Below are 57,244 nucleotides of genomic sequence, written 5' to 3'. Positions count from 1 at the left end.
GTTCGCCGTCTCGAAGAACCTCAACGCGAAGAGCGATGCCGAGCGCGCCGAGATGCTGGCCGATCCGCAGTTCGGCACCGCCTTCACCGATCACATGATCGACGTGTGCTGGTCGGTCCGTGGCGGGTGGCATCGCCCTCGCGTGCAGCCGTACGGTCCGCTGTCGCTCGACCCCGCGGCATCCGTTCTGCACTACGGGCAGGAGATCTTCGAGGGCATCAAGGCATACCGCCATGCGGACGGCTCCATCCACACCTTCCGTCCCGACGCGAACGGGAAGCGTCTGCAGCGCAGCGCCCGCCGCCTCGCGCTGCCGGAGCTGCCGGTAGAGTACTTCATCCAGTCGCTGCGCGAGCTCATCGCTGTGGACGGGGCGTGGGTGCCGTCGGGTGCGGACCAGAGCCTGTACCTGCGCCCCTTCATGATCGCCAAGGAGGCCTTCCTCGGTGTGCGCCCGGCGAACAAGGTCGGCTACTACGTCATCGCGTCCCCGGTCGGCGCCTACTTCAAGGGCGGCGCGAAGCCCGTGTCGATCTGGCTGAGCGAGGACTACGCACGCGCGGGTAAGGGCGGCACGGGAGCGGCGAAGACCGGCGGCAACTACGCGGCGAGCCTTCTGCCGCAGGCCGAAGCGTACGAAGAGGGCTGCGACCAGGTCGTCTTCCTCGACCAGGAACGCAACGTCGAGGAGCTCGGCGGCATGAACGTCGTCTTCGTCTACAAGGACGGGACGATCGTCACGCCGCAGTCCGACTCGATCCTCGAGGGCATCACTCGCGACTCGATCCTCCAGCTCGCGGCCGACCGCGGCCACAGGGTCGAGGGGCGCGCCGTCTCGATCGACGAGTGGCGCGAGGGCGTCGCCTCCGGCGACATCGTCGAGGTCTTCGCCTGCGGCACGGCGGCAGTGGTTGCTCCGATCGGCGTGCTCAAAGGCAAGGACTTCATCGACGAGCAGCCGCTCGGCGAGCTCGCGCTGTCACTGCGCGAGGAGCTCACCGACATCCAGTACGGTCGCCGCGAGGACACGCACGACTGGCTGCTGCGCCTGGACGCCTGACGTGCGCGTCGCCCGCTTCAGCCACCAGGACGCCATCCGCTTCGGCATCGTCGACGGCACCGACCTCGTCGTGCTTGCCGGCGACCCGCTGTTCGCGGGATTCGACACGACGGGAGAGCGCGTCTCGCTGGCAGACGTCGCTCTGCTGGCGCCCGTGATCCCGCGCTCGAAGGTCATCGGCATCGCGCGCAACTACCGCGATCACGCGGCAGAACTGGGCAACGAGGTGCCGGCGGAGCCCATGATGTTCCTGAAGCCGAACACGTCGGTGATCGGTCCGGGCGACGTGATCGTGCGGCCGACGCAGTCGCAGCGCACCGATTACGAGGGCGAGCTCGCCGCCGTGATCGGTCGGGTCGCGAAGAACGTCTCGGTCGAGGATGCTCTGGACTACGTCTTCGGCTACACGATCGGCAACGACGTGACGGCGCGCGACCTGCAGAAGACAGACGGGCAGTGGGCGCGTGCCAAGGGATTCGACACCTTCTGCCCGCTCGGACCCGCGATCGAGACCGAGTTCACGCCCGGACCCGACGTGCGCATCACGACGCGTGTGAACGGGGAGGTGCGTCAGGACGGCTCGCTGGGGGAGATGGTGCACTCGGTCGCCGAGTTCATCTCCTACGCGTCGCACGCGTTCACTCTGCTGCCGGGCGACGTCATCCTCGCCGGCACGCCCGCCGGCGTCGGCCCGTTCGTTGCGGGTGATGTCGTCGAGGTCGAGATCACAGGACTCGGGACGCTCCGCAACCCCGTCCGCGACGCGTGACGGATCCTACTTCGACGCAGATCGCCGCGATCCAACGTCGGACCGTCGGTGTGCTGGCGGCCGGTCAGGTTCTCGGGGGAATCGCCTTCGGCGCGACGGTCTCGCTGGGTGCGCTCCTGGCGGCCGACCTCTCCGGACAGGAATCACTGTCGGGCCTCGCCACGGCATCCGTCACCCTCGGCGCCGCCTTCTGCGCGATCCCGCTGGCTCGACTCGCCGCTCGACGAGGGCGACGTGTCGCCCTGACTCTCGGCAACCTGTTCGCCCTCGTCGGCATCGCCGTCGTGATCACGGCGGCGGCGCAGCGGCTGTTTCCGCTGCTGCTGGTCGGCGTCATTCTGATCGGTGCCGGCAACGCCGGCAATCTGCAGTCCCGATTCGCCGCGACCGACCTCGCGGACTCGTCGCGTCGCGCGCGGGATCTCGGCGTCGTGGTGTGGGCGACGACGATCGGAGCGGTCGCGGGTCCGCTGCTGCTCACGCCCGGCGAGGCGTTCGGGGCCTTCATCGGCATGCCGCCGCTCACCGGCGCATACGCGTTCTCAATCGTCTCTCAGGTCGCCGCGTTCGCGCTGTACGTCGCCGCGCTCCGCCCCGACCCTCTCCTCGTCGCGCAGCGACTGGCGCTCACCGGCGAGGCGCGTCGCGAGCACATCGTGGAGTCCGACCGTCCGGTCGCCGCGCGCTACGCGATCTTCGCTGTCGCCGGCTCGCATGTGGTCATGGCCTCCGTCATGGCGATGACCCCGGTGCATCTGGCGCACCTTGCGCCCGCTCACGTGACCCTGGTCGTCGGCACGACGATCGCGCTCCACGTCTTCGGCATGTACGGCTTGTCGCCGTTGTTCGGACTCCTGGCCGACAGGGCGGGCCGGATCGCCACCATCCTGGTCGGGCAGACGCTGCTCGCCGCGGCCCTTCTGCTCGCCGCGATCGCGCCCGACTCGCAGTGGGCGGTCCTCGCGGCTCTCTTCCTTCTCGGCGCGGGGTGGAGTGCGGCGACGGTCGCAGGAGCTGCGCTGCTGACGGAGAGCTCTCCGACCGCCCTGCGCCCTCGCCGTCAGGGGCTCAGCGACACGATCATGACCTTCAGCGCCGCCGTCGGCGCCGTGCTCGCGGGTGTCGTCCTCTCCGGGATCGGCTACGGCGGGCTGGCCCTCGTCGCCCTCGTCGTGGTCGTCGCCGTCACGGTGCTGTCGCCGTACGCGCGCCGCACTGCGCCCGTCGCCCGGGAGCACGGCGTCTAGATCTGCGTTTCGATCGACGCGTTTCAGCGCCCGAGCGTTCGAGCCGCTCGGTCGACGTCGCCCCGATCGTTGAATGCGTGGAACGCGACGCGGGCCTTGCCCACGCGCCCGGAGGCGACGATCCCCGCCGCGGTGAGTGCCGCAAGCGCGTCGCCTGCGGCATCCGGCCACGTCACGATCGCACTCGGCCGCTCCGGTTCGACGAGGCCCAGCCGCGAACGGAAGTCCGCCGCGAGAGCCGTCACGTGCGCGAACACATCGGCCATGGGTGCCGCGGCGAAGGCCGCGAGCGCAGGCTCCGCGCCGACGAACGCCTGCCAGACCGGCGAGACGTCGAATCTGCGTGCGCACCGGGCGAGTTCCGCGTCTCCGCCGTAGCACGAGGACCATGGATCATCTCCCGCATACCACCCGGCGTGCACGGGGGTCAGCGCCCGCGCGTACTCTGCGGACAGAACCAGGAAGGAGACACCGCGCGGGCAGCATAGCCACTTGTACGCATGGCACACCAGGGCGTCGACGCGCGTTGCATCGACCGGCATCCAGCCCACCGCCTGTGTCGCGTCGCATACCGTTCGAGCGCCGACGCGAGCCGCGGCCCCGACGATCGCGTCGATATCGGCGACCTCGCCGGAAGCCGACTGCACGAGCGAGAACGCCACGAGGGCGGTTTCGGGCGAGATCGCCTCGGCGAGCTGTGCGAGGGGAGCGGTGCGCACGCGGATGCCACGGCCGGCATGCACGAAAGGCAGCACGAGCGACGAGAACTCGTCTTCGGGGACGAGCACCTCCGCCCCCGGGTCGACCCCGGCGGCGAGAAGGGAGCCCTGCACCGACGTCTGCGACCCGATGGCGACCCGATCGGGTGAGACACCGACGAGAGCGGCGAGGTGCCCGCGGGAGGCCTCGACCGCGCGACAGTACTCCGCGATGTCCGGCCGTCGCGCGTACTCCGCCGTCATCGCGTCGCGCGTGCCGGCCGTCACGAGTCCCGCGGTGCACGCGGCGAGGTACCCGTTCGTGTTGGAGAACTGTGCACGCAGTTCGTCGAGCGCGCTGCGGGTCGCTGTCGTCATGTCATCCAGCCTCCCGACTCCCCTCACATACATCTACGGCATCATTCCGATGACATGCATGACGTGAGATGATGTGTCAATGACGGATGCGGCCGCCGATCTCGATGTGCAGAGCCTGCGGATCGTGCGGGCGATCGCGGATACCGGATCGATCACCGGCGCCGCGGCCGCGCTCGGATACAGCCAGCCGGCGATCAGCCAGCACCTGCGCCGCCTCGAAGCCCGGCTCGAGATCGCCGTGGTCGAGCGGGTGGGGCGCGGGGTGCGTCTCACCGAGGCCGGGCGAGTGCTCGCGCGTCACGCGCCCACCGTCGCATTGGCGGTCGAGGCGGCCGCGGAGGAGCTCGCGCAGCTGCGCGGTCTGCGCACGGGCCTCGTGCGGCTGGTCGCATTCCCGTCGGCGTCGCCCGTTCTCGTCCCGCGCCTCCTCGCGGCGCTCGCGATCTCCCATCCCGGCATCGCCGTCACCTACCTCGAGGCCGAGCCACCGGAAGCCGTCCAGGCCATCCGCGAAGACCGCGCCGATATCGCCCTGACGTTCAGCTATCCGGGTGACCGCGACGATCCGCATCGCCACAGCGCCCGCGGGCTCTCGGTACGCAGCGCGGGTCGCGACGACCTCATGCTCGTCCTCCCCGCCGCACATGCGCCCGTCCGGGGCGTCGCGGATCTGTCCGACGAAACGTGGATCGCCGGATGCCCGCGCTGCCGGGGGCATCTCCTCGAACTCTGCGAAAGGGCGGGTTTCGCCCCGCGCATCGGCTTCGAAACCGACAACTACGTCGCGGTCGAGGGACTCGTCGCTCAGGGCATCGGCGTCGCCACCCTCCCGCGCATGGCACTCGATTCCTTTCCGATGCTGCCCGGCATCGCGACGGCCCCGCTGCCGCTCGCCGAGGCCCGACGTCTGCACGTCATCACGGCGCAGGGGTCGGAACGGGTGCCGTCGCTCGCCGCCGCGCTGACGGCGCTGCGCGACGTGCTTCCCGCCGCGGGCGCGCGCACCGGTGGCGCCTAGACTGGGGGGGATGTCTGCCGCGATCGATCCCCGTACCACCACCGCCACCGGAGCCGACGTCCGCGTTCGGTTCTGCCCGTCGCCGACGGGTCTTCCGCACGTCGGCATGGTCCGCACCGCCCTCTACAACTGGGCGTATGCGCGCCACACGGGGGGCAAGCTGATCTTCCGCGTCGAAGACACTGACGCCGCGCGCGACAGCGAGGAGAGCTACCGCCAGCTCGTCGACGCGCTCACCTGGCTCGAGATCGACTGGGACGAGGGCGTCGAGAAGGGCGGCCCGCACGCCCCGTACCGTCAGTCTGAGCGCGGCGAGATCTACGCCGGGGTACTGGAGAAGCTCATCGCCTCGGGCGCGGTCTACGAGTCGTATTCGACCGCGGACGAGATCGACGCGCGCAACGAGGCCGCCGGTCGCGCCAAGCAGCTCGGCTACGACAATTTCGACCGCGATCTCAGCGACGAGCAGAGAGCGGCCTTCCGCGCGGAGGGACGCGAGCCCGCCTACCGGCTGCGCGTGCCCGACCACGACGTCACCTATGTCGACCTCATCCGCGGCGAGGTGACCTTCCCCGCCGGATCGTTCCCCGACTTCGTCGTCGTGCGCGCGGGCGGGCAGGCTCTCTACACCTTCACGAACCCGGTGGACGACGCGTTGATGGGCATCACCCACGTCATCCGCGGCGAGGACCTCATGCCGTCGACGGCGCGTCAGCTCGCACTGTATGCGGCCCTCAATGACGCGGGCGTGACCGACTTCGTGCCGCGATTCGGTCACATGCCCCTCGTGCTGGGGGAGACCGGCACCAAGAAGCTCTCCAAGCGCGATCCGCAGGCGGATCTGTTCCTTCTGCGCGAGAAGGGCTTCATCCACGAGGGTCTGGTGAACTACCTCTCGCTCCTCGGCTGGTCGATCGCCGCCGACCGCGATGTGTTCACGCGCGACGAGCTCGTCGCCGCCTTCGACATCGCCGACGTCAACCCGAACCCTGCCCGCTTCGACCAGAAGAAGGCCGAGTCCATCAACGGCGACCACATCCGCCTTCTCGCGCCGGAGGACTTCGCGGCGCGGCTCGTTCCCTATCTCGCCGGAGCCGGTGTCGTCGAGAATCCACCGACGGCGCAGCAGCAGGCGACACTGGATGCCGCCGCCCCCCTCGTGCAGGAGCGTATGCAGCTGCTCGGCGACGCGCCGGGGCTCCTCGGCTTCCTGTTCCGGGACGAGGTCTCCTACGACGACGACGCCGTCGCGGGTCTTCCCGCGAACGCGGGCGAGGTCCTCGTGGCGTCCGTGGGCGCCCTCGAACTCGTGCCGGAGCACGGCTTTACGGCTGCGGCCGTGCAGGAAGCCCTCAGTGGTGCCCTCATCGACGGTTTGGGCCTCAAACCCCGCGTCGCGTATGGACCCCTGCGCGTCGCCGTGAGCGGTCGTCGGGTGTCGCCGCCGCTCTTCGAGTCGATGGAGCTCCTCGGTAAGGGCGAGTCGGTCCGCCGGCTCGGCGCGCTCGTCGAGAAGATCGGCTGACTCAGCCGGCGCAGTCGTACAGGTCGCTCACCGGGGCATCCGTGACCGCGGTGCAGTTCTGCAGAACCCACGATCGGATCTGAGCGCTGGTCGTCGAGCCCGTCGTGGGATCCGTGGGTGCGGCGTTGCCGTTCCCCGCGCCGAAGGCGGTGCCCGCTCCGCGACCGTCTCCGCTCGACGTCACGACATACGTCACGTCGCCGTCGGCGACCATCCTCTGGAAGGCGTCGAGCGTCGGCACGGGGTCGCCGCCGTTGAACCCTCCGACAGGAAGGAATGAGCCGCCGTCCGATGCGATGATGAGCCTCGCCGCCGCCTGGGCGCCGAAGACGGCGGCGAGGTACCGACCACCGTCGACGTGCGCGGTGAGCCAGGCGACTGTCTGTGTATCGGTCGGCGCCGACTGTGTGCCTGACGCTCCGCCGCCGTCCCGGGATGCCTTTCCGCGTTGCCCAGCCGCTCCGTCACCGTCCAGAGCTGGACCACCGGAGCCACGCGAGGGGCCGGCACCGGGTGCTGCGCCCGGGCTGCCGTTCGCCGCCGCGCTTCCGCCGCGCGTGAGTGCGCCCGAACCGAACCCGCCGCCGCTCATCGCCGAGATGCCGCCGGCGACGGGGTTGGTGGAGTTGGGTGTAAAAATCGTCACCACCGCCAGCGCCGCCGGGCTCACGACGAGCGCGACCGCGGCGACGACTGCGGCGATCGGCATCCGCACTCCGCGGCGCCACTCCCAGATGGCGAGCGCACCGGCGACGGCCGCGACGACGAGCTGCACGACGGCGACCGGCGCGAGGAACGCGGCTCCGCCGTTGCCGACGAACCCGATGCCGATGGCCGTCACGGCGGCGATCCCGATGAGGGCGAGTTGCGCCCAGAGGGCGTGTCGACGTCGTGCGATCGCGAAGGCCGCTCCGACGAGCAGGGCCACCGGAACGGCGAGCGAAGCCGTGTAGAACTGGTGCATCCCTGCCACGGCGGAGAACATGGCGGCGAACGTCGCGAACCACACGGTACCGAAGAGCGTGAGCGCGCGATCGAAGCGCAGGACGAACAGGATGACGGCGGCGGTGATCGCGACCGGGAGCATCCACCCGATCTGTGCAGCCAGGTTCTCATTGAGGAGCCGCAGGACCGACGGCTCGCCGGAGAAGGGGGGTGTGAACGAGCGGTAGGCCGAGGCATCCGCCGTCGACGAGCCGAACCGCCCGAGACCGTTGTAGCCGAACACCATCTCCCACGGGCCGTTGGTGAGCGTGCTGCCGATGTACGGACGGCCGGAAGCCGGGACGAGGGAGACGGCCACGACCCATGTGAGCGAGAGCGCGATGCTTGTGACACCGGCGATGGCGAGGTGACCGACTCGGCGCGACCAGCTCTGCCGCGTGCAGAGGTAGGCGACGGAGAGTGCCGGCCAGACCGCCCACGCCTCGAGCATGTACGTCTGGAACGCGGCCGCGATGAACACGCCGGCCAGCACGAGCCACCCGAGGCTGCGCCGCTCGAGCGCTCTCGTCGCCGCCCACGCGGTGAGCGCGAGGCAGAGGACGAAGAACGTCTCGGGCTGATTCGACCGCGCGACCGCCACGAGGATCGGCGTGGTGGCGACGACCCCGCCGGCGACGAGACCCGCGACGGAGCCGGCCCAACGGCGCGCCGTGACGGCGGTGATCACGACGGATGCCGTCGCGGCGAGCGCGTTCGGCACGATGACCGCCCAGGGCGAGAAGCCGAGCGCCCTCACGAACAGCGCCGGGATCCAGAACGAGCCCGGGATCTTGTCCAGCGTCACCGTGCCGGCGGGGTCGAGCGCGCCGAAGAAGAAGTTGGACAAGCTCCCGCTCATCGACAGCGCGATCGACGCGTAGTAATCGGACATCGACCCCCCGACGCCCCAGGCGGTCAGTGCGAGCGCACCGAGCGCGAGGACGACGACGCCGATGTTCCACACCCGGCGGCGGCGAGTCGACGTCGGGATGTGCGCGGCGACGCGCGACGTGAGGTTCGCGGGGGAGACACGGGCGATCGTCACGCCGTGACGCTAGGACGGTGGGCGATGCGCGTGCCGCGAACGGGGTATGCGTCGGCTGAGAGCCCCTATGCCGGCGTCACTCGGCCCAGGTCATCCAGATCACGGTCTGACCGTCGACGGTCTGCGGACCGGCCCCGACGGCGTAGCGTGCCGAACTCGGGTCCGCGCCGTCGAGCCACCAGATCGACGTGCCGTAGCCGGTGCTCTGCCGATAGCCCGCGGCCGTCAAGGCGGCGCCGACCGCGGTCAGTGCGGCGTCCGTGTCGCCGGTGAACATCGCTCCCCGGCGATGCGCGCTGCCGAACTCGTCGTCGACGTAGCAGGTGGGGAGGATCGACGGCGTGGATGCCTCGGGAAGAGTGAACTCGGACGAGTCGTGCGGCGTCGGATCGCTGTACCCGTTGGCGTCCATGTAGGCGATCATCGCGTCGGTACATCCGTAGGAGCCGCCCCCCGCAGCGCCGGAGTCTCCCGCGGCTGGCGATGCGGCAGCCGGCGGAGCGGACGCCGCGGAGTCGGCCGGTGCATCAGCGCCGGCCGAACAACCCGCGCACAGCACGGCGGCGAGGGCGAGCATACCGAGGACGAGAGGGCGCGTCAGCGACATGAGCACAGTGTGGAGGACGCGAGCCCGCCCGGACAAGAGGAGGGGCCGGCCGTTTTGGCGTGCTCGCTGGTCGTGGGCTAAGCTAGACCCTCGGTACGACTTCGGTCGGAACCCCTTGGGGTATGGTGTAATTGGCAACACGGCTGATTCTGGTTCAGTTGTTCTTGGTTCGAGTCCAGGTACCCCAGCAACGAATCGCTAGAGTTCTCTAGGAAGTCCGGCTCCCTCCTCACTCCGTCTAATGGCCCGATCTGGCGTCCAGTGACCAGATTGGTGACCAGAAACCCCCACGGGGCGCGTTTCGTGGTCGTCTCTGCTGATGAGGTACGCACTCGCCCCCGCTCGTTCGCGTGGGTACGCGCTCCGCACCTGTCAGGCATGGAAGCTCATGCACGCATCGAGGTCGAGCCCGCGTTCCTGACCCAGGCTGAGGTGGCCGTGCTGCTGGGCGTGCCCGAGCGCACGCTCGAAGGCTGGCGCCTCACGAGGTCTGGGCCGCCGTGGCCGAAGCTCGGCCGGCACGTCAAGTACGACCGCGACGACGTGCTCGCCTGGGCGCGGGAGCAGCGTCATGGCTAGGCCGAAGATCGCTGCGGGCGAGGTCGGCCAGGTGCAGGTGACCCAGCTCGCGAGCGGCAAGTGGCGGGCACGCGCCCGGATGCGCGACGACTCCGGCGAACTGGTGCAGCTCCGTGCCGAGGGCGCTACCGAGGCTGACGCCCGCAAGGAACTGCTTTCGCGCGCGAAGACGTTGACCACGCATACGAAATCCATCGTCACCTCCGGATCGACCATCGCGGAGGCGGCGGAGGCGTGGCTGCCGACGGTGAAGGTGCGCGCCGAGAACGGCACGCTGTCGTGGTCAACGTATGAGAACTACGAGACCACCGTCCGTCTCACGCTCGTCCCCGTCTGTGGGGGCGTCACGCTGGAGGCGCTCACGGTCGGCCGCTGCGACCGGATCATCCAGAATCTCCTCGCCGACCGGGGCGTGTCGTCGGCGCGGAAGGCGCGCTCGGTGCTGTCGCTCATCTGCGGGTTCGCCGTGCGCGACGACGCGATTCCGACGAACCCGGTGCGCGACGTCACGCGGATGCCGACACCGGAGAAGAAGACCGCGATGCTCACTCCGCAGCAGATCGAGGCGATCCGCGACCTCATGACCCGGTGGCGGGAGAAGGAGGGCATGGGACCGCGCCCGAACTGGCGGGCGCTCGTGGACGGCATGGACATCATGCTCGGCACCTCCGCTCGCGTGGGGGAGTGCATCGGCCTGCGCCGCTGCGACGTGGACATGACCACCGCCCCGCCGACGATCCTGATCGACGGCACCGTGATCCAGAACAAGGCGCAGGGCATTCAGCGGAAGAACGCCCCGAAGCGTACCCGTCAACGTCGTCGCGTCGCGCTCCCCGCTCTTGCGGCCGACGCAGTGCGGCGCCGGCTCGCACTCGCGGAGAAGAGGCTGGAGGCGTTGCTGTTCCCGACGAAGACCGGCAAGCCGATGAGCGTGTCGAACTACGAGCGTCTACTGCGCTCGTTCATCGACGACAACCGTGATGAGCTCGTGCGTCTCGGTGTTAACGTGGATGAGTACTCGACGCACATCTACCGGCGCACCACCGCGACTCTCGTGGAGCGCGCGGCGGGGCTCACGATCGCGTCACGGCTGCTCGGGCATGCGAACGAGATGGTCACACGCAACAGCTACGTCATCACGGCCGAGCAAGTTGATGTCGTCACCGCCGACATCCTCGACACGATCCTTGGGACGTGAGTCATGAGGCTCGCCGATCGCGCGGGAGGCGCGGCGTACCTTCTCACCGAAGCCTTGCACCTGTGCGGGAGGAGAGGTAACGTACCTGCACCACAAGTCCATGAGCGTGCGGCGGCGGTGTGGAATCTCAACCACCGTGGTGGCGCAAGTCTTGCACCACCACGAAGACCGAGCCCCGGGATTGCAGGCGGTGTCAACTTGCCACCACCGCACGAGGACTCGGCCATCCATACTTTGGGAAGCCGGACGGCTCCGTCAATTTGACGGCACCGTGGACGACGCGGATAAACGTGTTGGTCGGCGTCGCACGCCCTTCACTGACGGCCCCGGAAAATTGCCGGGACCGTCGAACCGTAGCCTGAAGCGGTCGCCTCCGCACCTCGTGACGTTGCGAACGACCGCCTCGCGCTGTCCGGTTCGCGTCCGCAAACAGATGAGCCCCTGAGGTCGTCATAGAGCCGCTCGGCTGCATCGTTCGGCTCAACGACGCCCGCGCGTCACCAGCGCGCCGCGACCATGGGCGGCGCTCCCGGAACGACCGTCGCCACTCTGCCCCGATCGTCTCGCCCTTTCATCTGCGCCCCTGCCCAGACGGTCGCACCACGCGTATCTCCTCAGATTCATTCATGGACGTATGCCACCGCGGGTGGGGCGTGCGCACCTCCCTCATGAGACGACTCGTGAGGAGGCCCGGGGTGAAAGGCGGCGTGATCCTGTTCCGCGGTACCGGCACGGCTGCGCGCCGGTACCTGGAGTCCGACAGATCCACCGCCGACGAGTACTACCTGGAGGGCGGCACCGCGCTCCCGGGGTTCACCGTCACCGACGTCGCGGGCGAGGTCATCGAGGGGCGCACGCTCAACCCGGAGCAGTACGCCGCATGGGTCGACTGGACGGACCCGATCAGCGGCACCTCGATGGGAACCCCGCGCGGCGCGGGCGAGGGCATGCGGGGTTCGCCGCGGTTCGCGGAGATGGTGATCAACGCCCCGAAGTCTCTCTCCATCGCCGCCGCCCTGCATCCGGAGGTCTCCGACGCTCTCGACGCCGCGCAACAGGATGCGGCGGAGGAGATCCGACGCTGGCTCGCCCAGCACTCGGTCACCCGAATCGGGCCTCGGCACGCACGAGAAGTCGTGCCGGTGCAGCGGCTCCAGACCATCGCCGTCACGCACAAGACCAGCCGAGCGGGTGACCCGCATCGGCACATCCACTTCCAGATCGGCACTCGCGTCTACGCCGCGGGAAAGTGGCGCGGTCTGGACACCGCAGCACTGTTCAAGCAGCAGGGCGCTGTCCGCGCTCTCGGCACCGCGATCATCGCTGCGCACCCGCGGCTTGCGGCGGTGCTCGACAAGCTCGGGCTCACGCTCGACCCGGTGACGGGAGAGGTGGCAGAGCTGGAGCCGTTCAACGCGGCCCTGTCGAAGCGCGGTGCGCAGGTCGAACGCAACCTCGCCGCCTTCGAGGCCGAATGGGAAGCTGCGCATCCCGGCGAGGAACCCGGGCCGGTCGTGCGGGCGCGGCTGAAAGCGAAGGCGTGGGAGCACGAACGCCCAGGGAAGAAACCGACGGTGCTCGGCAGCGAGGCCGGTTGGCGTGCGGAGCTTGAAGACGCAGGCTACAGCCCGGATGAACCACGGGCGCACAGGCCTGCACCGGTTGCGCTCGACGAGCTGCGCATCGAGGAAGTCGCATCTCGTGCACTTGACCGTGCGGCGGCTGGCGCATCGGCGTGGACGGCGCATACGCTGCGCGAGCACGTCACCCGCATCACCACCGAGCACGGCGTGCAAGCCACACCCGAGGAGCTGCGAGAGTTCGTACAACTGGCGACGCAGCTCGCAGCATCGGATTGCCTCTCCGTTTTCCCACCCGGTGCGCCGAAGCCGGAGCACGTCGCGCATCTGACGTCGTTGCGCGTCGTCGCTGCCGAGACGGAGCTGCGCGACCTGCTCACCGCACGCGCGGAGAAGTCCAACCAGCGCATCCCGGACCTACACGAGCTTGCGGTGCTGGCGGACCTGGATGATGACCAGGAGCGGGCGGCCGCCGTCGTCGCATCCCCCGACCCGCTCGTCGTGGTCGAAGGCGCCGCGGGGTCGGGCAAGACAACGATGCTCAAGACAGCCATAGCCGCCGCAGCCGTGGACGGTCGTGAGATGCGGGTCGTCACGCCGACGAAGAAGGCCGCCGACGTCTCTGCCCAGGAACTCGGCATCCCGAGCGACTCCGTTGCTGCGCTCGTCTACGCGCATGGATTCCGGTGGAACAACGACGGCGTGTGGACGCGCCTGCGGCCCGGTGATGCCGATCCCGAAACCGGAAGCACCTACCGGGGGCCGGTGCAGGAGGCACGTCTCGCGCGAGGTGAGCGGATCGTCGTCGACGAGGCAGGGATGCTCGACCAAGACTCCGCCCTCGCCCTGTTGCACGTCGCGGACGAGGCCGGGGCGACTGTCGCCCTCGTCGGAGACCGGGCGCAACTCTCCGCGGTCGGTCGCGGAGGCGTTCTCGACATCGCCGCCAAGCTCACCCCAGCAGTCGTCGATATGACGAGCCTGCACCGCTTCACCGACCCCGCCTATGCGGCGCTCACGCTCGAGCTGCGGCATGCCCGCAACCCCGTCGCGATCTTCGATCGACTGAACGAGTGTGGACTGATCGTCCTGCACGACACCGACCACGACGTGCGGGAGAACATTGCCAGGACGACGCACCCAGCGGATACGATCACCGCTGCGACAAACGACGAGGCCCGGTCGCTGAACGAACGCATCCGTGCCGAGCGGGTCGACCGCGGCGAGGTCGATGACGCGCGGACGGTGTTCGGCAGCGACGGCCTACCAATAGGTGTCGGGGACGTGATCCAGACTCGCCGCAACCAGTCCGCTCTCGGCGTTGCCAACCGGCAGACCTGGACAGTGCAGCACGTCGGCAACGACGGTGCGCTGAGCGTCGTCGAGATCGGCAACGGTCGTAAGCAGCAGCGCACCGTAACCTTGCCCACGGAGTACGTGGCCGAGGATGCGCATCTTGCTGACGACTTCGTCGACCCGGCCCTGGGCGGGCTCGACGCCAACGCCCTGTGGAGCCCCGTCGAACGGAATTGGAGCACGGCATCCGGCGCACCGTCTGAGCCGACCGAATCGGCTACAGGTAGGGCGGAACTGTGACGGTTTCTGCCGGACCTCGCGGCACCTGATCTGGTGACCAGACGGTCAGCCCCGTATGACGGCCCGGGCGACGGCTGCGACAGCCGTGTTCACGCCTCTGGGCCGCCAGTGCACCCGCATCGCCCCCGCGAGCAGGTGGAGCGCGTCGAGCGTGGGACTCTGAGGTGAGGGGGCACGGTAGGGGTCCTCGCGGTCGCGCCAGCCGAGATCGAGCATGAGTTCGCTGATGCTCGCTTCCCACAGTTCAGCGGGTGTCTCGTTCGCGACGACGGTGAGCGCCATCCATCCGGCGTGCCGCTCGGCGGGGGTTGTTCCGAGCGGGAGCCGGCCGGTGATGTGCCGCAGGATCGCGCGCGGGTCATCTCGGCGTTTGGCGATGGCCTGAGTCGGGGCGATGCGGCCCTTGCGCACCGACACGAGTCCCAGCGCTCGTGCCGTGGCGCGGAGTTCCCAGACGGGCCAGGTGAGGTCTTCGCGGTTGGCCTTGCCGATCCACCATTCGGTGATGCCTGTGCGGTGTGCGATCTGCTCGACGGCGGCGGGCTTCAGATACCCGGCGCTGGTGAGCGCCACGCCGTCCCCGACGACGTCGAGGAGCACACGGAACGGCTCGGTGAGATCGGGGCCCTCGTCGGTGCTGATATCAGTGGCACCGGATGCGGATGGATGCGTGAGCGCGTCGCGCAGGCCGCGTGCGCCGCGGTTTCGCGCCAGTTCGAGCAGAGACTCGAGTTCCTCGACGACCGGGATCGGCTCCGCGGTGGCGGCGGTGATGAGCTCGTTCGTCTCATCGATGTCAAAGACATCGGGATGCCAGCCGTCGGGCAACCACGCGCGTCCTTGCTCAGCGTTCTCGAACACCTCGGGACGGAGGACGTCGTCGTAGTCGCTGCGCACCCAGTCCGCGAGTTCGCTGTAACCCCAGACTCCGCCGCAGTCCTCTGGCGGGCAGGCGAGCTTCCCGCCGACGCACACCGGTGCCGGAGGTGGGCTGTCGAGCACCTTCTCGACGCGCAGGATATGCGACCAGCCATCGCCGAAGTCGTAGTCGTACCAGAGGCGATCGCCCTCGTCGGCGATGACCTGATCGAGACGCACCTCGTCTTCGAGCATCCCCTCGTCGCCCTCATCGAGGTCGAACTGCGTGAGGAACTCGGGAGCGTTCCGGCCATTGCTCGTGCGGAAGCGGTGTAGGTGATTGTCGGTCCATCCCATCGCCGCCTGGATCACCTCGTGCAACCGCGGGAGGAGGATGTCGCCGGGCACCTCGATACGTCGCCACACCGGCGGCTTCGTGCGCTGCAGATCGATACGGATGCGGAAACCCCGCACCACCGACGGCACTGGGAGGAGTTGCGGCTCGGGACGACGCCAGAGGTCGTCCAGATGATCGGCGTCAGGGCGCAGCGCGGCGATGAACTTCTGAAGATCCGGTGCCTCGAACTTCTCGGATGCCATCTTCCTTCTCCCGGCTCGGGCACATCACGTCGGGATGCGCCATCGCGATCAATTCTCGCGGAGCACGTCGGTTTCCGCCCAACTGCTGGTCAGGGAAGTGCCGGGGGCGGCGCGTGCACAGCGCCCCACCAGGAGGGAGTCGGCACGATAGAATGAAGTCGATCTTGTTCTCCCGGAGGTGAGCATATGAAGCGCAAGGACGTCACTCGTGAGGCGCTTCATCGTGCCGCTCTGCGTTCCACGCGGGCGTCGGCAGCGTTGGAGAACAGATCGGTGCCGGTCGGTGTCAGTCGCTCTGAACGGGTCGAGCGCTTCCTCGCCGCGCGCAAGCAGCGCGTTTGAGGGGTGTTGAGCCCGGCTACGGCGAAACGCCGTTGGACCCGGAAGAAGCAGACGCCCTCACCCCGCAGGCTCGTGAAATCTTCGGCGATGAGCCGAAGAAGATCGACCTCTACGAGGCCGAGCAGGCGATCAACGATGAGGTCAGCATCGCGTTGCTCGATGACATCGCCGACGGGCGACTCGTGCTCGCCGATATTCTCACGGACGCGTTCCTCCGTGACCTGCATCAGAAGCTCTACGGAGACTTGTGGACGTGGGCAGGCCGATACCGAACGCGTGATCTCAACATCGGCGTCGAACCCGAGCACATCGCCGTCGAGCTCCGCGGATCGCTCGACAACATCCGGTACCGGTGGGAGCACACCGACGACTGGACAGCACGCGAACTCGGCATCGCCGTGCATGCCGAGACCGTCCGCATCCACGGCTTCGTCGACGGGAACGGGCGAACGACGCGCCTGCTCGCCGACCTGGTGTTCCTCGCCGCGCAAGACGCGGAGGCGATCGCAGAGACGTACGACTGGGACATCGACAAGCGCCGATACATCGCCTTGCTGCGCGAGTACGACCTCACCAGAGATCCGAAACCGCTCGCCGCGTTCGTGCCCGTCCAACGGCTCGATGACATCGAGAACCGGTGACCAGATTGGTGACCAGAAACCCTCCCGAGCGGCGCGAATCAGCACGAATCACTGCGTAGCTGTCGGTAGCCCGCGGTAGACTCGACCCCATGAGATCCCTGAAATTACGGGGAACTCCACCGATTCGGGGCTTTGCCCGGCCAGGCGGCTCTCAGTTGTTCTTGGTTCGAGTCCAGGTACCCCAGCAAGCAAAAGCCCGGAAACACTGAGTGATCAGTGGTCCGGGCTTTTCGTCATCTGGCGTCGCCGGTCGGGCGCGGCGCGTCGCACGCCGGACTCCAGTACGCTCCCTGAGCATGGGGCGGATCACGACGCGCAAGCCGGTGCTGCGGATCGACGTGCGAGGACCCGTCCGGCGCCGTCCGGACGCTCTCGCGGTGGAGGAACCGCTGGAGATCCGCATCGCCGGTGCCCCGCTCGCTGTCACGATGCGCACTCCGGGCCACGACGTCGAGCTCGCAGCCGGGTTCCTCGTGTCGGAGGGGATCATCGCCCACGGTGGTGAGTTCGCCGGAGCCATCCACTGCGGCGGCCCCGGGACAGGTGGCGCTGAGAACACATACAACGTGCTGGATGTGGCGCTAGCAACGGGTGTGCGTGCGCCGTCTCCCGCCCAGACCCGTGCGTTCTATACGACGAGCTCGTGCGGTGTCTGCGGCAAGGCGAGCATCGAGACGGTCGAAACGGTGTCGCACTATGACGTGGCATCCGATGAGGTGCGCGTCATGGTCGAGGACCTCGTGCGGCTTCCCGACCGCCTCCGCGAGCGGCAGGACGCCTTCACCCAGACGGGGGGCCTCCACGCCGCGGCGCTCTTCGACGCGGTGAGCGGCGAGCTCCTCGTCGTGCGGGAGGACGTCGGGCGCCACAACGCCGTCGACAAGGTGATCGGCTGGGCGGTGCTGTCGGACCGGGTGCCGCTGCGCGGCACGGTGCTGCAGGTGTCGGGGCGTGCGAGCTTCGAACTCGTGCAGAAGGCCGCGATGGCCGGAATCCCCGTGCTCGCCGCGGTCTCCGCGCCGTCCTCGCTCGCCGTCGAGCTCGCCGAGCGGGCGGGCATCACTCTCGTCGGGTTCCTGCGGGGAGACACGATGAACGTCTACGCGCGCGCAGACCGTCTGCGCTCGACGCAGGAAGACCTCGACGCCCGCATCGCTGCCGCGTCGGCAGTGACGACGGCTCCTTCAGGAAGGAACTTTCGATGACCGGGCAGGATGCCGCGAACTCGGGCCGCACCGCGCTGGGCCTCATGCCCGACAAGCCTCGTCAGGGCGGCTTCGGCCCCGCGACGGACCGCCCCTGGTCGAGTTCGCCCTACCACCACCCCGCCGCCGGTTGGGGCGCGGCCCTCTCGGTGGGGCAGGTGCTCCTGCGCACAAGGGAACCGGTCATCGGCACCCGCGCCATGTTCACGATGAACCACCCGGTCCGCGGATTCGACTGCCCCGGATGTGCCTGGCCCGACGACAAGGGCGTCGCCCTCGACATCTGCGAGAACGGCATCAAGCACGTCACGTGGGAGATGACGCGCAAGCGCGTCGACCGCGCCTTCTTCGCCGCGCACACGGTCACCGAGCTCGCGTCGTGGACGGACTTCGACCTCGAAGACCAAGGCCGGCTCACCGAGCCGATGGTCTACGACGCCGACACCGACCGCTACGTGCCGATCTCCTGGGAGGACGCCTACGCCCTCGTCGGCGCGGAGCTGCGGGCGCTCGACAGCCCCGACCAGGCATCGTTCTACACGTCCGGCCGACTCAGCAACGAGGCCACGTTCCTCTACCAGCTGTGGGCGCGCGAGTTCGGCACCAACAATCTGCCGGACTGCTCGAACATGTGCCACGAGGCCTCCGGGCGTGCTCTCAATGCCTCGCTCGCGACGGGCAAGGGCACGGCGTCGCTCGAGGACTGGGAACAGTGCGATGCCCTCTTCGTGCTCGGGGTGAACGCGGCATCCAACGCTCCCCGCATGTTGACGAGTCTCGCCGAAGCGGTCGACCGCGGCGCGCAGGTGATCCACGTCAATCCGCTCATCGAAGCGGGCGCGACGCGCACGATCGTGCCGCACGAGATCCTCGATATGGCGCGGTTCAAGACGACGGACACCGCGACCGGCACCCTGCAGGTGCGACCCGGCGGTGATCTTGCGCTCATCCGCGGGATGGCGAAGTCCGTCTTCGAGGCCGCCGCATCGGACCCGTCCGTGCTCGACCGGGAGTTCCTCGATGCCTACACGCACGGTGTCGACGAGTACCGTGCGCTCGTCGAGGCCACGCCGTGGAGCGATCTCGTCACCCAGTCCGGGCTCAGCGAGGAGCAGATCCGCGGAGCGGCCGACGTCTACATCGGCGCCGCGCGCACCGTCATCAGCTGGTGCCTCGGCGTCAGCCAGCACGAGCACGGGGTCGACACCGTCCGTGAGATCGTGAATCTCCTGATGCTCCGCGGAAACATCGGCCGGCCGGGGACCGGCCCGTCGCCCGTGCGCGGGCACAGCAATGTGCAGGGCAATCGCACGTGCGGCATCGACCACAACCCGAGCGAGGCCTTCCTCGCGCGCCTCGACGAAGTATGCGGCATCCACTCGCCACGCGGACGAGGTCTCGACACCGTGCACACCCTCGCGGCGATGCACCGCGGAGACGTGCGCGTGTTCGTCGGCATGGGCGGCAATTTCGCGCGCGCCGTCCCCGATCCGGTCTTCACCGCCGAAGGGCTGCGACAGTGCGCCCTCACGGTGCAGGTGAGCACGAAGCTCAACCGCAGCCACCTCGTCCACGGGGAGAAGGCGCTGATCCTGCCGTGTCTCGGACGCACCGAGCGCGACGAGCAGGTCTCGGGCGTGCAGGGCGTATCGACGGAGGACGCGATGAGCTCCGTCCAGCTCTCGATCGGGACACGTCGCCCCGCCTCTGCGCACCTGCGCAGCGAGCCCGCGATCATCGCCGGGATGGCGAAGGCGACGCTTCCGGACAGTCGCACGCCCTGGGACCGTTACGTCGCCGACTACGACCGCATCCGCAATGTGATGGCGGAGGTCCTGCCCGGGTTCGAGGGCTTCAACGAACTCGTCCGTCGGCCCTATGGGTTCCGCATTCCGCAGCCCGCGCGCGAGCGTGACTTCCGGACGCCGTCGGGGCGCGCGGAGTTCTCGCACGCGCCGCTTCCGGATGTCATCCCCGCCGATTCCGACGTGCTCGTCCTGCAGACGATGCGCTCGCACGACCAGTGGAACACGACGATCTACTCCAACGACGACCGGTATCGCGGCGTCCGGAACATCCGCGAGATGGTGCTGATGAACCGCAAGGACATGCGCGAGCGCGGGCTGGAGGAGGGTGACCTCGTCGACATCGTCGCGACGTCGCGCGATGGCAGCGAACGGTCGGTCCACGCCTTTCGCGCGCTCGGGTACAACCTGCCACGGGGGAGCGCGGCAGGGTACATGCCGGAGCTCAACGTGCTGATCGGCGCCGCCGACTACTCGACGCAGAGCGATCAACCGCTCATGAAGTCGATCCGGGTGCGGATCACCGCGGTCGCGGGGGAGCGGCGAGTCTGACGGCCTCCCGATACGCTCTGGTCGCTCGCCTGACCGCCGTGTCCGCGGGCGCCGTGTTCATCGCGGCGCTCGTGAGTGTCGTGGCGGGGTGGATGCCGGTGATCGCGATCGATCACTCGGTCGCAGCGGCGGCGGGGCGCGCCGGGGACGCTATCCCCGGCTGGACGGCGCTGTGGGCGACAGTGTCGACAGTGCTCGGACCGACCGCGCTGCGGGTGGTCGCCGCCGTCGTCGTGCTCGGCTGGGCGATCGCCCGGTGGCGCCGCGGCGGCGCGGAGCGGCATGCGGACTGGCATGTGCCATCGGCCGCTGCGACGGTCCTCATCGGCGGCATCGTCCCCGTCAGCCACGCGATCGCCTCACCGAGAGCGAAGCCGGCGGCGACATCGCCCGGATAGTGCGCGCCCGTCGCGACGCGGGAGAATCCGACGAGTCCGGCGAGCGCCCGCAGCGGAACGGACAGCGCAGGCCATTCGGCCGACGCGCCCGCGGCGAAAGCCATCGCGCTGGCGGAATGCCCGCTCGGGAACGACGTCGAGGTCGGGATGCGATGCGCCAGTCGCTGCGCGGGTACCTGCGTGATCGAGGGACGGGGTCGGCGGTGGAGACGCTTGGAGACCTGGTTGGCCACGAGGCTCGTGACCGCGATCGAGGCGAGTCCCCGCACCGCCGCGGCCCGGGCGCGTGGCCGCCGGCTGAGCGCGAGCGCGCCCGCGATCGCGATCCACAGCACCGATCGGTCGGCGGCGCGCGTGAGTCGCGGCATCGTGGCATCCAGCAGCGGAGACGACGTGTGCGCCACGGCGTCGAAGACGGCCACGTCGAGCGTGTCCACTTGACGCGCCACGCCGCGCCACCGCCGGGATTCGGTTCGTGCGCGCTTCGTCATCTCATCGCTCCGTTCACGCCATCGCATCGCCGATGTAGCTGTATTTCACAAAGACCTCGCTCGCCCAGCCTGCCTCGTCGAGCACGCCCTGGACGGCGGTGAGCATGTACTTCGAGTCCCACCCCATGTACAGGAACTGCCCGGGCGCGATCTCGTCCCACTGGCCGTTCCAGGCCATCGCGGGATACACCGGGCCGCCACGGCGGGCGCTGAAGTCGATGACGCTCCGGCGGGAGGCCTCCGACTCGGTCCACAGCCGCCGGAAGATGCGGTTGAAGAGGTACCGCACATCCGGAACCTCCCAATGCTCCCCGCGGAACTCGACGTAGTCGAACTCCCGCTCCCAGCCGCGGGGCCACCCACGACGCTTCTTGGCGTCCAAGATGGGGGTGAGGTCGTCGTCGTCGATACTGACGACCGCGGGGCGGCGCCAGACCTCGAGGAAGTGCTCGGTCAGGCGCGCTGTGCGCGCCGCGATCGCCGCGGTGCTCCAGGCATCCACCGCCGCCAGTTCGCGGCTGAGATCCACGTCGCTCGCTCGATAGACGTCGCGTTTCGCGGAGAACGCGGCGTCGAAGGCGCGGTCGGCGAGCGGCTGCTCGAGAAGCGTCAGGTTCCCGAGCGTCTGCGTCAGGGCGCGGAAGCTGTTCTGCTCATCGTCCGAGAGCTCCGCCCAGCGGCGGTTGCCGTCCGGGGACCAATCATCGGACGGGGCCACGGGGGCGATGTGATCCAGATCGAGTCCGGCTGTCGGGGTACCGGCAAGTCGCCCCAGTACGTAGTTGGGGTGCGGGAGGTCGCCGTACTTGAGACCGACACGGGTGCGTTCGTCGGAGGGGGTGATGCGCGCGATCGCGCGGACGAGCTCGTCGCGACCGATACTCGCGGCGCGGCACAGTCGCGCGACGAGACGGTCGGTCGCAAGTCCCGCGATCTTGCGTCGCAGGAGCAGCGACTGCAGATGCTCGAGCGAGACGATGAGCTCGTCTGCGCTGAGCGCGCCGTCGTCGTAGTCTCGGTACAGCCGCAGAACGAGCGGATAGACGCCGCGCCCGAAGGTGTTGAGGTATTCGATCTGGCGTGAGACCTCGGCATCCTCGCTCCGGCGAGGGTCCAGAAGCAGTCCGTAGATCTCGGCGAAGCGGCGCCACGTGGCCGCGCGGGTGCGGAGCGTCGCGAGGTCGAGGCGGGGGAATTCATGACGGAAGGCGTCGTAGACGCCGCGTTCGCCGGCGACAGCCACCTCTCGCCCGGTCAGCATGATCAAGTAGTGCCGCCAGAACGCGCCGATCTGCTCGCCGGTGGCCCGCTCGATCGGCACCCAGAAGTCGTTCTCGATCTCGCTCTGCTGGGCGTGGGTGAGACCCATCAGCACGTAGTTGTGGATGAGCTCGTGGTCCCGGAGCGGCTCTCCCGTGGAGTTCAGGCTCTCGAACGTCTGCTGCGCGTTCGCCGCCGGGCCCAGACTGATCGACACGTGTTCGAGTTTCGCGAGTCCGCGCCACAGATGAGCGGCCTCGTCCACGCGGATCTGGCTGCGGAAGAACGCGTAGTTGTCGTCGAACCGTGACTGGCGCGCGGCCTCGCCGGGGGCCCGGCGGTCGAGTACGACACTCTCGAAGACCTCCGCCCACGCGCGATGCGGGCGCAGCTTCGTGCGCGTGGGGTCGTCGTCGCGCACGAGCACGCGGAGCAGCTCGGCGGCGAGGGTCGGGTCTTCGTCGCGCAGCGTGTGATGCAGAGCTGCGACGAGGAGCATGAGCGTCGTCAGGCGCTGCTGTCCGTCGATCAGCACGAGATGGGCGCCTTCGTCGTCGGATGACGCGGCGGTCGACAGGATCGAGCCGATGAAGTGGGTGTCGTCCGCCCCCGCATCCGCGACGGTGCGGATGTCGTTCAGCAGCTGCTCGCAGCCTCCGATGTCCCACCGGTACTGGCGTTGATACACCGGCACGACGATCGTCGTTTCGGATGCCGCGAGCCAGGCGATCGTGCTCACGGCGGTGGCCTCGACGTTCGCGGCGATGACGGGGGTGACGGTGCTCATGCTCTTCGAAAACGCTCCTCGGAAACCTCCGACGAGTCTATTCGCGTCCACAGAACCGCTCTGTAGGCTTGCCTAAGTCGGGCCTGTAAAAACTTCGCTGGACCGACAGAAAGGGCATGATCCGTCATGGCATACATCAAGAGCGCGGCTCTCGAGGAGACCGGTTACGTCGTCCTCGACCCGTACGGCAAGGAGATCGATCCCAAGGAGTGGATGGATCTCGAGTACGTCGACTGGAAGAGCTCGGGTGACACCCGCTTCGCCCCGCTGGCCTCGGCCAAGGGCGAGATCGAGTGCAACGGCTTCTGGAACCACAAGCCGCCGCGCACCGACAAGGACGGCGTCTGGATCGACTCCCAGACGGCGATCGCTCCTACCCTCACCGAGCGTGCGCTCGAGCCCGGCGCGAACGTCGGGCGCTGCCGCATCATCGAGCTGCAGCCGAACACGTACGCCGACTGCCTGTACAACCTGCACCAGGACGACAACAACCGTCTGAACCCGGACGGCACCGGCTGGGTCGTGCGCTCGTTCTTCAACCTCACCGACGACAAGGACAGCTACTTCGTCCTGCGCGAGAACCGCACCGACCCGAGCGAAGAGACGCGCATCGCGCTCCCCGCCGGAGCCCAGCTCGTCATCGACACGCAGCGGCTGTGGCACGCCGCCACCCATCACGGCGACGAGCCGCGCTACTGCCTCATCACGTCGTGGGAGTCGGGCCCCGAGCTCGACGCCTACATCGCGAAGTACAACGGCGTGAACAAGGTGGAGTCTTTCCCCGTCGACCAGGATGAGTTGGATGCCGGGCAGGCCGAGCAGGCTCGCCGCATCGCCGCCCGCGCCGCGGCCCTCGCCGCCCGCGGTCAGCAGGAAGTGAACGTGATGAGCGAGGCCTGAGCCTCTTCTCGTCCTGAACGACTGCGGGTCCCGGCCATCTCGGCCGGGACCCGCAGTCGTTCTCCAGAGACCTCAGGTGGTCAGAAGCCCTCGCTCGCGGTTGCGGTGCACGACGCGGTGCAGCACCCAGGCCACGCCCGCGATGAGACCCGCGATCAGCGCGCCGAACACCCACGGCAGCACCATCGGGCTGAGCCCGGAGGTGCCGGCCTTCAACTCGCCCGTACCGCCGGCGATCTGCGAGTTGCCGTCGGCGAGCTTGATCGCCCCGTCCGCAACCTTGTCGGAACCTGCGGCGAGGTCCTCGGTGCCCTTGGAGAGCGCCGTCGATCCCGTCGAGAGCTCGCCGAGACCCGAGGCGAGGGAGCCGGCGCCGGACGACAGCTTCTGGGTGCCCTCTGCGAGCGAGCTCGCACCCGCCGAGAGGGTGCCCGCGCCGGTGGCGAGGCTCTGCGCACCCGAGCTGAGCGCCTGAGCACCCGTCGAAAGCGTCTGCGTACCGGTCGCGAGCGAGCCGGCACCGGTGGAGAGCTCGGTCGCACCGCTGGCCAGCGTGGTGGCCCCGGCATCCAGCCGTGCGACGCCGTCGGAGAGCTCACGCGACTTTGCCGCGAGCGTCGCCGCGCCGTCGGTGAGGCCGCCCGACTTCGACTTCAGGGTGGAAAGGCCCGCCGCGAGCTCGCCCGCGCCGTTGTCCAGATCGGCCAGCCCGCTCGCGAGCTCGCCCGACTTCGTGGACGCCGTCGTGAGACCGTTCGAGAGGTCGCCGGACTTCGTGGCGATCGTTCCGACGCCCGCCGAGAGCTCACCGGACTTCGTCGCGAGGGTGTCGAGGCCCGCCGACAGCGACGCGGCGCCGTCCTTGACCGAGCTCGCTCCGGCTGTCAGCTGCGTGGCCCCGGCGTCGAGGTTCGCAGCGCCAGCCGCGACTTGGCCTGCACCTGCCTGCAGCTGTGCGGCGCCCGTGTTGAGGGCGGCAGCGCCATCGCGCGCCGCCTGCGCCCCGGCGACGAGGATCTGCGCACCGGAGGCGACGCCGTCTGCGCCGCCCTTGACCTGAGCAGCTGCCTGCGCGATGCCGCGCAGCTGCGCGACGACCGCCGGGTCGGCAGCTGCCGCTTCGAGACTGTCGGCGTACTGGCTGATGCTCTGCTGGAGAGCACCGACGCCCCCGGCGACCTGCGAGGCCCCCGCGGAGAGGTTGGCAGCGCCGTCAGCGACCTGCGACGTTCCGTTGGCGAGGCTGGCTGCGCCCTGGGCGAGTCCGTTGGCACCGGAGGAGACGGAGGCGGAGCCGGCCTTCAGCGCGCTGGCTCCCCCGGCGAGGGTCGCTGCGCCGTCGTTCAGCGAAGCGGCACCAGTGGCGAGGTTCTTACCGCCCTGTGCCGCCGACCCGATGCCGGTGGACAGCTGGGATGCGCCCCCTGCGACCTGGCCGAGTCCAGCCTGAAGCGCTCCCGCGCCGCTGGCGAGCGTTCCGAGGCCCTGGGCGAGCTGTCCGGCGCCCTGGCGCGCCATGTCGGAGCCGGTGTCCAGACGCGTGGCGCCGGCGTCGAGCTTGTCGATGCCCGCCTTCGCCTCGTTCGCGCCCGCCGAGAGGCGCTGCGCGCCGTCGGCGAGCTGGCTCGAGCCCGGAGCGGCCTGCGCCGTGCCCGACTTGAGCTGCTGCGCACCGCTGTCAAGGCGCTGCGCGCCGGCCGCGAGGCGCGAGGCTCCGTTGGCTGCGGATGCCGCGCCGTCGCTCACCTTCGCGGCACCGGCCGATGCCGACTCGGCGCCGTTCGCGAGCGTGCCTGCGCCGGTGGCCAGCTGATCGGCGCCGGCGGCCGCGCTCGTCGCACCGGTGGACAGCGCGGTCGCGCCGGCAGAGGCGTTCGCGGCACCGGCGTTCAGCTTCTTCGCACCGGCGAAGAGGTCATCGGCTCCATCGGCGAGCTTCGCGGCACCGGTGGACAGCGTCTCTGATCCGGATGCCGCCTGGGTCGCGCCATCGTGGAGCTGCGCAGCGCCCGCGGTGAGCTTTGCGGCGGTCAGGAGGAAGAGCGCGGTCATCGCGGCCAGCAGCACGCTGAGCACGATCACAGTGATACGCATTCCCCATCCGTGGGTATGGGTAGCGGTTCTCGACATTGAGGACTCCGTTGTCTCGCCCCCGCGTCATTGCAAGGGTGGGTCAGGCTCTGAATCGGGAGAGCGACACGACGGTAACAGTGCCCCCCGTCGTGACCGGGGATGTCGAGAGAATCTTCCGGCTGGCACCAAGTGTCACGTGTGCTGATGCGCAGTCTCTTGTACGTAGTCACCAAATGTCCCCCTCTCCGCTTGGCGGACTGCGCCGCATGATCCCGAGGGTGATGATTATTGTTTTGGCTGTGAATGTGTTGTAATCTGTGCTTGTCTGAAGGAGGACGCAGATGTACGCAACGGAGCGGCAACAGCTCATCGAGAACCTGATCGCGGCCGAGGGTCGCGTCGTCGTCGTGGATCTCGCCCAGCGTTTCGGCGTGACCACCGAGACCGTCCGTCGCGACCTCGACCAGCTCGAGACCCGAGGTCTCGTCCGCCGCGTCCACGGGGGAGCAGTCGCCCACAGTCGAGTGAGCACGGCGGAGCGTTCGCTCACCGAGCGTGCGAGTCGTCGCAGCGACGCCAAGCTCGCCATCGCGCGCCGCGCCGTCGACGCCCTCTCCGCAGACTTCGAGGGATCCGTGTACCTCGACGCCGGCACGACGACTGCGGAAATTGCGACGCTCCTGGCGCAGCGTCCCGCGGGTCTCCCTCCGATCGAAGTCGTCACGCACTCGATGACCATCGCGCACTTGCTCGCCGGAGCTTCCGGACTCAACCTCACGGCGATCGGCGGCCGCGTGCGTGGACTGACAGCCGCCGCTGTGGGCGCGCAGACCGTCGATGCGATCTCGCGCCTGCGACCGGACCTCGCGTTCATCGGGACGAACGGCGTGTCCGCGTCGTTCGGTCTCAGTACCCCCGACCCCGACGAGGCCGCCGTGAAGCGCGCCGTCATCGCTGCGGCGCGGCGCACCATCGTCGCGTGCGATGCCGAGAAGTTCGACGCCGAGCTCCTCATCTCCTTCGGCGGGCTCGATGATGTCGACATCCTCGTCGCCGACGCCGCTCCGAGCGGTGAGCTCTCCGCCGCACTGGCCGATGCGGACGCGGAGGTCTGGACGCCGTGATCGTCACGCTCACCGCGAACCCGTCCCTCGATCGGACGATCATCCTCGATGAACCGCTTCGCCCGGGCGCCGTACAGACGGCTCTCACCGTCCGCGAGGATGCCGGGGGCAAGGGGATCAACGTCACCCGCGTACTCCAGGGGTCCGGGCTCGACAGCCGTGCCATCCTGCCCCTCGACCCCACCGACTCCTTCGGAGAAGCACTCCGAACGGCGGGCGTCGACACGGTGCCGGTCGCCGTGCGGGGAGCGGCGCGAGCGAATCTCACGATCGCCGACCCCGACGGGCTCACCACCAAAGTGAACCTGCCGGGTGTGGGACGCGCTCCGCAGGATGCCGAGGCTCTCATCGAGGCGGTTGTCGAGGCATCCATGGGCGCGCGCTGGCTCGTGCTCGCTGGGTCGCTGCCGCCCGGTTTCGCGGAGGACTTCTACGTCCACGTCATCCGTGCGGTGCGCGCGTCGCTTGCCGACGCCCCGCGCATCGCCGTCGACGCGTCGGGGCCGGCGCTACGCGCCGTCGTGGCGTCCGGTGCGCCGGACCTCATCAAGCCCAACGAGGAGGAGCTCGCCGAGCTCGCCGGTGTCGAGCTCGATCCCGACGCGCCGCTTCCCGAACAGGTCGCCGCGATCGCGGCGCGCCTCGTCCCCACCCGCGTCGCATCCGCGTTCGTGACGCTCGGGGGCGCGGGGGCGGTGCTGGTCACTGCGCAGGGCGCCTGGCATGGCACGCCCCCGCCGACGCGCGTGCGCAGCACCGTCGGCGCGGGCGACAGTTCCCTCGCGGGCTTTCTTCTCGCCGAATCCCACGGTGCCGACGCGCAGGAGTGCCTGCGCAGCGGCATCCGTTACGGATCCGCCGCCGCGGCCCTCCCGGGCACCCAGGCCCCGACGCCCGCAGACCTCCTCCCCGGCGACGTGCCGGTGAGGACCATCCCCTGACTCACCCCATCGAGAGACCACTGGAGGTCATCGTGTCCGAGATCATCACTCCGGCGCTCGTCAGTCTCGACGAGCCGCTGGGCACCGACAAGCGGGCGGTCATCGACGCGCTCGCGGCGCGCGTGGCCGCCTCCGGGCGCGCGAGCGACGCGGCGGGACTCGCCGCCGATGCGTGGAAGCGCGAGCAGACCGACGAGACGGGGCTTCCGGGCGGCATCGCGATTCCGCACGCCAAGAGCCCGGCCGTCCGTGAGGCGACGCTCGCCTTCGCGCGCCTGAATCCGGGCGTGGACTTCGGCGCGGAGGACGGCCCCGCCGACCTCGTGTTCCTCATCGCCGCGCCCGACACGGCTGCCGAAGAGCACCTGGCGGTCCTGTCCCGCCTCGCGCGCGCCTTCATGCGCCCCGACTTCACGGCAGGTCTGCGCGCCGCCACGGCACCCTCCGACGTCGTCGCCCTCGTGCAGGACGCGGTCTCCGAGAATCCGGCACCGGCGGCGGCTGCAGCGGCGCCCGCGGCGTCGACCACGAAGCTCGTGGTGGACGGACACCCGGCCAGGATCGTCGCCGTGACGGCCTGCGCAACGGGAATCGCGCACACGTTCATGGCCGCCGACGCACTGACGGCCGCGGGCAAGGAACTCGGCGTGGACCTCGTCGTCGAGCCCCAGGGCTCGTCGGGATACAAGGCTCTTCCGCAGCAGGTGATCGACGAGGCGGATGCCGTGATCTTCGCCGTCGACGTCGACGTGCGCGACGAGCAGCGTTTCGCGGGCAAGCCGGTCGTGCGCGTCCCCGTCAAGAAGGGCATCGAGCAGCCGAAGCTCCTCATCGACGAAGCCGTCTCCGCCGTGGGCAATCCCATCGCGCCGCGCGTATCGGGGAGCGCCGACACCGCCGCGGCCGCACGCGCGGCCGGGGGCTCGACGTCGATCGGTGGATCCGTCAAACGGGCACTCCTCACGGGCGTGAGCTACATGATCCCGTTCGTCGCCGGCGGCGGTCTGCTCATCGCGCTCGGGTTCCTCCTCGGTGGCTACGAGATCGCGTTCGACGCCGACAAGATACTGGGAGCGTCCACCCTCTGGAACCTCGGCGACACCTCGCTCATCGTCTACCTGGGTGCCGTCCTCTTCAAGATCGGTGCGCTGTCGTTCGGGTTCCTCGTCCCAGCCCTCGCGGGGTACATCGCGTACGGCCTCGCCGATCGACCGGGCATCGCCCCCGGCTTCGTCGCGGGTGCCGTCGCCGCCTTCATGGGTGCGGGCTTCCTGGGCGGTATCGTCGGCGGTCTGCTCGCCGGTCTCGCGGCGTGGTGGCTGAACAGCCTCGACGTCCCGCGCTGGCTGCGCGGTCTCATGCCGGTCGTGATCATTCCGCTTCTGGCATCCATCTTCGCCTCGGGCCTCATGCTTCTCGTCCTCGGCGGGCCGATCGCCTGGCTGACGAAGGTCCTGAACGACTGGCTGTCCGGTCTCACCGGCGCGGGTGTGATCATCCTCGGCATCATCCTCGGCCTCATGATGTGCTTCGACCTCGGCGGCCCCGTCAACAAGGTGGCGTACGGCTTCGCGACCGCGAACCTCGCAGCGGGCATCGCCGGCGACACGCGCTACCTCGAGATCATGGCCGCCGTCATGGCGGCGGGCATGGTTCCGCCGCTCGCCATGGCGCTCGCGTCGACGGTGATCGACCGCAAGCTGTTCACCGAGCCCGAGCGCGAGAACGGCAAGGCCGCGTGGCTGCTCGGCGCGGCGTTCATCTCCGAAGGCGCGATCCCGTTCGCCGCGGCGGATGTCTTCCGCGTCATCCCCGCGATGATGGTCGGCGGTGCCGTCACCGGCGCACTGTCGATGGCGCTCGGCGTGACGAGCAAGGCGCCGCACGGCGGCGTGTTCGTCTTCTTCGCGATCGACAACTTCTGGCTGTGGCTGCTCTCGATCGCCGCGGGCACCGTCGTCGCCGCGTTCGCGGTCGTGGCGCTCAAGCGCTTCGCGCGCCGTCGCCCGGTCGAGACGGTTTACCCCGACGTGCAGAGTGTTCCGCAGGCGACCGTGACCGCCTAGTCTCGAAGAGACGATCCACCCACCACTCAGGAGGACCCCATGGCAGAACGCCAGGCCACCGTCGCCAGCAGCTCGGGCCTGCACGCCCGCCCCGCGAAGCTTTTCGTGCAGGCGGTGCAGCAGACCGGAATCCCCGTGACCATCGCGACCGAGGGCGGACCTGACCTCAACGCCGGAAGCATCCTGACCCTCATGGGCCTGGGCGCCACCCAGGGCACGGTCGTCACGCTGAAGGCGGAGGGCGACGGGGCCGACGCGGCGCTCGACAGCCTCGTGACCTTCCTCGAGACCGACCACGACGCCGAGAGCTGACTCCGAAGCGACACCGACGGATGCCGCGGCCGCCCGCTCGCCGAGTGCGGGGCCGCGGCATCCGTCGTCTCACATCTCGTACGACTCGCCGGGATCGAGCGTCACGAACTCGCCGCCGTTTTGCTCGGTCGCCCAGGCGAGCCGCGCGCGGTGCATCTCCAGGCCCACGCGGGACAGCGTCATGTCGTGCGTTCCGAAGGCGCGGCGGGGCTTCACCGCCAGCACGAAGTCGATCGCATCGCCGATCTTGAGCCATGGCGCGCCGATCGGTGCTGCGAGGAGATCCACCTCGGTGTTCGCGGGAACGGCGTACGAGTCGCCGGGATAGTAGAACGCGTCGTTGACGAGGACGCCGACGTTGTCGATCACGGGGATCGACGAATGGATGACGCTGTGCCGCCCGCCGTGGAACGTCATCGTGAACGGTCCGGCCGTCACGGTGTCGCCGGGGGAGACCACGATCACGTCCGGTGCGGACGCCGCGACGCCGGCGGTCCCGTAGACCGGCACACCGGGAGCGTCTCGACGGAGGCGTTCCAGGTGCTCGGGCGTCCAGTGGTCGGGATGCTCGTGAGTGATAACGATCGCGGCGAGTCCGTGCAGGTCGCTCAGGGGCAACGTGAACGACCCGGGGTCGATGATCAGCTGCTTCCCCTCCGCTTCCAGGCGGAGGCAGGCGTGCTCGTGTTTCGTGATGCGCATGCGCACAGTCAACGCCCGTGACACGGTGGAGGCAAGCCGGGTGAGGGTGCGCTCGATTTGGCGCGTTCGTCGCAGGCATGGCATAATCGAACGGTTGCCTGATCCGCGAAGGAGAAGGAAACACCGGTGAGGCCCCATCGTATAGCGGCCTAGTACGCCGCCCTCTCACGGCGGTAACGCGGGTTCGAATCCCGCTGGGGTCACCACACAGAAAGCCCCCGCTTCGGCGGGGGCTTTCTGCAGTTGCACGCGGTCCGGAGCTACTCGTCTTCCGTCGTCCTGCGGCGCCGGACAACCCGGCGCACGCCCCAGACGATCAGCGCGAGGACGACGAGGACGCCGAGCCAGGGCAGCAGGAATCCGACCGCGACGACGAGGCCGTTCAGGGTCGCGACGAGCCCGTTCCACCCCGCGCCCACGCCGTCACCGAAGCCCGCCGGGTTCGCGGTCGTGGCCGGTGTCGGTTCCGTGATGGTGACGGTCAGCGACGACATCGCGACCTGGCTGTCGAGCCACGTCAGCTGCTGCCGAAGCGATTCGAGCTCACCCTGCCGCTCGGAGAGTGCGGACTCCGCCGCGATGAGGTCGGCCGTCGACGTGGCCTGCCCCATGAGCTCCGTCAGCCGTGCGACGGATGCTTCGAGCGAGGACACCCGCGCCCGGAGGTCCACTGCTTCCGTCGTGACGTCGCGACGGTCGATCTGCGTCGCCGTCACCTCGCCCGCTGCAGCGAGACCGGCGATCGTGTCGGTGAGCGCATCGGCCGGCACCCGGACGGTGATCCAGGCGCTCTGCGGAATCGGGTCCGTCGGCAGGATGGGCGACACGCCGCCGGTGGTGTCATAGACGACCGGGCTCCCGCCGAGACTGACGGATTCGACGTATCCGCCCGCCGCGGTGACTGACGCCGTGATCTCATCGATCGCGGCGCGCGTGTCGTCAGCGGTGATGCTCGCCGACGCGCTGGCGACCACCTCGCGCGAGGTGGATCCGGTCGCGGCATCCGCCGACCCTCCCGACATCGCTTTGCTGTCGAAGGCGTTCGCTCCGGCGCCCTCCATCATGGTGGCTTGCTCTGCGGTGATGGCGGAACCGGATCCCGCTCCGATGCCGAGGCTCGGCGCGATGACGGCGGCGACTGCGACGACGGCGGCGGCCGCCGCGGCGCCCATCCACACGCGGCCCCGACGGACAGCCCGGGATCGGGCGCGCTCCGCCTCGTGCGCGGCGGTGATCGCGCTGAGACTGCGCTCCTCGGCGATGCGGGTGAACAGCGTCGCCTCGATCTCATCGCGACGCGCGCCGGTGAGCTCGGGCAGGGTGAGGTCTGCGGCGTTCATGTCCCTTTTCATGTCCCCTCCGCGGCGATCGTGCCGCGCAGTCGTGTGCGGATGCGGGACAGACGATTGCGAACGACACCGTGCGAGACTCCGAGCGCTTCGGCGGCGGCGCCGTAGGCGTAGCCCTCCTCGGCGCACAGGCGGAAGATCTGCTGGTCGAGGGTCGAGAGTGTCCCCACTTCGGCGATGATCCGTTCCGCTAGCGCGGCATCCACGACCTGCTTCTCCACATCGACCGTCGCGGGGAGGGTCTCCTCGAGTGCGTCCGAGGTGTGGAGGCGGTCGCGCTGCAGCCGGCGGATCCGATTCGCCGCCTGGAAGCGGCAGATCGTCACGAGCCACGGCAGGAGCGATTCGCCGGCCAGATCCAGCCCGGGCAGCTTCCGCCACGCGGCCAGGAACGTCTCCTGCAGCACGTCCTCCGCATCCACCGTCGTCCCCACGAGGGAATGCGCGAGCCAGTACACCGGCCGCGCATAGGCGCGATAGAGGGCACGGAAGGCGTCATCGCTGCCGCCGGCTGCGGCAGCGACCAGTTCCGTGTCGCTCGCGGACTCTCGCTTGGTCATGGTCTCCTCGTCTGTTCCCACCCTGTCAGTGTCGGCGGGTGCGCACACGTCTCAGATCGGCATCGATCCGTCGACCTCTTTCACGACGCCGGGCCTGTATCCTTGTGCGAGCGAGAGGGAGTATCCCGCATCGCGTGTCCCGTCAATACGGGTTCCGTCGTCGGAGCCCCGGGCGCGCGCCGCACCAGGCCGCTCACGGGGCCCGGTGCGGGGGAGAGACTTTCGACGTCAATCGTCCCCTCCGAAAGGTCCTGATGGAGCTTCCCGTCTGGTTCGAAGTCGGCTCTCTCGTCGTCCTCGTCCTCATCCTCGTCGCCGATCTGCTGCTGATTCTCAAGCGTCCGCACATCCCGTCCACCCGCGAATCGACGCTGTGGGTCGTTTTCTACGTCACGCTCGCGCTCCTGTTCGCGGGAATGCTGTGGCTGTTCGCCGGCCACGAGTTCGCGGGGCAGTTCATCGCCGGATGGCTGACGGAGTACAGCCTCTCGATCGACAACCTCTTCGTCTTCGTCCTCATCATGGGGCAGTTCGCGGTGCCGCGCCGCTACCAGCAGGAAGTGCTGATGGTGGGCATCATCATCGCGCTCGTCCTGCGCGGCCTGTTCATCCTCGCCGGCGCCGCGATCATCGAGCAGTTCAGCTGGGTGTTCTACATCTTCGGCGCCTTCCTCATCTGGACGGCGTGGCGACAGGCGTTCCCCGGCGGCGATCACGATGACGACGTCAAGCAGGAGTCGTTCGTCGTGCGGACCCTCCGTCGGATGGTCGACATCAGCGACCACTATGACGGCGCCAAGGTGCGGACGGTCGTGAACGGCAAGAAGATCTTCACGCCGATGATCATCGTGTTCGCGGCGATCGGGATGACCGATCTGCTGTTCGCGATCGATTCCATTCCGGCGATCTTCGGCATCACCCAGAACCCGTTCATCGTGTTCACGGCCAATCTGTTCGCTCTGATGGGACTCCGGCAGCTGTACTTCCTCCTCGGCGACCTGCTCGACCGCCTGAAGTACCTGCACTATGGCATCGCGTTCATCCTCGCCTTCATCGGCGTGAAGCTCTTCTTCCACGCGATGCACGTCAACGAGCTTCCGTTCATCAACGGCGGCGAGCACATCGACTGGGCGCCGGAGATCTCGACGTGGATGTCGCTGGGCGTCATCGTCCTGTCGATGGTCGTGGCGACCGTCGCGAGCCTCATGGCCTCCGCCCGTGAGCGACGCGCCGCGCCCGCCGAAGGCACGCCGTCCACGCCCGTCGACGCCGCCGAGGCGGTCGCCGAGCAGAAGGGCACACCGCCGACCGTCGAGGGTCCCTGATCGGCCGCGGGGGAGGCGACCCGCACGCGGTGGTAGTCTGACCCCGTGCGGATCGCTCGCCTCCTCCTTAGCGGCCGCGACGAGATCTCGTTCTGAGCCCTCTCTCGTCGCGGAGTTCGTGCTGGGCCTCATCCGCTTACAGGAGAACGAGACAGACATGACCACCGACATCCCCGATCGTCCCCGCACCCTGGCCGAGAAGGTCTGGGACGACCACCTCGTCGTCAAGGGCGAGAACGGCGAACCCGACCTCATCTACATCGACCTGCACCTCGTGCACGAGGTGACGAGCCCGCAGGCCTTCGATGGCCTCCGCGCCGAGGGCCGACCGGTGCGCCGGCTCGACCTCACGATCGCCACCGAGGACCACAACACGCCGACCCTGCAGATCGACAAGCCGATCGCAGATCTCACGAGTCGTACGCAGATCGAAACCCTGCGCCGAAACGCCGAGGAGTTCGGTGTGCGCCTGCACTCGCTCGGCGACAAGGAGCAGGGCATCGTGCACGTCGTCGGCCCGCAGCTCGGCCTCACGATGCCGGGCATCACCGTCGTCTGCGGCGACAGCCACACCTCGACGCACGGTGCCTTCGGTTCGATGGCGTTCGGCATTGGCACGAGCGAGGTCGAACACGTGCTCGCGACGCAGACGCTGCCGCTCAAGCCCTTCAAGACGATGGCGATCACTGTCGAGGGGGAGCTCCGTCCCGGCGTCACGGCGAAGGACATCATTCTCGCGATCATCGCCAAGATCGGCGCGAACGGTGGCCAGGGGTACGTGCTGGAGTTCCGCGGCAGCGCGATCCGCTCCCTCTCGATGGAGGGCCGGATGACGATGTGCAACATGTCGATCGAAGCCGGTGCACGCGCCGGTATGGTCGCGCCGGATGAGACGACGTTCGCCTACGTCAAGGGCCGTCCGCACGCCCCGACGGGGCAGGACTGGGACGACGCGGTCGCCTATTGGCGGACACTGCCGTCCGACGAGGGCGCCGTCTACGACGCCGAAGTCTTCCTCGACGCGGCGGAGCTCGAACCTTTCGTCACCTGGGGGACCAACCCCGGTCAAGGCGTCTCGTTGTCGGAGAGCGTGCCCGACCCGGCATCCTTCACCGATCCCAACGAACGCACCGCCGCCGAGCGTGCGCTCGAGTACATGGACCTTCGGGCCGGCACGCCGATGAAGGACGTGAGAGTGGATGCCGTGTTCATGGGCTCGTGCACCAACAGTCGCATCGAGGATCTGCGCGCATTCGCGTCGGTGATCGAGGGGCGCACGAAGGCGGACGACGTCCGCGTCATGGTCGTCCCGGGGTCGGCGCGCGTCCGGCTGGAGGCGGAGGCGGAGGGCCTCGACAAGATCTTCACGGATTTCGGTGCGGAGTGGCGCTTCGCCGGCTGCTCAATGTGCCTCGGAATGAACCCCGACCAGCTCGCTCCGGGGGAGCGGTGTGCGTCGACGAGCAACCGCAACTTCGAAGGCAGGCAGGGCAAGGGCGGACGCACGCACCTCGTGTCGCCGCTCGTCGCCGCTGCGACCGCCGTCCTCGGTCGCCTTGCGAGTCCGAGCGATCTGCCGACGCGAGTGGAGGTGTGACATGGAGAAGTTCACGACGCACACGGGTGTCGCCGCCCCGCTGACGCGCTCCGCGGTCGACACCGATCAGATCATCCCCGCCGTCTACCTCAAACGTGTCACGAAGACGGGCTTCGACGACGCGCTGTTCGCCAACTGGCGGCAGGACCCCGAGTTCGTGCTCAACCAGCCGGCTTTCGCCGGGGCCTCCATTCTCGTCGCGGGACCCGACTTCGGCACCGGGTCGAGCCGCGAGCACGCCGTGTGGGCGTTGCGCGACTACGGCTTCCAGGTGGTGCTCAGCCCCAAGTTCGCCGACATCTTCCGCGGCAACGCGGGCAAACAGGGTCTCGTCACGGGCGTCGTTTCGGAGGCCGACATCGAGGCGTTGTGGGCCGCGATCCAGGCCGATCCCGGTGTGCAGATGACGGTCGACCTCGTTGAGCGGACGGCGCAACTGGGTGATCTCCGAGTCTCCTTCGACATCGACGATTACACTAGGTGGCGGCTTCTCGAAGGGCTCGACGACATCGGGCTCACCCTGCGCAACGAGGACAAGATCGCGCAGTTCGAGGCCCGCCGAGAGGCGTGGCGGCCGCGGACGCTCCCCGTCCGCTAGCCGAGCCCGGACCTCCCGCACCCGGGAGTCACGCCGGCCCGCCCTCGATCCACAAGTGAGGTCCCTCGAATGAACACCCTCGTCAGTGATGCCTCGGCAGCACAGCCCAGCGGTCACAGCGGTGACCTGGACCCGATGGGAAGGATGCTCGTCATCCGCGGTGGGCGTCCGCTCACCGGCCGCGTCGAGGTGAAGGGTGCGAAGAACCTCGCGACGAAGGCGATGGTGGCGGCCCTGCTCGGAGAGACCGAGAGCGTACTGCGCGATGTCCCGGACATCAGCGACGTCCATGTCGTGCGTTCGCTCCTCGAGGTCCACGGCGTCACCGTGGAGGACGACGGCGAGGGCGTCCTGCGCCTCGACCCGTCGGGCGCAGTTTCGGCCCACTTCGAGGAGATCGATGCGCACGCCGGGGCGTCGCGCATCCCGATCCTCTTCTGCGGCCCGCTCCTGCATCTTCTCGGTCAGGCCTTCATCCCGGACCTGGGTGGATGCCGCATCGGTGATCGCCCGATCGACTTCCACCTCGACGCTCTGCGTGCGTTCGGGGCGACGGTCGACAAGCTCCCCAGCGGCATCCGGCTCTCCGCGCCGAAGGAGGGCCTGCACGGGGCGGACATCGAACTGCCGTACCCGAGCGTCGGAGCGACGGAGCAGGTACTGCTGACCGCGGTGCGCGCCAAGGGCACGACGGAGCTACGCGGTGCGGCGATCGAGCCCGAGATCATGGACCTCATCGCGGTGCTGCAGAAGATGGGCGCCATCATCTCCTACGAGCCCAACCGCGTGATCTTCATCGAGGGTGTCGACAGCCTGCGCGGGTACGACCACCGAGCGATCTTCGACCGCAACGAGGCCGCCTCGTGGGCGTGCGCGGCGCTCGCGACCGACGGTGACATCTTCGTGGGGGGCGCGAAGCAACCCGAGATGCTGACCTTCCTCAATGTGTTCCGGAAGGCCGGCGGCGACTTCGACATCGCGGAGGACGGCATCCGCTTCCGCCGCGGCGGGGCGCTCAAGCCCGTCGTCGTCGAGACCGACGTCCACCCGGGCTTCATGACCGATTGGCAGCAGCCGCTCATCGTGGCTCTGACGCAGGCCGAAGGTGTCTCGACCGTCCACGAGACGGTGTACGAGAACCGTCTGGGCTTCACGCAGGCGCTCAACAAGATGGGTGCCGACATCGTCGTGCACCCGGAGGGCTTCGCGAGCCCCGAGCGTCGTGTCGCGCGCCGCGCGCTCGAGCAGGCCGCCGTCATCACCGGACCCACACCGCTGCACGGCGCTGACGTCGTCGTCCCCGACCTCCGCGGCGGATACAGCTACGTCATCGCCGCCCTCGCTGCGGAAGGCACCTCGCACGTGCGCGGTGTCGAGATCATCCGTCGCGGGTACGAGAAGTTCTTCGACAAGCTCACCGCCCTGGGCGCCGACTTCGACGTCGTGGACTGAGGCCTCCCGGTGCCGCCGCGTCGTCGCGCCTCCCCGGAGAAGCGCCGCCCCAGTGTCTTCTGGGCGGCCGCCTGCATCGTCGTGCCTGTGACGGGACTCATCGCGAAGATCGAGATCACGGGGGCGGAGCACCTGCCGGAAGACGGTGCCTACGTCCTCGCGCCGAACCACTACAGCGAGTTCGACCCGATCATCGTCGCCGTTGCCACATGGCGGCTCGGCCGCGCGCCGCGCTTCATGGCGAAGGAGAGCCTGTTCCGCGTGCCGGTACTCGGAGCGCTCCTGCGGGCGACGGGGATGATCCCGGTAGCCCGCGCGACGACCGCCGCCGCCGCTAAGCAGACGATCGTGCAGGCCGAGCAGCTGGCCTCGGACGGACGCGGCGTCATCGTGTATCCCGAGGGATCCCTCACACGCGATCCGGGTCTGTGGCCCATGCGCGGGAAGACCGGCGCCGTGCGTCTCGCGCTCGCGGGGGAGCTCCCCGTCATCCCGATGGCGACGTGGGGCGTCCAGCGGATTCTGCCGCGCTACGGCAAGCTGAGCCTCTGGCCGCCTCGCAAGCGGGTGCGCGTCGCGCTCGGCCCTGCCGTCGACCTCGACACCTACCGCAGCGGGCCCCGCACGAATTCGAATCTCGTCGCCGCGACAGACGCCGTCATGGCGGACATTGCGGGGCTGCTGGCGGATCTGCGGGGTGAGGCCGCCCCTGCCGAGCGGTGGGACCCGGCGGTCCACGGACAGAAGGAGACGGGGCGCCTTGAGTCCGAGAGCTGACGGCCGCCGGATCGACTCCGGGATGCCACGGATCGCGGTCATCGGCTCGGGGAGCTGGGGGACGACGTTCGGCAAGGTCCTCGCCGACGGCGGGGCGCACGTCGTCATGTGGGCGCGCCGCGCGGAGCTCGCCCACGAGATCCAGGAGGGGCACCGGAACAGCGAATATCTGCCCGGCATCAACCTTCCGCGCAACATGTCGGCGACGACGCACCTCTCGGAGGCTCTCGACGGAGCCTCGCAGGTGTACCTCGCGATCTCCAGCCAGGCCCTGCGCCAGAACCTCAAGGCGGTGCGCCCGCTCGTCTCGAGCGGTGATGCGCCGGTCGTCTCACTCATGAAGGGCGTCGAGAAGCGCTCCGGGCTGCGGATGAGCCAGGTCATCGAGCAGGAGCTGCATTGCGACCCGGACCGCATCGCCGTGGCATCCGGCCCGAACCTCGCCCTCGAGATCGCGCGGGAGCAGCCGACGGCCGCGGTCATCTCCTCGACGAGCCGAGAGACGGCCGAAGCGGTCGCTCTGAGGGCGCGGAACGGCTATTTCCGTACGTTCGTGAACACCGATGTCATCGGCACCGAGTTCGGCGGAGTGCTGAAGAACCTCATCGCGGTCGCCATCGGCATCGTCGACGGCGTCGGCTACGGCGAGAACACGAAGGCCTCCATCATCACCCGCGGACTCGTGGAGATGACCGACTTCGCCGTCGCCTACGGTGCGCAGCCCGAGACGCTCCAGGGTCTCGCCGGGCTCGGCGATCTGATTGCGACGTGCCAATCGCCGCTCAGTCGCAACAACACGGCGGGGCGTCTGCTCGGCCAGGGATACAGCTTCCAGGACGTCGTGAAGCAGATGAACCAGACGGCGGAGGGGCTCGCGTCGGTCGCGCCCGTTCTGCAGCTCGCACGTGACGCGGGGGTGCAGATGCCCATCGTCGAGCAGGTGAAGATGGTGCTCGACGGCACGATGAATCCCCGCGATATCGCTCCACATCTAACGACCGACGACGACAAGCCCGCGGGCGAAAGGACCGAGAATGGACAAAGCGGTGGTGGCGGTGCTCTTCGGCGGTCGCTCCAGCGAGCACTCGATCAGTTCCGCAACGGCCGGGGGCGTCCTGCGGGCGATTGACCGCGAACGGTTCGACGTCATCCCGATCGGCATCACGCGCGACGGTGCGTACGTGCTCGAGGACGACGACCCGGACAAGTTCGCCCTTGACCCGGGGCACCTTCCGGAGGTCGTCGACAACGGCACGCGGATCCTGTGGCCCGATTCCGCGCGATCCCGCGAGCTGCGGGTCGCCGACGCCGACGGCGTCCGCTCGCTGGGTGACATCGACGTGGTCTTCCCGATCCTGCACGGTCGGTTCGGCGAGGACGGCACGATTCAGGGCTTCCTCGAGCTGCTCGATCTGCCGTACGTCGGCGCCGGACTGCTCATGTCGGCCATCGGCATGGACAAGCACACGACGAAGCAGGTGCTGCGCTCGGCGGGTGTTCCGGTCGTGCCGTGGGTCACGCTCACGCGCGGCGATCTCGCCCGTGATCGCACCTACGCAGACCGTCGTCTTCATGCCTTGGGGCTTCCGGTCTTCGTCAAGCCCGCTCGCGCCGGGTCCAGCGTCGGCGTGTCCAAGGTGTCGGCGTGGGACGAGCTGGATGCCGCGCTGGAGACCGCCTTCGCCGAGGACCGCACAGTGCTCGTCGAGCAGGCCGTCGTCGGTCGCGAGGTCGAGTGCGGCGTGCTGCAGGGCCGTGCCGGCAGCGAGCCGCGGGTGAGCGTCGCCGGCGAGATCGTCATCACGGGCCGAGACTTCTACGACTTCGACGCGAAGTATTTGGGTGCGCCGGGCATCGACCTCGTCTGCCCGGCCGAGCTCGCACCCGGTGAGCTCGCCGAGATGCAGCGCATCGCCGCCCGGGCCTTCGAGGCGGTCGGTGGGGAGGGCCTCTCCCGGGTCGACTTCTTCTTCACAGGCACCGAGTTCTTCGTCAACGAGGTGAACACGATGCCGGGCTTCACGCCGATCTCGATGTTCCCGACGTGCTGGATCGCGTCGGGTCTCAGCTACCCCGACCTCATCACAGAGCTCGTCGAGCTCGCGCTCGAGCGCTGATCGGCTAGGACGCGGGGCGGTTCGTGCAGGTCGCGCCCGTCGTCGGCAGCTGGCCGACCGCGGGTCCGAGGTCGGTCAAGACCTGCGATCCCGACACCTCGTCGTAGTCGAGGTAGACCTCGACGGCGGGGGAGCGCCCGAAAGTCGTGAACCGATAGTGCGGGGCATCGGAGTCGTCGATGAGCCAGTCGACGCCGGCACGGGTGTCGCACGGCAGAGTGGAGGGGCCGGGCTCGGCGACGCCGCAGGTCACGAGGACGGTCGTCGGGTCACCCCACGCTCCGGTCGCCTGTGCGTCCGTCCAACGCCGTGACTGGCCGTCGACACTGTCGGGGAGGCGAACGGTCACGGCGGCGCAGGCCGGGTCGTTCGCAGCTTTCGCGGGCGTCATCGAGACGGTCGACGAGCAGCCGGCGAGAAGCGCGGCGACCGCCGCGACCACGAGGACGAGGGCGGGCACGCGCGGTCGGGACACTCCACCAGGCTACCGTGGAGGGATGGACGCAGAGCACGCCGCATCGCCCGACGAGACGGTCGGTGCCCTGGGCGAGAAGGCCGTACTGGCGCGCGTGCTGGCCGCGCTGCACGGCTCGTCGCGTGCGCTCGTCGGGCCGGGCGACGACGCGGCGGTGCTCTCCGCGCCCGGGGGACGCGTCGTCGTCTCGACCGACACCCTCGTGCACGGACCGGACTTCCGGCTCGCGTGGTCGAGCGGATACGACCTCGGCTGGAAGGCGGCGGCCGTCAATCTCGCCGACATTGCGGCGATGGGAGCGGCTCCGACGGCGCTGTTCGTCGCGCTCGCGCTCCCCGATGCCACATCGGTGTCGTTCGTGGCGGACCTCGCGCGTGGCCTCCGGGAGGCGTGCGACGCGCTCGCACCGGGCTGCGGCGTCGAGGGGGGCGACCTCACGGCATCCGATGTCTTGACGATCGCCGTGACGGCGATCGGCGTGCCGCAGGGTGCCGAGCCCGTGCTGCGGTCGGGGGCGCGCCCGGGTGACGTCGTCGCCGTCGCGGGCTCCCTCGGCCCCGCGGCGCGGGGACTCGCCCTGCTCTTCGACCGGTTCCGCGACGGGACCGGCGCCCCGATCCCCGTGGCCCCTGCCGCGCTCACGGCCACCGAGCACGACGACCTCGCCGCGCAGCTGCGGCCCGCCCCGCCCATCGGTCTCGGACCCGTGGCGGCGCACGCGGGTGCGACCGCGATGATGGACGTCTCCGACGGTCTGCTGCTGGATGCCACGCGCCTCGCCGACGCCTCGGCGGTGACGATCGAGCTCGACGGGGGCCTCGACGACGACGCGCTGCGCGGGGGAGAGGACCACGCTCTGCTCGCGTGCTTCCCGCGCGACCGGGCGCTGCCGACCGGGTTCGCGGCGATCGGGCGCGTCCTCGCCCGTGGAGTGGTGCCCGTCTCGATCGCGGGGGTGCCGGTCTCCGGGCACCTCGGCTGGGACCCGCACCACGACTGGGACGCCGGGCGCGGCTGAGCGGCGCCGAGGCGCGTTCGTCAGTCCGCGCTGTGCAGCCACCACAGCGTCGTGTCGCCGTAGCGTTTCGAGCGATCGAGGGCGAGCCCCACGGGCAGGGACGGCTCGCCGGAGCGCGTGGCGCGTTCGACGACCACCGTGGCCTCGTCCGCGAGCCGGGGGACGAGGAGGGTGAGCGTCTCTGTGAGGGCGTCCTCGGGCAGGTCGTACGGCGGATCGATGAAGACGAGATCGTAGGCGGTGGACGTGCCCCGCAGGTAAGTGTCGGCGGCGGCGCGATGCACCCGCGCTGGCGGCGCCCCGAGCGCTTTGGCGACGGCGCGAGCGTTGCGCTCCGCGACGGATGCCGCGCGCGGCGCCTTCTCGACGAGATCGGCGGCCGCGGCCCCGCGGCTGAGCGCCTCGAGGCCGAGGGCACCGGAGCCGGCGAAGAGGTCGAGCACGACCGCGTCGCGGACGGCGTCCGCCGACTCGAGTGATCCGAACAGTGATTCGCGCACGCGGTCGCTGGTCGGCCGGGTGCCGGCATCGGGCACTGCCAGCGTGAGGGAGCCGGCGCCTCCGGCGATGATGCGCGTCACGCGTCTCAGCCTACCGAGCGGGTCTCAGGCCGCCTCGGCGGCCTCGTTCTGCAGGCGCGGCTCCGTGCGTCGCTCGGGCCGCAGGCCCGCCTTGTCGGCATAGAAGGCGCGGATCACATCCATATCCGCGGCGACGTCCCCCGTGAGCTCGATCGTGGGGCCGAGGCCGGTGGTCATCGTCGTCCTGTCGACGTAGCCGAGCGTCACCGGCATATCGGTCGCGCGCGCGATGCGGTAGAAGCCGCTCTTCCAGTGCGTGTTCCCGTCGCGGGTGCCGTCGGGAGTCACCACGAGGCCGAACACCTCACCGGAGCGTACGCGTTCGACGACCTCCGCGACGACGCGGCTCGCGTCGTCGCGCTGCACGGGAATGCCGCCCAACGCCCGCATGACGGGTCCGCGCCAGCCGGCGAACAGGCTCGCCTTGCCGAGCCAGCGGACCGGGATCCCGAGCCGCCACGAGATCGCGAGCATGAGGACGAAGTCCCAGTTCGAGGTGTGCGGGGCGCCGATGAGCACCGTGGGGCGGGTGGGTGCGGGTTCGGTGCTCAGCGTCCAGCGGCTGCACAGCCAGTACGCGCGCGCGAGGAGACGGCGGATCACGTGAGAACTGTACGTGGCGGCATATTCCGTTTCGGACGTATGCCGTCGGCACCCCTGCCTAGACTTCTCGCATGACTTCGCTCACGCTCGACTCGACCCTTGTCGACGCGTTGGGCGCGAAGACGGCGGGGGTCTTCGAGCGCGCCTTCGGTCACGTGGTCGTGGGCGACCTCCTGAACCACTATCCGCGGCGCTACGCGCGGCGCGGCGAGCTCACGCCGATCGCCTCACTGCCGCTCGGAGAGCAGGTCACGATCGTCGCGGAGGTGCGCTCGGTCTCGTCGCGGCCGATGAAGCAGCGATCCGGCTCCATCGTCGAGGTCGTCATCAGCGATGGTGTCGGCGCTCTCACCCTCACCTTCTTCAACCAGAAGTGGCGGGCGGATCAGCTGCGCGTCGGACGGCAGGGGATCTTCTCGGGCAAGGTCGGCCAGTTCAAGGGACACCAGCAGCTCGCCCACCCCGACTACGAGCTCTTCGACGACGAGGACGCCGCGCGGCTGAACGCCGAGGTGCAGCAGCACACACCGATCCCGATCTATCGCGCGACCAGCACCGTCGCGAGCTGGCAGGTGCAGAAGGCCGTCGGCGACGTCCTCGATAGGCTCGGTCCCGTCCCCGAACCCCTTCCCGATCCGTTCCGGCGCGCCCAGGGGCTGTGGGACGCCGACACGGCGCTCCGGCGCCTCCATGCGCCGATCGACTTCGACGACGTCGAACCCGCCCGAGCGACGATGCGCATGCACGAGGCGTTCGTCCTCCAGACGGCGCTTCTGCAGCAGCGACAGTTCGTCCGCGCGCTGTCGGCGACGGCACGCCCGGCCGGCGATCTGCTCGCGCGCTTCGACGCGCGTCTGCCTTTCGATCGAACCGATGATCAGATCGCCGTCGGCGACGTCATCGCTCACGATCTCGAGGGAGCGTGGCCGATGAACCGCCTCGTCCAGGGGGAAGTCGGTTCGGGGAAGACGCTCGTCGCCCTGCGCGCGATGCTGCAGGTCGCCCAGTCCGGCGGCCAGTCCGCGCTCATCGCTCCGACCGAGGTGCTCGCGGCGCAGCACGTCCGGTCGATCGCACGCATGCTCGGGCCCGAGCTCGCTCCCGAGCTCATGCCGACACTCCTGACGGGGCAGCTGCCCGCCGCCGAACGGCGGAAGGCGGCGCTCCGTGCGGCATCCGGCCAGTCCCGCATCGTCGTCGGCACACATGCGTTGCTGAGCGCCTCGACGACGTTCGTCGACCTCGGGCTCGTCGTCGTCGACGAGCAGCACCGCTTCGGCGTCGAACAGCGCGAGACCCTGCGCGCGAAGGGCACGGCCCCGCACGTGCTCGTCCTCACAGCGACGCCGATCCCGCGCACGGTCGCGATGACCGTGTTCGGCGATCTCGACGTTTCGACGATCCGCACTCTCCCGGCGGGGCGCGCGGGCATCACGACGCACGTCGCACCACTCGCCGAGAAGCCCGGGTGGTTCGGCCGGGTGTGGGATCGGGCGGCGGAGGAGGTCGCACAGGGACGTCAGGTCTTCGTCGTGTGCGCCGCGATCGATGCCGAGGCGGGCGTCAAGGGTCAGGAGGAGCCCGAGCCCGTGCCCGTCCTGGAGGGGGAGCAGCCGCGCACCCGCTGGGGCGTCGTGCAGGTGCGGGAACTCCTGGCATCCCATCCTCGTTATGACACGATCCGGGTCGAGACGCTCCACGGCAGGATGCCGGGGGAGCAGAAGGATGCCGTCATGCAGGCCTTCGCCCGGGGCGAGATCGACGTGCTCGTCGCCACGACCGTCGTCGAGGTCGGAGTCGACGTGCCCAATGCGTCGACCATGATCATCCTCGAGGCGGACCGCTTCGGCGTCTCGCAACTCCATCAACTGCGCGGGCGCGTGGGGCGCGGAGCGCTCCCGGGGCTCTGCCTCCTCGTGACTGAAGCCCCCGAAGGGACGCCGGCGCGCTCGCGAGTGGACGCGGTCGCCGCGACGACCGACGGATTCGCGCTGGCCGAGGTCGACCTGGAGCTGCGCGGCGAGGGCGACGTCCTCGGTGATGCCCAATCCGGCGCACGGTCGTCGTTGCGGCTCCTTCGCGTCGTCGCCGACGCCGACGTGATCGCAACCGCCCGGGAGGCGGCCGAGCGCGTGCTGGCGGAGGATCCTGCCCTCCTCGCGCACCCCGGACTCGCGGATGCACTGCGTCGCCGCCTCGGGCGCGAGGAGCGCGCGGCTCTGGCCAAGAACTGAGGAAGAGGCCGAGAACGGGCGGATAGGCTGAGGGGCATGAACAACCGCATCGCGGTCGTCCCGGGTTCGTTCGACCCGCCGACACTCGGTCATCTCGACGTCATCCGCCGAGCCGCGGCTCTCTACGACCAGGTGCATGTGCTGGTTGTGCACAATCCGGGCAAAGAGGCGATGCTGCCGATCGCGCAGCGCCTGACGCTGCTCGAGCAGTCGATCAGCGAACAACGAGTTCCCGGCAACATCGTCGTCGCCGCGTGGAGCATGGGCCTTCTGGTCGACTATGCGCACGACGTGAACGCCGGGGTGCTCGTCAAGGGCATCCGCTCCCAGGTCGACGTCGCGTACGAGACGCCGATGGCGATCGTCAACCGGCACCTCGCCGAGATCGAGACGGTCTTCCTCCTGCCCGATCCCGCACATGCCCTCGTGTCGAGCTCGCTCGTTCGTCAGGTGGCCGCCCTCGGTGGTGACGTGTCGCCGTTCGTCCCCGGTCCCGTCGCCCGCTTCCTCGACACCGGCGCGCGCGAGCACTGATCGGCCTTGCCCCGCCGCTGCGCCGGTAGCATTGACCCGTGGTCAGAAAGCATGTGAACGGCCCGTTCGTCTTCCCGGTGCGCGACATCTTGCATCGCTCAGGGGAGATGCGCGAGTTCGAGATCGAGGTGCCCGCTCCCGAGAAGTGGGGTGAGGGACTCGTGTCCGTCGCGGAGGGCGAACCCGTCGCGGTCGACGTCCGTCTGGAGGCGGTACACGAAGGCATCCTCGTCACCGCCGACATCCGCTCCCGGTACACCGGAGTGTGCGGACGGTGCCTCACCGACGTGGCCGAGCCCGTCGAAGTCGAGTTTCAGGAGCTCTTCGGGTATTCTGAAGATGAAGCGAACGACTTCGAGGTTCAAGACGACCACGTGGATCTTGAAACTCCGGTCAGGGATTCGATCGTCCTATCGCTTCCGTTCCAACCGGTGTGCCAGCCGGATTGCCCCGGTCTTGATCCGGTCACGGGCGAGAAGCTGGCGGAAGGCGCCGTGCCGGAAACCCCGATCGACGATCGATGGATCGCGCTGGCCGCGCTGAAGGCCGACACCACAGACCACGACGCCGACGCAGCGCGCGACGACGTCTCCCACACAGAGAAGAGCTAGCCATGGCAGGTAACCCCCCGAAGCGGAAGGTCTCCCGCTCGAACACTCGTTCGCGTCGCGCGCAGTGGAAGGCCGAGGCCCCCACGCTCGTCAAGACCGTCGAGAACGGCAAGGTCGTCTACAGCCGTCCGCACCAGGCGAAGGTCGTCACCGACTCGCAGGGCACCGAGCTGTTCCTCGAGTACAAGGGCCGCAAGGTCGCCGACGTCTGATCGTCGCGCCCTGATGGACGCGCAGATCGAGCACAACGTGCTCACCGACAAGCTCGGGGTCGATATCGACCCCGAGCTTCTGTCGCTGGCGCTCACACACCGCTCGTTCGCCTACGAGAACGGCGGGGTGCCGCACAACGAGCGCCTGGAGTTCCTCGGCGATTCGATCCTCGGTCAAGCGGTGACGGTGCATCTGTACACGACGCACCCCGATCTCGAGGAGGGTGCCCTCGCCAAGCGACGTGCGAGCGTCGTCTCGACGGTCGCCCTCGCCGAGGTCGCCCGCTCGATCGGACTCGGCGCGCACGTGCGGCTGGGCCGCGGCGAGGCGCAGACGGGCGGGCGCGACAAGGATTCGATCCTCGCCGACACGATGGAGGCCGTCATCGGCGCCACGTTCCTCTCGGCGGGGCCCGAGGCATCCACGTCTCTCGTGCTGCGACTCGTCGCACCGCTGATGGCCGACCCGGAGCGCTATGGGGCGGCGATGGACCCCAAGACGAGTCTGCAGGAGCTCGCTGCGCGCCTCGGGCTGGAGCCGCCCCGCTACGTGGTCGAGGCGGAAGGCCCCGACCACAACCGCGTCTTCACGGCCACGGTGACGGTCGGCGACACGGCACGCACCGGGACCGGGACGAGCAAGAAGCACGCCGAAATGGCCGGCGCCCTCGCCGTGTGGCATGCCCTGAGCGACCGCGACTGAACGCGCGTGCCCGAGCTCCCCGAAGTCGAGGTCGTCCGCGCGGGTCTCGCCCCCGCGGTCGTCGGTGCACGGATCGAGTCGGTGACCGTGTCCGATGAGCGGGCGCTCACGCGCCACGCCGGAGACGGCGCGGCGTTCGAGCGTGCGCTGATGGGCCGCACCATCTCCGCCGCCGCCCGCCGAGGGAAGTTCCTCTGGCTGCCTCTCGAGGACAGGGGGCCGGGCAACTCCGAGGCGATCGTGGGTCATCTGGGTATGAGCGGGCAATTGCTGCTGCGGGCGCCCGGGGCGGCCCCGGAGCGGCACGAGCGGATCCGACTCGACATCGCGCATCCGGAGCACGGCGAACTGACGGTCGTCTTCGCCGATCAGCGCACGTTCGGCTCGCTCGCGGTCGATGGTCTCGTGCCCACGGCCGACGGTGCCGCGGGCGGATGGGGCACGGACGCCGCGGTGGTGCCCACACAGGTCGCCCACATTGCGCGAGATCCCCTCGATCCCGCCTTCTCGGACGTCCGGTTCTTCCGGACGGTGCGCGCCAAGCGCTCCGCGATCAAGCGCATCCTGCTGGATCAGACGGTCATCAGCGGCGTCGGCAACATCTACGCCGACGAGTCGCTGTGGGCCGCTCGGGTCCACCCCGAGACGCCGGGGGAGAACCTGTCACCTCGATCAGTGAATCTTCTGTTGCACGAGATCCGCGCCGTGCTCGAGAAGGCTCTCGCCGAAGGCGGCACCAGCTTCGATGCTCAGTACGTCAACGTCAACGGGCAGGCGGGCTACTTCGCGCACTCCCTCAACGCTTATGGTCGTGAAGGGATGCCGTGCCCGCGCTGCGGGCGCCCGATCGTGCGCGCCTCGTTCATGAACCGCTCGAGCCACTTCTGCGCTCGGTGCCAGCGCCCGCGTCGGTGACGCGCGGACGCCGACACCGACGCCTCAGTCCAGCCGCTTCTCCCACGCGCCGCAGACCGTGCTCGGGGTGAAGCCCAGTGCCTCGTTGACATCCAGCATGGGGCGGTTCTCCTCGGCGTTGAAGGTCGAGATGCACGGCGACTCGGGGACGAAGTCGCGCCAGCGCAGGATGTTCGCGCACTTGACGACCGTGCCGAGTCGATGGCCGCGGTGCTCGCGCACGACGAGCGTGCCCCACTGGTGCGTCGTGCGCGCCCGATCGCGTCCGATGGAGAGTTCGTTGTACGCGACGATCCGGCCCGTCGGCGCATGCTGGACGGCAGCGACCGAGAGGAGGGTTCCCGCTTGCGCGAGGCGCTCGTCTCGGCGCTCGACGCGCGCGGCATCCCACACCTCCTCTGTCACGGTCAGCTCACCTTTGGGGACATCGGTCGACATGCGCGACAGGACGAACGCGAAGCTCTCGCGCAGCTCAGCCGGCGTCGGCGGCGTGAACGTGACGAGCCGGTACTCCGGCCCGGCGACGGTGAGCGCCTCGACGAGCATCTCCCGCACCCGGTCCAGAGGCCCGGTGAGGTCGAACAGGCTGTTGCGATCGACCTGCGCGAGGGAGAACCCGTGATCCAGATAGGTGCGCGCTGTCTCGTCGAGGGGCACCGACCCGACACCCGAGGGCGCGTCGAGCCGCCCGGCGCGGTCGTCGATGCGATGGATGGTGTACGTCTGCAGCGCCGTCCGCCCCATCGCTCGCGCCTCTGACTCCAGGCGTGCGAAGAGGGCCATCTCCACCGAGCCATCGCGGGCGTCCGCGGCGACGCCGAGCTCGAACTCGACCTCGCGCGCGTCCTCCTCGCAGGGAGCCTCGATGATCAGGGCACCTACGGCGCGGCCGGTGTCGTCGTGCGCGAGAAACCCGAGTCGGCGTCGGTCCGATTGGTCCTTCCAGCCGGGGAGTGCCTCCCTCGGGTAACTGCGCAGGTGATCGAGACCGATGTCGTGCTCCAGCGCGTCACCGAGCAGAGTGATCATCACCGAGAACGGCGTCGGCTCGTCGCCGTCGAGCCGATCGGGGACGGGAACCGGAACGATCGTCGTCATGTCAGGACCTTCTGCCACGCGCCGTTGTAGGCGACCGGGACGAAGCCGATCGCCTCGTTGATGTCGAGCATGGGGCGGTTCTCCTCAGCGTTGTAGGTGATGACGCGCGGCGACTGCGGGGCGATCCGCGCGCGCCACGTCTCCAGGCCCGCACATTTGACGAGCTGTCCCAGGCGATGTCCGCGGTGCTCCTTCAGCACGAGCGTGTCCTCCTGCTGGCTCGCGCGGTGCGGGTCGGCCCCGATGACGAGCTCGTTGAACGCGACGAGGTCGCCGGTTTCGACGTGCTGGGCGGCCGTGACGAGCATGGTGCGGCCGCCGTCGACAATGCGTGCATCGTGCAGGGCGACCCGCTCGGCGTCCCACGCCTCCTCGTCGAACTCGAGCGCACCCATCGGCGTGTCCGTCGACATCCGAGACTTCATCCAGGCGTAGCCGACGGTGTACTCGGGCGGAGTGGGCGCGGTCCACTGCACGATGCGATAGCCGGCGGCGGCGCGCTCCGCGGCGGCGCGTAAGCGCGCGACGGTGTCGATGGATGCCGCCAGGTCGAGCGCGCTCTCGCGCTCGACCTGTTCGAGCGCATATCCGTGTCGCAGGTAGAAGCGTGCGACGTGGTCTTTCGGAATCGATCCGTGACCCGTCGGCGCCGGGACTCGGCCGACGTCCTCACTCTCGTCGGGGTGCGCGCCCCAGGACTGCAGGACGGTGCGACAGTGTTCCCGTGCGGTCTGCTCGACCAGGGCGTAGGCCGCCGACCCGATGCCCTGGCCCCAGTGCTCGCGGAGCAGTTCGATGAGCCAGAAAGCGCCGTGCGATCCGTCTTCGAGGGGAATGTCGACCGTCATCCGGCCGATCTGGCGAGCGTCTCGAAAGATCCCCCACGCGTGGCGGATCTGCTCCGAGCTCGGCTGATAGTGCGGCAGCAGCTCGGTCGGGTCGAGGGTGTCGTCGTCGCGACCCGTGAGCTCGCGTGCGATCTCATTGCGCACACGGGTGTACTCGGCGAACTCGGCGGCGTCCGCGGCATCCATCGATGCGGGAACGGTGAGCGGGCGGAACTCCACCCCGGGGATATCGGTCATGAGAGCGTCCTCAGTGGTTCAGGGGAAGGGCAGAGGAGGGCGTGGGCGGGCGGATGCGCCCGCCCACACCTCACAGGAACGGACGGACCTGCAGCAGGCGCTGCCAGTCGTGATCCCGCTGCAGGCGCTCGCGCTGGGCGAGCCGGATGCGGCGCTGGTCGTGGGCGGAAGCGTCGACGTGCGACGCGGAGAAGTTATGCATGAGCGGGTGCCTTCTGGTGGGGGTGCGCGAGCGTTCGGACCGAGCGGACGCGCGAGGAAAGGTGCCGGGCTGCGGCTGCGGCGTGCAACGATTCGACGTTGCGCCGATGGCGAGGTGTCGCCGGGGACGTGCGGGCGGCGTCACGTCCAACGATGGACGGAGCTCTCCCGTGAACCGGTCAGACGGCCGTGGGAGTCGCGATCGTGCTCGCGGCGCCGAAGGAGCGGGCCCCGGTGTACGCGACCGTGGGAGCGAATGCTCCAGTGGTTTCGATCTGCATCATCATGTCCGGGACCTCCTTTCTCGACTTCCGACGCGGTCTGTCACGTTAGACCCAACTCGACCGCCGCGTCAAGCAGGCGTCGGGCGCGTCGTCCGATAGCGTGGTGCGCACACGAGCCGCGGAGGAACCCCAGATGCACCTGAAGAGCCTGACGCTCAAAGGGTTCAAGTCGTTCGCGCAACCGACGACGTTCGCCCTCGAACCGGGCGTCACCTGCATCGTCGGGCCCAATGGTTCAGGGAAATCCAACGTGGTCGACGCCCTCGCGTGGGTCATGGGCGAACAGGGCGCCAAGACCCTCCGCGGCGGCAAGATGGAGGACGTCATCTTCGCCGGCACCTCCACCCGCGGACCACTCGGTCGCGCCGAGGTGCAGCTGACGATCGACAACGGCGACGGGGCGTTGCCGATCGAGTACAGCGAAGTCACGATCAGTCGGACGCTGTTCCGCAACGGCACGAGCGAATACGCGATCAACGGGGAGAGCTGCCGCCTCCTCGACGTCCAGGAGCTTCTCAGCGATTCGGGACTCGGGCGCGAGATGCACGTGATCGTCGGACAGGGCCGCCTCGACAGTGTGCTGCAGGCCTCCCCGGAGGACCGGCGCGGCTTCATCGAGGAGGCGGCCGGCATCCTCAAGCACCGCCGTCGCAAAGAGAAGACCCTCCGCAAGCTCGAGGCGATGCAGGCGAACCTCACGCGGTTGAGCGATCTCGCGGGAGAGCTCCGCCGGCAGCTCAAGCCGCTCGGCAAGCAGGCCGAGATCGCGCGTGAGGCTGCCACGATCGCCGCGGTCGTGCGCGACGCGAAGGCGCGACTCTACGCGGCTGACCTCGTGGCCCTCCGCACCCAGCTCGCCGACCATGCTCGCGGCGAGCAGGAACGTCACGCCGAGCGCCTCGTCCTCCAGGATCAGGCCGACCAGCTGAAGCTGCGGATCGACACGGTCGAGGCGCAGCAGCGCTCCGAGGCCGTGGATGCCGCGCGGGGCGTCTCGTTCGCGCTCGAGCGGGTTCAGGAGCGCCTGCGGAGCCTTTACTCGCTCGCGGGCCAACGGCTCGCCCTCCTCGAGGACGACGGCGCGCTCGCGATCGAGGTCGCAACGGTGAGCCAGGCAGCGATCGATGAAGCGCGCGCCGAAATCGATGAGATCGCGGCCGGCCTCGGAGATGCGCAGGATGCCGCGGCGGCCGCTGGTCGCGAAGTCATCCGCGCACGCGCCGAGCTCGACGCGCTCGACGTGGACATCGCTGCACAGAGCGCCCTCGTCTCGGAACACGATATGCGGATCACGAAGCTGCGCGGCGCTGCGGATGCCGCTGGGTCGCGCCTGGAGGCGGTGCGTGCGGCCGTCGATCGCGCGCAGAAGGCGCTGGACGCCGCGCTCGCCCGCCGCGGCGAGGCCGAGGAGGCTCTCGCCGGCGTGGACCCGACGCTGGCTCCCGAGGGGTCGGCCGGGGAGCACGCGGCGGAGTACGAGCGGGCACAGCGTGCCGCGTCCGCCGCAGAAGCGGACGTCACGGGGCTGCGGGACCGCCTCCACGCCGCGGAGCGTGAGCTCGAGTCGCTGACGGCGCAGTCGACCGCGCTCGGCCGCGCGCTCGATGTGCGCAATGCCGCCGCCGCCCTCATCGAGCGCGGCGGTCGCGGGGTGCGCGGACTCGTCGGAGACGCGGTGAAGGTCAGACCCGGTTACGAAGCGGCGATCTCCGCGGCCCTCGGCTCCCTCGCGGAGGGCGTTCTCGTCGACGACGTCGATGCCGCTCTGGAACTCGCACGCATCGCCGCGGGCGAAGACCTCGGGCGCGTGGACATCGCGATCGCCGGTGCGGGCGCGATGACGCCGTCCCTTGCTGGGCTCGCCGGCGTGACACCGGCGGTCGATGTGCTCACGGCACCGGAGGGCGTGCGCGGAATCCTTGCGTTCACCGCGATCGTGGACGACCTCGACGCCGCCTACGCAGCGGCAGCGAGCGTGGCGGCGCGCGAAGTGGGCGGTGCCGTGACGATCGTGACCCGTGCGGGCGAGATCGTCACGGAGCAGACGATCCGCGCCGGTGCGGGGGGCGGGCGTTCGCGACTCGAGCTCAGTGCCGAGCGTGACGCGGCCACGGCGCAGCTCGCCGAGATCCGCGTGGTCGTCGACTCACTGCGCGAAGCACTCGCCGATGCTCAGAGCGCATGGGAGGACTCGCGCCGTCACACCCGCGAGTCGCTCCAGCGGCTGCGCGACCACGACGCCGCGCTGGCAGCACACGCGGAACAGGTCAATCGCGCCACGGTGAGGCACGAAGCCGCCGTCGCCGAGTGCGAACGTCTGGCCGCTGGTCTCGCCCAGGTCGAAGCGACCGTCGCGGATGCCGAGAAGGCCGCTCGCGATGCGACCGAGGCGCTGACGCGGGCTCAGGAGACACCTCGCCCGATTCTCGACGCGTCGGCCCGCGAGGGTCTCCTCGCGGCGCTGGACATCACCCGAGACGCAGAGATGCGCGCCCGCCTCGACGTCGAGACGCTCAAAGAGCGCGTACGCGCGGGCGAGGCGCGAGTCGACCAGTTGTCCCGCCAGCGCGAGCGCGAGCGGGCCGCCGCCGAGGAAGCCGCCCGGCGCGCGGTGCTCCGGCGTGCGCAGCGCGCGATCGCCGCCGAGGTGACGGACACGCTGCCCCCGCTGCTCGATTCCGTCGACCGGTCGGTATCGCAGGCCCGCGTCGAACTGCAGTTCGCCGAACAGGAGCGCACCGCGTTGACGGCCGAGCTGTCGCAGCTGCGTGCACAGGATGCCGACGTGCGCGAGCGGCTCGCGCAGCTCACGGAGAGTGTGCACGGACTCGAGCTGCAGATGCACGAAAAGCGTCTGCACGTGACGAGCCTCCTGGAGCGAGTGGCATCCGAACTCGCACTCGACGAGAATATTCTCGTTTCGGAATACGGCCCGGATCAGCTCGTTCCCCCCGCGGCCGACAGCGACGAACCACGACCGTTCGATCAGGCCGAGCAGCGACGTCGTCTGCAGGATGCCGAGCGCAAGCTCGGGCAGCTGGGACGAGTGAACCCACTGGCGCTCGAGGAGTACGCCGCGCTGGAGCAGCGGCACGCCTTCCTCACGGAGCAACTCGCCGACCTCGTGCAGACGCGGAAGGACCTCGAGACGATCATCGGCGAACTCGACGAGCGGATGCAGACGATCTTTCTCGCCGCCTTCGAGGACACCCGGACCGCCTTCGGCGAGGTCTTCCCGATCCTCTTCCCCGGGGGTTCCGGCAGCATCTCGCTCACGGACCCCGACAGCCCGCTCACGACGGGGATCGAGGTCGCGGTCCGTCCCGTCGGCAAGAAGATCGAGCGCCTCTCCCTGCTCTCGGGCGGAGAGCGCTCGCTCGCGGCGGTCGCGCTGCTGACCGCGATCTTCAAGGCTCGGCCGAGTCCGTTCTACATCCTCGACGAGGTCGAGGCCGCCCTCGATGATGCGAACCTCGGCCGCCTGTTGGGCGTGTTCGAACAGCTGCGTGCGTCGAGCCAGCTCATCGTCATCACCCATCAGAAGCGCACGATGGAGATCGCCGATGCCCTCTACGGTGTCTCGATGCGGCAGGACGGCGTGTCTGCGGTCGTCGGTCAGCGCGTGCGTCAACGCGAGTCCGCGTGAGCAGCGTTCTGCCGACGTCGACGCGTGAGCCGTCGCGCCGATCGGGCGGCTACCGAGGCAGCATGCCCCGTCCCCCTCGCCCCCGTCGCGTGGCGTCGACTGCGGGGGTTGCGGTGATTGCTGCCGTTCTGGGGGCGCTCCTGACGGCGTGCGTTCCGACGGCATCGTTCGATGGCACCGGCGCGTCGACCTCCTCGTCGTCTGCCCCGACGCCGACATCGTCCGCGGGACCGTCGGACGACCTCGACACGCCGGAGGACCTCACCTTCGCCGCCGGCGCTGTGCTCGGTTCGCGCCTTCGCGCGCAATGGGCCGACAGTCTGATCGCTGACGCCGATTACACCCTGACGACGCCCGACGACGGAAACGGAAACTGGGCGTACACGCAGAGCGCGACGCAGTGCGAGGTGCGCTTCTGGCAGGGGGACGTATCCGCCATCGCCGCGCCGGACGATGATCGATCCCTCTCGGACGCGGTGCTCGCGACCTGGCTCCAGGTGAGCGCGGACCAGGTGACGGCGGTCGCACAGGACGACGCCGTCGGTTATGTGCCCGGCACCAGCGGTTCGACGCAGGTGCGCGTCGTCAGCGGCAGCACCTCGTCCGGGGGGACGTGGATCGCGGCTGCGCGGGGACTCGGCGCCATCCACGGCGGGTTCCTCGTGCAGGTCACCTGTCCGTCCGGCCAGGACCCGCAAACGCTGTACGGGTCGCTGCGCGCGGACAAGCTCGTGATCGTTGTCGGGCCCGGCCTCTAGCGCGCGCGGCCGGTTCCCGTCCGCCCTGCGCGTACCCTGCCCGTAGGCTGAAAGCATGGCTGAATCCTCCTGGTCGCTCGGTCGCGCTCTGCGTGGCATGTTCGTCAAGCCCACGATCGACGAGAGCACGTGGGACGACCTCGAGACGGCGCTCCTGACGGCCGACTTCGGCCCCGACATCTCCGAGCGCATCGTCGACGAGCTGCGCGAGAAGGTCGACCGCTACCGCACGACCGATCCGCGGGACCTGCAGCGCATGCTCAAGGAGACCCTCGAGGAGCACTTCGCGAAGTTCGACACGACGCTCCGGCTCACCGAGCGCCCCGCCGTCGTCCTCGTCGTCGGCGTGAACGGCGTCGGCAAGACGACGACGATCGGAAAGTTCGCGAAGTTCCTGCAGCGCTACGGACGGTCCGTCGTCGTCGGGGCGGCAGACACCTTCCGCGCCGCGGCCGTCGATCAGCTGGCGACCTGGGCCGAGCGCGGAGGAGCGACGATCGTGCGACCGCAGCACGAAGGCCAGGACCCGGCATCCGTCGCGTATCAGACGATCGACTATGCGAAGGCGCACGGCACCGAGATCGTGCTCGTCGACACCGCGGGACGGCTGCACACCAAGGGCGGCCTCATGGACGAGCTCACCAAGATCCGGCGGGTGATCGAGAAGCAGGCGCCGATCAGCGAAGTGCTGCTGGTGCTGGATGCCACGACCGGCCAGAACGGCGTCATGCAGGCTGAGGCGTTCCTCGAGCACGCGGGCGTCACCGGGCTCGTGCTCACCAAGCTCGACGGGTCCGCGAAGGGCGGCTTCGTCCTCGCGGTGCAGGAGCGCACCGGCATCCCGGTGAAGCTCCTGGGACAGGGCGAAGGCATCGGCGACCTCACGGGCTTCACGCCGCACGTGTTCGCATCCGCGCTCGTGGACTGATGCACGCGGCCCAGGTGGACTGAGCGCCCCGTCGGTGGTTGCATAGGGACATGGCGATCGAGCACGACTACTTCGGACTGCTGGAGTCCGGTCCCGACGGATCGATCTTCTGGTCCGAGACCGTCGGCTTCGCGGATCAGCGCGTGACGGTCGATCTCACGGCGCCCGATCAGGACGATGTCTCGCAGGACGCCCTCGATGTCGCGGCGGCGATGATCTCGTCGCTCGAAGACATCGACATC

At 69.3% G+C, this 57,244-nt stretch carries 50 protein-coding genes and 2 tRNA genes (2 of these 52 running past the window's edge); 36 read left to right on the top strand and 16 right to left on the bottom strand.

The window, feature by feature from the left end; genetic code table 11:
* The 3 genes in view from WFI52_RS12160 to WFI52_RS12150 are tightly spaced (at most 1 nt apart) and all read left to right on the top strand, a layout consistent with a single transcriptional unit that may run on beyond the window.
* Window positions 1-1,060 carry the 3' portion of a branched-chain amino acid aminotransferase gene (locus WFI52_RS12160; RefSeq protein WP_336627280.1) on the top strand. 44 nt of this gene lie to the left of the window's left edge, so only the last 1,060 of its 1,104 coding nucleotides appear in the window; the start codon falls outside the window, past its left edge; the stop codon is at window positions 1,058-1,060.
* A gap of 1 nt (window position 1,061) precedes the next feature.
* The gene (locus WFI52_RS12155; RefSeq protein ID WP_336627279.1) at window positions 1,062-1,829 is read left to right on the top strand and encodes a fumarylacetoacetate hydrolase family protein; all 768 of its coding nucleotides are present in this window, start codon (window positions 1,062-1,064) and stop codon (window positions 1,827-1,829) included.
* The gene (locus WFI52_RS12150; protein WP_336627278.1) at window positions 1,826-3,076 is read left to right on the top strand and encodes an MFS transporter; all 1,251 of its coding nucleotides are present in this window, start codon (window positions 1,826-1,828) and stop codon (window positions 3,074-3,076) included. The genes WFI52_RS12155 and WFI52_RS12150 overlap by 4 nt, the downstream gene beginning before the upstream one ends.
* Before the next feature lie 23 nt (window positions 3,077-3,099).
* Here the strand turns inward: WFI52_RS12150 and WFI52_RS12145 are convergent, their stop codons facing one another.
* Window positions 3,100-4,152 carry an aminotransferase class V-fold PLP-dependent enzyme gene (locus tag WFI52_RS12145; protein ID WP_336627277.1) on the bottom strand — a complete coding sequence of 351 codons (1,053 nt, stop codon included), beginning with the start codon at window positions 4,150-4,152 and terminating at the stop codon, window positions 3,100-3,102.
* 79 nt (window positions 4,153-4,231) lie between these two features.
* Here WFI52_RS12145 and WFI52_RS12140 point away from each other — a divergent pair, with 79 nt between their 5' ends.
* Window positions 4,232-5,170 carry a LysR family transcriptional regulator gene (locus tag WFI52_RS12140; RefSeq protein ID WP_336627276.1) on the top strand — a complete coding sequence of 313 codons (939 nt, stop codon included), beginning with the start codon at window positions 4,232-4,234 and terminating at the stop codon, window positions 5,168-5,170.
* A gap of 10 nt (window positions 5,171-5,180) precedes the next feature.
* Window positions 5,181-6,695, top strand: a complete 1,515-nt coding sequence (gltX, locus tag WFI52_RS12135) for a glutamate--tRNA ligase (RefSeq protein WP_336627275.1) — start codon at window positions 5,181-5,183, stop codon at window positions 6,693-6,695.
* Between the two features lies 1 nt (window position 6,696).
* Here gltX and WFI52_RS12130 read toward each other — a convergent pair whose 3' ends face one another.
* Together WFI52_RS12130 and WFI52_RS12125 are read right to left on the bottom strand one after the other, a co-directional pair.
* On the bottom strand, window positions 6,697-8,724 hold the full coding sequence (locus WFI52_RS12130; protein ID WP_336627274.1) for an ArnT family glycosyltransferase: 2,028 nt from the start codon (window positions 8,722-8,724) through the stop codon (window positions 6,697-6,699).
* Window positions 8,725-8,800: 76 nt separating this feature from the next.
* Window positions 8,801-9,331 (bottom strand): hypothetical protein, encoded by a 531-nt coding sequence (locus WFI52_RS12125; RefSeq protein WP_336627273.1) that lies wholly within the window; start codon window positions 9,329-9,331, stop codon window positions 8,801-8,803.
* Window positions 9,332-9,447: 116 nt separating this feature from the next.
* Here WFI52_RS12125 and WFI52_RS12120 point away from each other — a divergent pair.
* From WFI52_RS12120 to mobF, 4 genes are all read left to right on the top strand, one after another.
* A tRNA-Gln gene (locus WFI52_RS12120) sits at window positions 9,448-9,519 on the top strand.
* Between the two features lie 190 nt (window positions 9,520-9,709).
* Window positions 9,710-9,910, top strand: a complete 201-nt coding sequence (locus tag WFI52_RS12115; protein WP_336627272.1) for a helix-turn-helix domain-containing protein — start codon at window positions 9,710-9,712, stop codon at window positions 9,908-9,910.
* Window positions 9,903-11,108, top strand: coding sequence for a tyrosine-type recombinase/integrase (locus tag WFI52_RS12110; protein ID WP_336627271.1), 1,206 nt, complete (start codon window positions 9,903-9,905; stop codon window positions 11,106-11,108). The genes WFI52_RS12115 and WFI52_RS12110 overlap by 8 nt, the downstream gene beginning before the upstream one ends.
* A gap of 695 nt (window positions 11,109-11,803) precedes the next feature.
* On the top strand, window positions 11,804-14,284 hold the full coding sequence (gene mobF / locus WFI52_RS12105; protein WP_336627270.1) for a MobF family relaxase: 2,481 nt from the start codon (window positions 11,804-11,806) through the stop codon (window positions 14,282-14,284).
* A gap of 45 nt (window positions 14,285-14,329) precedes the next feature.
* Here the strand turns inward: mobF and WFI52_RS12100 are convergent, their stop codons facing one another.
* On the bottom strand, window positions 14,330-15,742 hold the full coding sequence (locus WFI52_RS12100) for a plasmid pRiA4b ORF-3 family protein (RefSeq protein ID WP_336627269.1): 1,413 nt from the start codon (window positions 15,740-15,742) through the stop codon (window positions 14,330-14,332).
* Window positions 15,743-16,080: 338 nt separating this feature from the next.
* Between WFI52_RS12100 and WFI52_RS12095 the strand changes: the two genes are divergently transcribed.
* From WFI52_RS12095 to WFI52_RS12085, 3 genes are all read left to right on the top strand, one after another.
* Window positions 16,081-16,725, top strand: coding sequence for a Fic family protein (locus WFI52_RS12095; RefSeq protein ID WP_336637414.1), 645 nt, complete (start codon window positions 16,081-16,083; stop codon window positions 16,723-16,725).
* 296 nt (window positions 16,726-17,021) lie between these two features.
* Entirely contained in the window at window positions 17,022-17,930 is a 909-nt protein-coding gene (gene fdhD / locus WFI52_RS12090; RefSeq protein ID WP_336627267.1) for a formate dehydrogenase accessory sulfurtransferase FdhD, read from the top strand.
* On the top strand, window positions 17,927-20,287 hold the full coding sequence (locus WFI52_RS12085) for an FdhF/YdeP family oxidoreductase (protein WP_336627266.1): 2,361 nt from the start codon (window positions 17,927-17,929) through the stop codon (window positions 20,285-20,287). The genes fdhD and WFI52_RS12085 overlap by 4 nt, the downstream gene beginning before the upstream one ends.
* 112 nt (window positions 20,288-20,399) lie before the next feature.
* Here WFI52_RS12085 and WFI52_RS12080 read toward each other — a convergent pair whose 3' ends face one another.
* Both WFI52_RS12080 and WFI52_RS12075 read right to left on the bottom strand, forming a co-directional pair.
* Window positions 20,400-21,122, bottom strand: a complete 723-nt coding sequence (locus WFI52_RS12080) for a phosphatase PAP2 family protein (protein ID WP_336627265.1) — start codon at window positions 21,120-21,122, stop codon at window positions 20,400-20,402.
* 67 nt (window positions 21,123-21,189) lie between these two features.
* Window positions 21,190-23,223, bottom strand: a complete 2,034-nt coding sequence (locus tag WFI52_RS12075) for a DUF262 domain-containing protein (protein WP_336627264.1) — start codon at window positions 23,221-23,223, stop codon at window positions 21,190-21,192.
* A 126-nt stretch (window positions 23,224-23,349) separates the two neighbouring features.
* On the opposite strand from WFI52_RS12075, the gene WFI52_RS12070 reads away from it, so the two are divergent.
* Complete coding sequence (locus WFI52_RS12070) at window positions 23,350-24,123, top strand: hypothetical protein (RefSeq protein ID WP_336627263.1); 774 nt, start codon at window positions 23,350-23,352, stop codon at window positions 24,121-24,123.
* Window positions 24,124-24,195: 72 nt separating this feature from the next.
* On the opposite strand, the gene WFI52_RS12065 is transcribed toward WFI52_RS12070, so the two are convergent.
* Complete coding sequence (locus tag WFI52_RS12065) at window positions 24,196-26,217, bottom strand: hypothetical protein (protein ID WP_336627262.1); 2,022 nt, start codon at window positions 26,215-26,217, stop codon at window positions 24,196-24,198.
* Window positions 26,218-26,537: 320 nt separating this feature from the next.
* On the opposite strand from WFI52_RS12065, the gene WFI52_RS12060 reads away from it, so the two are divergent.
* From WFI52_RS12060 to WFI52_RS12045, 4 genes are read left to right on the top strand one after another with little or no spacing between them, the layout of a single operon-like run.
* Window positions 26,538-27,320, top strand: coding sequence for a DeoR/GlpR family DNA-binding transcription regulator (locus WFI52_RS12060; RefSeq protein ID WP_336627261.1), 783 nt, complete (start codon window positions 26,538-26,540; stop codon window positions 27,318-27,320).
* Window positions 27,317-28,261, top strand: coding sequence for a 1-phosphofructokinase family hexose kinase (locus WFI52_RS12055; protein ID WP_336627260.1), 945 nt, complete (start codon window positions 27,317-27,319; stop codon window positions 28,259-28,261). The genes WFI52_RS12060 and WFI52_RS12055 overlap by 4 nt, the downstream gene beginning before the upstream one ends.
* 32 nt (window positions 28,262-28,293) lie before the next feature.
* Window positions 28,294-30,327 carry a PTS fructose transporter subunit IIABC gene (locus WFI52_RS12050; RefSeq protein ID WP_336627259.1) on the top strand — a complete coding sequence of 678 codons (2,034 nt, stop codon included), beginning with the start codon at window positions 28,294-28,296 and terminating at the stop codon, window positions 30,325-30,327.
* Window positions 30,328-30,366: 39 nt separating this feature from the next.
* Window positions 30,367-30,639, top strand: a complete 273-nt coding sequence (locus WFI52_RS12045) for an HPr family phosphocarrier protein (protein ID WP_336627258.1) — start codon at window positions 30,367-30,369, stop codon at window positions 30,637-30,639.
* A 69-nt stretch (window positions 30,640-30,708) separates the two neighbouring features.
* Here WFI52_RS12045 and WFI52_RS12040 read toward each other — a convergent pair whose 3' ends face one another.
* Entirely contained in the window at window positions 30,709-31,341 is a 633-nt protein-coding gene (locus tag WFI52_RS12040; protein WP_336627257.1) for an MBL fold metallo-hydrolase, read from the bottom strand.
* A 130-nt stretch (window positions 31,342-31,471) separates the two neighbouring features.
* On the opposite strand from WFI52_RS12040, the gene WFI52_RS12035 reads away from it, so the two are divergent.
* Window positions 31,472-31,547, top strand: a tRNA-Glu gene (locus WFI52_RS12035).
* Window positions 31,548-31,601: 54 nt separating this feature from the next.
* Here the strand turns inward: WFI52_RS12035 and WFI52_RS12030 are convergent.
* Window positions 31,602-32,681 carry a DUF4349 domain-containing protein gene (locus WFI52_RS12030; protein WP_336627256.1) on the bottom strand — a complete coding sequence of 360 codons (1,080 nt, stop codon included), beginning with the start codon at window positions 32,679-32,681 and terminating at the stop codon, window positions 31,602-31,604.
* Window positions 32,682-32,689: 8 nt separating this feature from the next.
* A complete protein-coding gene (locus tag WFI52_RS12025) occupies window positions 32,690-33,250 on the bottom strand; it encodes an RNA polymerase sigma factor (RefSeq protein ID WP_336627255.1) in 561 nt (186 codons plus the stop codon).
* A gap of 254 nt (window positions 33,251-33,504) precedes the next feature.
* Here WFI52_RS12025 and WFI52_RS12020 point away from each other — a divergent pair, with 254 nt between their 5' ends.
* The 7 genes from WFI52_RS12020 to WFI52_RS11990 all read left to right on the top strand — a co-directional run bounded on the left by WFI52_RS12020 (window position 33,505) and on the right by WFI52_RS11990 (window position 41,116).
* Window positions 33,505-34,575 carry a TerC family protein gene (locus tag WFI52_RS12020; protein ID WP_336627254.1) on the top strand — a complete coding sequence of 357 codons (1,071 nt, stop codon included), beginning with the start codon at window positions 33,505-33,507 and terminating at the stop codon, window positions 34,573-34,575.
* 157 nt (window positions 34,576-34,732) lie between these two features.
* Window positions 34,733-36,172, top strand: coding sequence for a 3-isopropylmalate dehydratase large subunit (gene leuC, locus WFI52_RS12015; RefSeq protein ID WP_336627253.1), 1,440 nt, complete (start codon window positions 34,733-34,735; stop codon window positions 36,170-36,172).
* A 1-nt stretch (window position 36,173) separates the two neighbouring features.
* Window positions 36,174-36,770: a 3-isopropylmalate dehydratase small subunit gene (leuD, locus tag WFI52_RS12010; protein ID WP_336627252.1), complete on the top strand. Its 597-nt coding sequence runs from the start codon at window positions 36,174-36,176 to the stop codon at window positions 36,768-36,770.
* A gap of 69 nt (window positions 36,771-36,839) precedes the next feature.
* Window positions 36,840-38,222 (top strand): UDP-N-acetylglucosamine 1-carboxyvinyltransferase, encoded by a 1,383-nt coding sequence (gene murA, locus WFI52_RS12005; RefSeq protein ID WP_336627251.1) that lies wholly within the window; start codon window positions 36,840-36,842, stop codon window positions 38,220-38,222.
* 9 nt (window positions 38,223-38,231) lie between these two features.
* The gene (locus WFI52_RS12000; protein WP_336627250.1) at window positions 38,232-38,999 is read left to right on the top strand and encodes a lysophospholipid acyltransferase family protein; all 768 of its coding nucleotides are present in this window, start codon (window positions 38,232-38,234) and stop codon (window positions 38,997-38,999) included.
* A 22-nt stretch (window positions 39,000-39,021) separates the two neighbouring features.
* The gene (locus WFI52_RS11995) at window positions 39,022-40,128 is read left to right on the top strand and encodes an NAD(P)H-dependent glycerol-3-phosphate dehydrogenase (RefSeq protein WP_336627299.1); all 1,107 of its coding nucleotides are present in this window, start codon (window positions 39,022-39,024) and stop codon (window positions 40,126-40,128) included.
* A complete protein-coding gene (locus tag WFI52_RS11990) occupies window positions 40,034-41,116 on the top strand; it encodes a D-alanine--D-alanine ligase family protein (protein WP_336627249.1) in 1,083 nt (360 codons plus the stop codon). The genes WFI52_RS11995 and WFI52_RS11990 overlap by 95 nt, the downstream gene beginning before the upstream one ends.
* A 4-nt stretch (window positions 41,117-41,120) precedes the next feature.
* On the opposite strand, the gene WFI52_RS11985 is transcribed toward WFI52_RS11990, so the two are convergent.
* Window positions 41,121-41,591 (bottom strand): DUF3515 family protein, encoded by a 471-nt coding sequence (locus WFI52_RS11985; RefSeq protein ID WP_336627248.1) that lies wholly within the window; start codon window positions 41,589-41,591, stop codon window positions 41,121-41,123.
* A 22-nt stretch (window positions 41,592-41,613) separates the two neighbouring features.
* Here WFI52_RS11985 and thiL point away from each other — a divergent pair, with 22 nt between their 5' ends.
* Window positions 41,614-42,609, top strand: a complete 996-nt coding sequence (gene thiL / locus WFI52_RS11980; protein WP_336627247.1) for a thiamine-phosphate kinase — start codon at window positions 41,614-41,616, stop codon at window positions 42,607-42,609.
* A gap of 20 nt (window positions 42,610-42,629) precedes the next feature.
* Here the strand turns inward: thiL and rsmD are convergent, their stop codons facing one another.
* Entirely contained in the window at window positions 42,630-43,190 is a 561-nt protein-coding gene (rsmD, locus tag WFI52_RS11975) for a 16S rRNA (guanine(966)-N(2))-methyltransferase RsmD (protein WP_336627246.1), read from the bottom strand.
* A gap of 24 nt (window positions 43,191-43,214) precedes the next feature.
* On the bottom strand, window positions 43,215-43,793 hold the full coding sequence (locus tag WFI52_RS11970) for a 1-acyl-sn-glycerol-3-phosphate acyltransferase (RefSeq protein WP_336627245.1): 579 nt from the start codon (window positions 43,791-43,793) through the stop codon (window positions 43,215-43,217).
* A gap of 71 nt (window positions 43,794-43,864) precedes the next feature.
* Here WFI52_RS11970 and WFI52_RS11965 point away from each other — a divergent pair, with 71 nt between their 5' ends.
* From WFI52_RS11965 to mutM, 6 genes are read left to right on the top strand one after another with little or no spacing between them, the layout of a single operon-like run.
* Window positions 43,865-46,027 carry an ATP-dependent DNA helicase RecG gene (locus WFI52_RS11965; RefSeq protein WP_336627244.1) on the top strand — a complete coding sequence of 721 codons (2,163 nt, stop codon included), beginning with the start codon at window positions 43,865-43,867 and terminating at the stop codon, window positions 46,025-46,027.
* A 36-nt stretch (window positions 46,028-46,063) separates the two neighbouring features.
* The gene (gene coaD, locus WFI52_RS11960; protein ID WP_336627243.1) at window positions 46,064-46,561 is read left to right on the top strand and encodes a pantetheine-phosphate adenylyltransferase; all 498 of its coding nucleotides are present in this window, start codon (window positions 46,064-46,066) and stop codon (window positions 46,559-46,561) included.
* 53 nt (window positions 46,562-46,614) lie between these two features.
* A complete protein-coding gene (locus WFI52_RS11955; protein ID WP_336627298.1) occupies window positions 46,615-47,172 on the top strand; it encodes a YceD family protein in 558 nt (185 codons plus the stop codon).
* Between the two features lie 2 nt (window positions 47,173-47,174).
* Complete coding sequence (gene rpmF, locus WFI52_RS11950; protein WP_127818873.1) at window positions 47,175-47,384, top strand: 50S ribosomal protein L32; 210 nt, start codon at window positions 47,175-47,177, stop codon at window positions 47,382-47,384.
* 13 nt (window positions 47,385-47,397) lie between these two features.
* Window positions 47,398-48,087: a ribonuclease III gene (gene rnc, locus WFI52_RS11945; RefSeq protein ID WP_336627242.1), complete on the top strand. Its 690-nt coding sequence runs from the start codon at window positions 47,398-47,400 to the stop codon at window positions 48,085-48,087.
* A 6-nt stretch (window positions 48,088-48,093) separates the two neighbouring features.
* A complete protein-coding gene (mutM, locus tag WFI52_RS11940; RefSeq protein ID WP_336627241.1) occupies window positions 48,094-49,002 on the top strand; it encodes a bifunctional DNA-formamidopyrimidine glycosylase/DNA-(apurinic or apyrimidinic site) lyase in 909 nt (302 codons plus the stop codon).
* 24 nt (window positions 49,003-49,026) lie between these two features.
* On the opposite strand, the gene WFI52_RS11935 is transcribed toward mutM, so the two are convergent.
* The 3 genes from WFI52_RS11935 to WFI52_RS11925 form a co-directional block, all read right to left on the bottom strand.
* The gene (locus WFI52_RS11935) at window positions 49,027-50,100 is read right to left on the bottom strand and encodes a GNAT family N-acetyltransferase (RefSeq protein WP_336627240.1); all 1,074 of its coding nucleotides are present in this window, start codon (window positions 50,098-50,100) and stop codon (window positions 49,027-49,029) included.
* The gene (locus tag WFI52_RS11930) at window positions 50,097-51,185 is read right to left on the bottom strand and encodes a GNAT family N-acetyltransferase (protein WP_336627239.1); all 1,089 of its coding nucleotides are present in this window, start codon (window positions 51,183-51,185) and stop codon (window positions 50,097-50,099) included. Before WFI52_RS11930 ends, WFI52_RS11935 begins: the two co-directional genes overlap by 4 nt.
* Window positions 51,186-51,255: 70 nt before the next feature.
* On the bottom strand, window positions 51,256-51,387 hold the full coding sequence (locus tag WFI52_RS11925) for a hypothetical protein (protein WP_336627238.1): 132 nt from the start codon (window positions 51,385-51,387) through the stop codon (window positions 51,256-51,258).
* A 416-nt stretch (window positions 51,388-51,803) separates the two neighbouring features.
* Between WFI52_RS11925 and smc the strand changes: the two genes are divergently transcribed.
* The 4 genes from smc to WFI52_RS11905 all read left to right on the top strand — a co-directional run.
* A complete protein-coding gene (smc, locus tag WFI52_RS11920) occupies window positions 51,804-55,316 on the top strand; it encodes a chromosome segregation protein SMC (RefSeq protein WP_336627237.1) in 3,513 nt (1,170 codons plus the stop codon).
* A 62-nt stretch (window positions 55,317-55,378) separates the two neighbouring features.
* Window positions 55,379-56,074 (top strand): hypothetical protein, encoded by a 696-nt coding sequence (locus WFI52_RS11915; protein ID WP_336627236.1) that lies wholly within the window; start codon window positions 55,379-55,381, stop codon window positions 56,072-56,074.
* A 55-nt stretch (window positions 56,075-56,129) separates the two neighbouring features.
* Window positions 56,130-57,002, top strand: coding sequence for a signal recognition particle-docking protein FtsY (ftsY, locus tag WFI52_RS11910; protein ID WP_336627235.1), 873 nt, complete (start codon window positions 56,130-56,132; stop codon window positions 57,000-57,002).
* A gap of 50 nt (window positions 57,003-57,052) precedes the next feature.
* Window positions 57,053-57,244, top strand: the 5' end (the start) of a protein-coding gene (locus WFI52_RS11905; RefSeq protein WP_336627234.1) for a DUF2004 domain-containing protein. The gene runs 309 nt beyond the window's last position; only the first 192 of its 501 coding nucleotides appear in the window; it begins with the start codon at window positions 57,053-57,055; its stop codon lies off the right edge, out of view.

It is taken from the genome of Microbacterium sp. MMO-20 (genome assembly GCF_037147735.1).
GTDB lineage: Bacteria > Actinomycetota > Actinomycetes > Actinomycetales > Microbacteriaceae > Microbacterium.
This window is presented reverse-complemented; position numbering and strand designations above follow the sequence as displayed.

Bases quoted from the DNA above. Each gene is read 5' to 3' on its own strand.
- WFI52_RS12145 (WP_336627277.1), bottom strand. From the start codon at position 4,152: ATGACGACAGCGACCCGCAGCGCGCTCGACGAACTGCGTGCACAGTTC.
- WFI52_RS12140 (WP_336627276.1), top strand. From the start codon at position 4,232: ATGACGGATGCGGCCGCCGATCTCGATGTGCAGAGCCTGCGGATCGTG.
- gltX (WP_336627275.1), top strand. From the start codon at position 5,181: ATGTCTGCCGCGATCGATCCCCGTACCACCACCGCCACCGGAGCCGAC.
- WFI52_RS12125 (WP_336627273.1), bottom strand. From the start codon at position 9,331: ATGTCGCTGACGCGCCCTCTCGTCCTCGGTATGCTCGCCCTCGCCGCC.
- WFI52_RS12115 (WP_336627272.1), top strand. From the start codon at position 9,710: ATGGAAGCTCATGCACGCATCGAGGTCGAGCCCGCGTTCCTGACCCAG.
- WFI52_RS12110 (WP_336627271.1), top strand. From the start codon at position 9,903: ATGGCTAGGCCGAAGATCGCTGCGGGCGAGGTCGGCCAGGTGCAGGTG.
- WFI52_RS12100 (WP_336627269.1), bottom strand. From the start codon at position 15,742: ATGGCATCCGAGAAGTTCGAGGCACCGGATCTTCAGAAGTTCATCGCC.
- fdhD (WP_336627267.1), top strand. From the start codon at position 17,022: ATGGGGCGGATCACGACGCGCAAGCCGGTGCTGCGGATCGACGTGCGA.
- WFI52_RS12085 (WP_336627266.1), top strand. From the start codon at position 17,927: ATGACCGGGCAGGATGCCGCGAACTCGGGCCGCACCGCGCTGGGCCTC.
- WFI52_RS12075 (WP_336627264.1), bottom strand. From the start codon at position 23,223: ATGAGCACCGTCACCCCCGTCATCGCCGCGAACGTCGAGGCCACCGCC.
- WFI52_RS12070 (WP_336627263.1), top strand. From the start codon at position 23,350: ATGGCATACATCAAGAGCGCGGCTCTCGAGGAGACCGGTTACGTCGTC.
- WFI52_RS12065 (WP_336627262.1), bottom strand. From the start codon at position 26,217: ATGCGTATCACTGTGATCGTGCTCAGCGTGCTGCTGGCCGCGATGACC.
- WFI52_RS12060 (WP_336627261.1), top strand. From the start codon at position 26,538: ATGTACGCAACGGAGCGGCAACAGCTCATCGAGAACCTGATCGCGGCC.
- WFI52_RS12045 (WP_336627258.1), top strand. From the start codon at position 30,367: ATGGCAGAACGCCAGGCCACCGTCGCCAGCAGCTCGGGCCTGCACGCC.
- WFI52_RS12040 (WP_336627257.1), bottom strand. From the start codon at position 31,341: ATGCGCATCACGAAACACGAGCACGCCTGCCTCCGCCTGGAAGCGGAG.
- WFI52_RS12030 (WP_336627256.1), bottom strand. From the start codon at position 32,681: ATGAACGCCGCAGACCTCACCCTGCCCGAGCTCACCGGCGCGCGTCGC.
- WFI52_RS12025 (WP_336627255.1), bottom strand. From the start codon at position 33,250: ATGACCAAGCGAGAGTCCGCGAGCGACACGGAACTGGTCGCTGCCGCA.
- WFI52_RS12020 (WP_336627254.1), top strand. From the start codon at position 33,505: ATGGAGCTTCCCGTCTGGTTCGAAGTCGGCTCTCTCGTCGTCCTCGTC.
- leuC (WP_336627253.1), top strand. From the start codon at position 34,733: ATGACCACCGACATCCCCGATCGTCCCCGCACCCTGGCCGAGAAGGTC.
- leuD (WP_336627252.1), top strand. From the start codon at position 36,174: ATGGAGAAGTTCACGACGCACACGGGTGTCGCCGCCCCGCTGACGCGC.
- murA (WP_336627251.1), top strand. From the start codon at position 36,840: ATGAACACCCTCGTCAGTGATGCCTCGGCAGCACAGCCCAGCGGTCAC.
- WFI52_RS11995 (WP_336627299.1), top strand. From the start codon at position 39,022: ATGCCACGGATCGCGGTCATCGGCTCGGGGAGCTGGGGGACGACGTTC.
- WFI52_RS11990 (WP_336627249.1), top strand. From the start codon at position 40,034: ATGGACAAAGCGGTGGTGGCGGTGCTCTTCGGCGGTCGCTCCAGCGAG.
- thiL (WP_336627247.1), top strand. From the start codon at position 41,614: ATGGACGCAGAGCACGCCGCATCGCCCGACGAGACGGTCGGTGCCCTG.
- WFI52_RS11965 (WP_336627244.1), top strand. From the start codon at position 43,865: ATGACTTCGCTCACGCTCGACTCGACCCTTGTCGACGCGTTGGGCGCG.
- coaD (WP_336627243.1), top strand. From the start codon at position 46,064: ATGAACAACCGCATCGCGGTCGTCCCGGGTTCGTTCGACCCGCCGACA.
- rpmF (WP_127818873.1), top strand. From the start codon at position 47,175: ATGGCAGGTAACCCCCCGAAGCGGAAGGTCTCCCGCTCGAACACTCGT.
- rnc (WP_336627242.1), top strand. From the start codon at position 47,398: ATGGACGCGCAGATCGAGCACAACGTGCTCACCGACAAGCTCGGGGTC.
- WFI52_RS11935 (WP_336627240.1), bottom strand. From the start codon at position 50,100: ATGACGACGATCGTTCCGGTTCCCGTCCCCGATCGGCTCGACGGCGAC.
- WFI52_RS11930 (WP_336627239.1), bottom strand. From the start codon at position 51,185: ATGACCGATATCCCCGGGGTGGAGTTCCGCCCGCTCACCGTTCCCGCA.
- WFI52_RS11925 (WP_336627238.1), bottom strand. From the start codon at position 51,387: ATGCATAACTTCTCCGCGTCGCACGTCGACGCTTCCGCCCACGACCAG.
- smc (WP_336627237.1), top strand. From the start codon at position 51,804: ATGCACCTGAAGAGCCTGACGCTCAAAGGGTTCAAGTCGTTCGCGCAA.
- WFI52_RS11915 (WP_336627236.1), top strand. From the start codon at position 55,379: ATGCCCCGTCCCCCTCGCCCCCGTCGCGTGGCGTCGACTGCGGGGGTT.
- ftsY (WP_336627235.1), top strand. From the start codon at position 56,130: ATGGCTGAATCCTCCTGGTCGCTCGGTCGCGCTCTGCGTGGCATGTTC.